This window comes from Hymenobacter defluvii (assembly GCF_017589435.1).
In the GTDB taxonomy this organism is placed as follows: domain Bacteria; phylum Bacteroidota; class Bacteroidia; order Cytophagales; family Hymenobacteraceae; genus Hymenobacter; species Hymenobacter profundi.
In genome coordinates this window covers 1-57,113 of record NZ_JAGETX010000017.1, presented here as the reverse complement: position 1 = coordinate 57,113, position 57,113 = coordinate 1, and the positions used below count along the sequence as shown (strand labels likewise).

Genomic DNA, 57,113 nt, shown 5'->3' with positions numbered 1-57,113 from the left:
GTACTATTAAAATATAGGGTGCCATCGGGAGTGCCGAGGCAAGTGTAGGCGCCTTTCAGTACGCAGTAGCAGCGGTGTTTCTGGCAGAAGTTGCGCAACAGCTTCAGGCGGTGGTAGTCGTCGCGGGCGGGCTCTGTGAGGCGTTCGAATTCCTTAGGATGGGGCGTGAGTACCGTATCGGGCGGAAGTAAGTCGAGCAACTCGCGGTTTGCTCCTAGCAAATTCAACGCATCAGCATCTAATACCAGGGCGATGTGCTGCTCACCAGCCTCTCGTAGCAACTGTTCCAATACGGCCTTCGTGGCATCTTCCTGTCCCATGCCCGGCCCTATGCCCACAGCGTCGTACGATTTCAGCGGGGGCAGCTCTGTAAGGTGCTCTTGATTAGGGTCAACCAACGCCATGGCTTCCGGTGCCGAAGTTTGCAGCACATCGTAGCCTATACTGGGCGTACGTACCGTAAGCAAGCCTACCCCGCTACGCAAGCAAGCCCGCGTAGCCAGCACACAGGCTCCGATTTTTCCCTTGCTACCCGCCAGCAGCAACGCATGACCATACAAACCCTTGTGCGAAAACATAGCACGACGCGGCAGCTTACCCGCTACGAAAGCGGCGTCTACGAAATACTGGTCAACTTTCGCTTTCGCGAGAAATTTTGTGTCGAGGCCGATGGGTAGCAAATGCCACTGGCCCACGTACTCGGCATGGTGGGGTAGGAGGAAGGCCAGCTTGGGCAGCTCGAAGCTGACGGTGTGGTAGGCTCGCACAATCATGCTATCAGCAGGTTGAGGTGCGTCGGTGAACAGTCCGGAGGGAATATCCACCGACAGCACGCGGGCTTTGGCCTTGTTGAGGTAGCGAACCAGCGCGGCGGCCACTCCCTCTAGTGGTCGACTAAGCCCTGTACCAAACAGAGCATCTACTACTAATGCCCCGTCGGGTAGGGTAGGGAGGGCGTCTTCCCCTACCTCGGCTCGTGGTACGTTGGCGGGTAGTCGGTCGAGGTTGGCTTGGCAGTCAGCCGAACGCTTCTCAGTGGGTAAAAGCCATACGCGCACCTGATAGCCCGCTGTGTGTAGGTGTCGTGCCACTACCAGCCCGTCGCCGCCGTTGTTACCGGGGCCGCACAGTAGGTGCGTTTCGCCTGCTTCGGTGGGCGAGAGGCGGTTCATCAGCCAATCGGCCAGCGCAGTAGCGGCGCGTTCCATGAGGTCAAGAGAGGAAATGCGGTCGGTTTTGATAGTAGCTTGGTCGGCGGCGTGCGTTTGGTCGGCGCTAAGGATTTTCATAGAGTTAGGAAGTAGAAGGCAGGGCAGAAGCACTATCCTGCATCTTACGGACAAAAAGACCCCGTGGTGAGCCGAAAATAAACTTCGAGCCTGTGTTCCGCGTTTTCACCTGTATATTCTGTCCTGAACTTCAAAACCAACCCATATGCAAACCTGGAACGATGTTATCCGGCTGGCCAACCACGGTAGCCCTACCCCGCCCCGTCGGGTAGAGAAAACCAACGCTGAATGGCGCGAGCAGCTCACTCCCGAGCAGTACCACGTAACCCGCGAGCACGGCACCGAGCGCGCTTTCACGGGCGAGTACTGCGAGGCGCACGAAGCTGGCCTTTATGCCTGCGTGTGCTGCGGCACCCCGCTCTACGATTCGCGTACGAAGTTCGAGTCGGGCACCGGCTGGCCCAGCTTCACCCAGCCTGTAGAAGAAAGCGCTATTAAGTATAAGAAAGACACCAGCTATGGCATGGTGCGCGTGGAAGTGCTCTGCAACGTATGCGACGCGCACCAAGGCCACGTTTTCCCTGATGGCCCGGCTCCGAGCGGCCTGCGCCTGTGCATCAATTCGGCTTCTATCAAACTGGTAGAAGCCAAGGAAACAGCCGTCTAACAGCCGCGCTTCGTGCCCTACCCCAGAGAGCAGCCGCGAAACCCGGCTGCTCTCTGTTTTTGACGGAAAATTCTGTTGAATTTTGTAGTGCAGGATGTAGGCGATAATCGGAAAATACTACCGCCTACCCAATTTCAAGTATTAGCTATTCCATAACCTGTCATTTCCAACGCATGTCGCTCCTATTCACTGATTTTGCCAGCTGGCAGGCGCACTGCGAGGCAACTGGCGAGGCTCTTTTTCAGCCCGTATTGGCCTACGAGATAGAGCAAAAAGGGCGTGCCGAAGCGGATATCTGGCCGGGGCTGCAACGCGCCTACGATGTGATGCGCGACGCCGTGCAAACCGGCCTGACGCAAAACATGGTGTCACGTTCGGGCATGGTCAACAATGGCGCCCGTAAAATTGCCGCTTCGCCGGTCACGGTGCTCTCGCCCGAGTTCAAACAGCTCGTGACGCGGGCACTGGGTGCCAAAGAGGTGAACTCGTGCATGGGTAGGGTAGTGGCGGCGCCTACGGCCGGCGCCTCGGGTATCTTGCCCGGAGTGCTGGTTACGTTGCAAGAGCAGCACCAGCTAGATGACCGGAAGATACTAGAGGGCCTGCTAGTAGCGGCGGGCATTGCGCTTATCATCGAGCAGAATGCCTCGTTGGCGGGTGCCGTGGGCGGGTGCCAAGCCGAAACGGGTAGCGCGGCGGCTATGGGCTCCGGCGCCATCGTGTACTGCCTAGGCGGCTCGGTAGACGAGGTGTTTGCGGCCGTGGCCATCACCATTCAATGTATGTTGGGCCTGGTCTGCGACCCGGTGGCAGGGCTGGTGGAAGTGCCTTGTGTGGTGCGCAATGCTTCGGCAGCGGCCATTGCCTTCAGTTCGGCCCAGATTGCTATTGCCGGCGTCGACCCAGTAATCCCCGTAGATCAGTGTGTAGCGGCCTTGGGCGAGGTAGGCCAAAGCATGGAAACTCGCTACAAGGAAACCGCCTTGGGCGGCCTGGCCAACACCACCCGCGGCCGCGAAATTGAACGAATGGTGCTGGTGCAGGATGTGCAGATTTTGCCGGACGAGGAAGCAGGGTAGGCGCTAGCAAGGCTTACCGCCGCTCCCGCCACAGCTTATTAAACGACTTCGGCGCTACCTCCAACGCCTCGCGGCGCTTGTTCCAACCTACCAGCGTTAGCATTCGGAACAGGGCCCAGTTCTTGGCACGAGCGGGTAGCAGGTTTAGTAGGCGGCGGTTCAGCATTGCCAGTTTCCAGAAGTAGATGGCGCGGGTTTCTTCCGAATCAGCCATACCTTCTTGTACGCTCTGCTGCCGGTTTTTGAGTAGCAGGTTGTGAATGTTGATTTTCACCGGACACACCGAGGTGCAGGCCCCACACAGGCTGCTGGCGTAGCTTAAGTGCTTATTTTCAGCGAGGCCCGATAAGTGAGGCGAAATAACGGAGCCAATGGGGCCAGAATACGTGGTTTCGTAGGTGTGGCCGCCGATGTTTTTGTAGACCGGGCACACGTTGAGGCAGGCGCCGCAGCGGATGCAGTGCAGGGCCTCACGCTTGTCGGGTTGGGCCAGTAGGTTGGTGCGGCCGTTGTCGAGTAACACCACGTACATTTCCTCGGGGCCGTCTTTTTCCAACGGCTGGCGCGGCCCTGTGTAAATGGTGTTATACACCGTTACTTGCTGGCCAGTGCCGCTTGTGCTGAGCAGGGGCCAGAACAAATCCAGGTCCTGGAGCTTCGGAATTACCTTCTCGATGCCCACAATGGCAATATGCGTGCGCGGAAAAGTGGCCGACAAGCGGGCATTGCCTTCGTTCTCGGTCACGGCTACGGCGCCGGTATCCGCAATCAAAAAGTTACCACCGGTGATGCCTACCTCCGCTTGCGTGTATTTGTCGCGTAGGAGGTGACGGGCGGTGAGCACTAGTTGCTGAGCGTCATCGGTATGCTCGATGCCCAAGTGCTTCACGAAGATATCGGCAATGTCCTTCTTGCTTAGGTGCATGGCCGGCGTCACGATATGGTAGGGCCGCTCGCCGTTCAGCTGCACGATGTACTCGCCTAAGTCGGTTTCGATAGAGTCGATGCCGTTTTTGCCGAGGAAATCGTTCAGGTGAATCTCTTCGGTGGTCATGCTCTTGGCCTTCACCACCGTGCGGGCTTTGCGCCGGGACATAATTTTGCCTACCTCCAACAATGCCTCCTGCGCATCCTGCGCCCAAATCACCTTGCCACCCCGCGCCGTGAAGTTGCGCTCAAACTCCAGCAGGTACTCATCCAAGTGATTCATCACCTTGGCTTTGAGGTAGGACGCTCTTTCCCGCGCTAGCTCGTGGTCGTGGTAGAAACCGAGGCCGGTTTGCACGGCCGCGTTGTACTTGCCAATGTTGAAGCGAATCTTGCGGCGGTGCTCCAGGTCAAAGGCTTTCGACTCGGAGTCCGCGAGGAATTGGGTGAACTTCATGTGCTGAAGAGGGAAAAGAGAAAATAGCTGTCATCCTGAGCCTGCGAAGGACCTTCTCACACATGAACAGCAAGTACAACAACGACTTGTGCTTATATAAAAAGTCCTTCGCTGTGCTCAGGATGACAGTTATCCAACGAATGAAACTACGGCTTGTTGGAATCTACCACAATCCGCTTATCCCGATTAGCTAGGTCCCAGGCGGTGTAGAACACCAAGCGGGCGCGGGGCTCCATTTTCTGAAACTCGATTTTATCGACTTCATCGCCAGCACCATGGTAGTCGTCGTGTACGCCGTTGAAGAAGAATGCTACCGGAATTTTGTGCTTAGCGAAATTATAGTGGTCGGAGCGGTAGTAGAACCGGTTGGGGTCCTGTGGGTCGTTGAAGCGGAAGTCCAGGTTGATGTTGTCGTGCTTCTGGTTTTCCTCCTGCAAAATGGTGTGTAGCTCCGAGGAAAGCTTGTCAGAGCCAATCACATACACATAGGTAGGTTGGCCTTCGTGCTCCTTGTCGGTGCGGCCCACCATGTCGGTGTTTAGGTCGGCCACGGTGCTTTCCAGCGGGAATACGGGGTGGTCGGTGTAGTACTCCGAGCCCAGCAGGCCTTTTTCCTCACCCGTTACGGTTAGGAACAGGATGCTACGACGTGGGCCATGGCCTTCTGCCTTAGCCTTGGTGAAGGCCTCTGCCATTTCCAGCACCGATACCGTGCCCGAGCCATCGTCGTCAGCGCCATTGTTCACCTCGCCATTCGTGATGCCGATGTGGTCGTAGTGAGCCGAGAGCACCAGCAACTCGTCCTTCTTGTCAGTTCCTTCGAGGTAGCCCAGCACGTTTTCAGTGGTGAAATCCTCGGTTTTGCGGGGCGCCTTAATGCTGAATTTGGTGGGCTTGAAGGGCGCCACCACCTGTTTGCCCGCCTTGGTGATGCTCTGCTGATACTTGGTAACGGCCGCAGCCGTAGTGCCCAACATCTTGTACCCTATCTGCGGCGACACAAAGAACATGGTAGCACGCGGCGTCTTCTGGGCATCCTTGAAAGCAATGCTAGGCCGATTGATGTAGCCCGCCATGCGCGCCGCTAGCTTCTGGAAGTTGCTGTTGGGGTTGAAATCAACGAAAAACACGCTACGGGCGCCTTTCTGGATAGCCAGTGCCGCCTTCGCCCGGTAATCAGTACCCCACTTGCTGGGGTTGCCGTCTTTGCCTAGCAATGGCTGATTTTGGGTGTTGGTGGGCTCCCCAATCAACATAATCAGGTCTTTCCCTTTCACATCGAGGCCGGTGTAGTCGGAGTAGTCGTCCTGCTCGATGCCGTAGCCCACAAACACGGGCTGCACCGTGGTTTCCTGCTGGAAGGGCGAGGTACCCATGCCGTAAAAATCCTGGAGCCACTGGTAGGTCTGACCGGCCACTTTCAGCGTAGCGCCATCGGCCCAGGTGCTGCGCTCCATGGTGAAGTGCTGGAGGTAGGGATTGTCGGAGCCCTGCACGGGGCCTGTCAGCCCCAACTCTTTGAAACGGTTGGCTATGTATTCGGCAGCCATTTTCTGGCCTTTTTCGCCGGTTTCGCGGCCTTCGTACGCATCCGAGGCAATGATGCTCAGGTGCTTGCGCAAATCTTCCTGCGTAATGGTCTGGGCGTAGGTAGCGGCCAGGTCGGAGCTGGCGGGCAGCACCGTTTGAGGGGCCGATTGCTGGGGCGGGGTGGTAGGGATTTCGGTCTGAGCGCCGCGCTTGTGCTTTACTTTAATTTTCTTAGGCTGCTGCGCCACGCTGGCCGTTGTGCAGCACGCTGCCAGCAGCAGGGTTAGGAGAGAGGGTTTGTTCATTCGTTGGGTCTTGGAGATTTTGTTTTTAGCAGAACGTTATTCGATGGGTCGTCATTCCGACCAACAGGAGAAATGACGACCTATTGCTGCATAATCAGCACCGAAGCGTAGGCGGCTACACCCTCGCGGCGGCCTACAAAGCCCAGCTTTTCGGTGGTAGTGGCTTTAATGCTGATGTCCTCTTCGGCTATACCCATCACCTCGGCCAGCACGCGCTGCATTTCCGGGATATGCGGATTTACCTTGGGCGCTTCCAGGCAAATGGTAGAGTCGATGTTGCTGATCTGGTAGTTTTTCTCGCATAGCAGGCGCACTACTTCGGCCAGCAGGCGCTTGCTGTCAATGCCCTTGTACTGCGGGTCGGTGTCGGGGAAGTGAAAGCCGATGTCGCGCAGGTTGGCGGCGCCCAGCAGCGCATCGCAGATAACGTGGATGAGCACGTCGGCGTCGGAATGACCCAGGGCGCCGTGCGTGTGCGGCACCTGAATACCACCAAGCCAGAAGGGTAGGCCCTCCCGAAGCTGATGAACGTCGTAGCCGAAGCCAGTTCGGATTTTCATAGGAAAAGCAAGGAATAGAAATGAAGGCCCCAAGATACGGCCCTCGTCAGACTCAGGGCATATGAGCGCGCAGTGAAAAAAAGTATAACGAGGGTAAAATATTGCGCGGCGCTATACGTCTGCACCGGCAATAGAAGGAGTTGCTGAAAAAAACAGATGGAAACTTTGGAATCAATTAAAGTTTCCGATGTACCTTTGCAGCGTGAGTATGGAAACAAAAGACCGGATATTACACGCTGCCAGGGAGTTGTTTATGCGTAACGGCGTCCGAAGCGTATCAATGGATGACATTGCCAACCACCTGGCCATGTCGAAAAAGACCCTCTATAAATGGTTCAGCAACAAGGATGAGATTGTGCAGACCTCCATCCAGCAGCATCTTGTAGAGGAGTCAACCTGCGAAGTCCCTACCAAAGGCGCTGCGAATGCACTGGAAGAAATGTTTCAATTGATGCAGTGGCACCGACAGTTTCTGAGTGAATTGCACCCCAGCATCTTCTACGATTTGCAGAAATACCACCCGCAGGCCTGGGCGCTGTTTGAAGAGCATAAAAAGACCTTCTTACTGCAAAAAATAATTGAAAATCTGGAGCGGGGCATGGCCGAAGGCGTGTACCGCGCAGATCTGGACTTGGCCGTGCTGGGGCGCCTGCGCCTGGCGGAAATAGACTTATGCTTCAACCCCGATATTTTTCCGAACCGGCAGTTTGAGCTGATTCAGCTGCACACGGTATGCCTGGAGCATTTTTTACTCGGCATTTCCTCCCTGAAAGGTCATAAGCTCATCAACCAATACCGGCAACTAACAGAGGCCGAGTAGCCTCTCCCAAGTGTTCCCTCGCTCTTTTCCTATATGAAAAACATTTGCCGCCTACTGCTGCTACTTGCAGTGCTGGGTTTCCTGAGTCTGCACGAGCTACTGGCTCAAACACCGGCCACTGGTCAGCCCGTAGCCACCACTGCTCCCATGGCGCTGTCGTTGCCACAGGCTATCGACTACGCCGTCAAGAATAAATCCACGCTCCAGTCTACGCGTATCGACCAGCAGCTGGCCGCCGCGCAGGTAGGACAGGTAAAGTCGCAGGGCCTGCCGCAGATAAATGTGTCTTCTTCCATAACGGACAATTACAAGCTGCAACGCTCCCTGGTTGACTTCGGCGCTTTTGGTGGTGGGCAAGGTCCACTAACAGGTGCTGCCCTCACGCCAGAAGCGGTAGCAAGCGCACAAAACGGGCAAGTAGTGAATCTACCGCCTACCTACGACCCCTACGTGCCGGCGCCGCCTACGGCACTATCGTTGGGCTTCCAGTGGCAAGGCAATGCCTCTGCCTCAGCGTCGCAGCAGCTTTTCAACGGTTCCTACCTCCTGGGCCTGAAAGCGGCTAAAGTATATCAGCAGTTGTCGGTGAAGCAGACCAAACAGAGTGAAATTGATGTAGTAGAGCAAGTATCGAAAGCCTACTACAGCACGTTAGTAGCCGGGCAACGGCTAGATTTGCTGTCCCGCAACGTGGCCCGCCTAGATACGCTGCTTTATCAGACCCAGAAGACATTTGAAGCTGGTTTTGTTGAGAAGCTGGACGTGCAGCGTCTGCAAGTGCAGCGCAACAACCTGCGCATTGAGCAGCAAAACGCCGAGCGCCTGATTGAGCTGAGCGTGGCGCTGCTGAAGTTCCAGATGGGCCTCGACCAGCGCCAGCCCGTGCAGCTCACCGATTCGCTGAGCACGGCCGTGCTGGATGCTGAGCGCCTAAAGCAGAGTCTTGTTCAGGCTGATGCTGATTTCAACTATCAAAACCGCATTGAGTACTCGGTGCTGGAAACTCAACGCGACCTGGCTGCGCTAGACGTACGCAATCAGAAAGCCGGCTACTTGCCTACCCTCAACCTGATTGGTGCCTATGGCTTCTTGGGTTCGGCCCGTTCGCTACCTACCTTAATGGAGTTCCGCGGAGCAGGTTCGATAGATTCAAAGACGCAGTTCCCCAACCAGAACTGGTTTGCCTTCGGCAATGTGGGCTTGCAGTTGCAAATCCCGGTTTTCGATGGTTTCCGCAAGAAGTACCAGGTGCAAACAGCTAAGCTGACGCTGAAGCAGGTAAATACGGGCTTTACTACCCTGCAACAGAGCATTGACCTACAACGCACTCAGAGCCAGACCACGCTACAAAACGACCTGGATGTGCTGGCTAACCAGCGCGCCAACCTGGACCTGGCTACGGAAGTAGCACGGGTAGCCAAAATCAAGTTTCAGGAGGGGGTAGGCTCCAACGTGGAGCTGATTACGGCCGAAACCGACCTGCGCCAGGCCCAAACCAACTACTACTCGGCACTCTATGATGCGTTGGTCGCCAAAGTCGATTACGACAAAGCCAGCGGCACGCTGTACACGAAATAAGCTGTCTACGCTAAATAAGCTGATAGCTAGTAGCTATTGGCTGTTAGCTTTTTTTTTCAGATACTCCTCCTCATCTTATATGAAACGCTCCTCCTTTAAAGCTATCAGCTATCAGCTAGTGGCTATCAGCCTGTTCACCGCCTCCTGCGGTCAGGGCGACAAAGACCCGGCCGCCCGGTTGGCGGAACTCAAAAAAGAGCAAGCCGCCACTCAGGCTAAAATTGCGGATTTGGAAGCCAAAACCGGCGCCAAAGAAGCCAACGCGGCCGCGCAGGCCGTGCCCGTATCAGTACTTAATGTGCAGCCCGAGAACTTTGCCAGCTATTTGGAAGTGCAGGGTAGGGCCGATTTTGATGAGAATGCCAACGTGTCGCCGCGGGCACCTGGCACTATCACCAGCATCCGCGTGCAGCGCGGCGACCGGGTAGGCAAAGGCCAGATTCTGGCTACCCTAGACGCGGCGGTGCTGGAATCCGGTATTGCTGAGCTGCGCACCCGCATGGACTTGGCCCGCGTGATCTACGAAAAGCAGAAGCGCCTCTGGGACCAGGAAATCGGGACCGAAGTGCAGTATTTGCAGGCCAAAAACAACTATGAGGCGCTCAAGAATAACCTCACCACCCAGCAGCGGCAGCGCGACCAGTACAACGTGCGGGCGCCCTTCGCAGGCACCGTGGATGACGTGCCGGCCAAGGTAGGGGAGTCGTCGGGACCTGGTTCGCCGGTGGTGCGCCTGCTCAGCGGCAGTAGCGGCAAGATTGTGGCCGACATCTCGGAAGCCTACTCCAACAACATCAAGCCCGGCGACAAAGCCTTGGTAAGTATCCCCGACATGGGCGAGGAGAATATCTCCGCCACGGTGCGCACGGTCAGCAGCATCATCAACCCTACTAGCCGCACCTTCACGATTGAGTTGCGCCTGAATAGCTCAGCCGCTGTGAAGCTGCGCCCCAACATGGTAGCCACCGTACGCATTCAGAACTATAACAGCCAGAACGCCACCGTGCTACCCGTAGACTTGGTGCAGCGCGACGAGCAGAACAGCTATGTGTATGTGGTAGAAAATAAAGGCCAGCAGAAAATAGCGGCCAAGCGCGTTATCGAAACCGGTGCCACCTACAACGGCAAAGTGGAAGTGACCAGCGGCCTGAAAGCCGACGACCAAGTAGTATCAGCGGGCTATCAGAATCTGAACGAGGGACAAGTCGTTTCACTGTAGGGGCGGCTTGCAGCCGCCCGTTGTGAACGAAGGCGGTAGAATGATGAGTGCGAATAAACAACGACGGGCGGCTGCAAGCCGCCCCTACGCCTACCAGTATGCAGGATATAGAAAAAGAATTTGGGCCCACCAGTTGGTCCATCAATAACAAGACGAGCATCTACATCATCACGCTGATCTTGTGCATTGCGGGGGTGTTTGCGTACATCAAGCTCGGCAAGGAGAAGTTTCCGGATATCGTGATTCCGCGCATCATCGTGGCCACGGTGTATCCCGGCACCTCGCCCACCGACATTGAAAACCTGGTGACGCGTCAGCTCGAAAAGGAGATTAAGAGCGTGAATGGGGTGAAGAAAATCAACTCCACCTCCAACCAAGACTACGCCATTGTGGACGTAGAATTCAACTCTGGCGTGGATGTGCAGTATGCCAAGCAGCTCATTAAAGACGCGGTGGACAAAGCCAGCTCTGAGCTGCCCAACGACTTACCGGCCCCGCCCACGGTGCAGGAGGTGAATATCTCCGAGCAGCCAATTATGTACATCAACCTGGCTGGCAACCTGCCCCTGAGCCAGTTGAAAAGCTACGCTGACGACTTTCAGGATAAGATTGAAGCCCTACCCGAAATCACGCGGGTAGACATTGTGGGTGCCCTAGAGCAGCAGGTGAACGTAGATGTAGACCTGAACCGCTTGCGTGCTTCCCGCCTCAGCTTCACCGACATCAGCAACGCCATTGCCCGCGAGAACATCACCATCTCGGGTGGCTCGGTGGACGTGGGCGACCAGAAACGCGCCGTGCGCGTGGCTGGGCAGTACGCCAACGCCGCCAACATTGCCGATATCCAGATCAAGAACCTGAACGGTTCGGCCATTCGCCTGGGCGATATTGCCACGGTGACCGATGCTTTTAAAGACCGCGAATCCTATGCTCGCTTGGATGGCAAAACCGCCATTACCCTGAACGTGGTGAAGCGCCAGGGCGAAAACCTGATTGAAGCTTCGGATAAGATCAAAACGATTATTGCCGATGCCGAGAAAACCCTACCCAAGGAGCTGACCATCACCGTGACGGGCGACACCTCGAACGACACCCGCGTGACGCTCAACGACTTGATCAACACCATCATCATCGGCTTCCTGCTGGTGACGCTGATTCTGATGTTCTTCATGGGCACTACCAACGCCCTGTTTGTGGGTTTGTCGGTGCCGCTGTCGATGTTCTTGGCCTTCGTGCTGCTGCCTACCCTCGACTTCTCGCTGAACATGATTGTACTCTTCGCCTTCCTGCTGGCGCTGGGCATTGTGGTCGACGACGCCATTGTGGTAATTGAAAACACCCACCGCCTGCTGCACGAGCACCCCGAAATGACAACGGCTCAGGCTGCTAAGTATGCTGCCGGCGAAGTGTTCGTGCCCGTGTTGGCCGGTACCCTGACGACGGTAGCACCCTTCGTGCCGCTGATGTTCTGGCCGGGTATTGTGGGCTCGTTCATGTTCTACCTACCTGTTACCTTGATTCTTACGCTGATGTCGTCGCTGATTGTGGCCTTCATCATGAACCCGGTATTTGCCGTGTCGTTTATGGAGCGCGAGGAAAACCACGGCGGCAAGGTGGTAGCTTGGCGCGAGTTGTCTACACTGGCTAAGCTGTCGATTGGTGCTGTGGCAGTCATTGCGGTCATTGGCTACCTCAGCGGCTCTACCTTCTTGGGCAACCTAATGCTGACGCTGCTGGCCTTCATTTTCCTGAACAACTACGTGTTGGTGAAGCTGATTGCGGGCTTCCAAATGAAAGTGCTGCCCCGCTTCCAAAACGGTTACCAAAGCCTGGTACGCTGGGCGCTCAACTGGCCGATAGCCATTATGGTAAGCATGTTGGTGCTGTTTGTAGTGGCGTTCTTCGCCGTGGGCGCCCGCTCGCCCAAGGTGGAATTCTTCCCTAGCGGTGACCCCAAATTCATCTACACCTACCTGAAAATGCCAGTGGGCACGCGGGTAGAGGTAACGGACTCGGTGGCCCGCATTCTGGAGCGCCGCATTTACGGCGTGATTGGTCGCGAAAACCACGATGTGGAATCGGTGATTACCAACGTGGCCATTGGTGCCGGCGACCCTGGCGAAGCTACGGCTACTGGCGTGTCGCAGTCCAACCTGGCGAAGATTGGCGTGGCGTTCAAGGAAACCAGCGAGCGGACCGGTCCGGCCACCAGCGAGTACATGAACAAGATCCGGGAGGTGGTGAAAGGTATTCCGGGTGCCGAAATTTCGGTGGACAAGGAAGCCAGCGGCCCGCCCGTGGGTAAGGAAATTGCCATCGAAGTGGCTGGTGATGATTATCCTACCCTCGCCAAGCTCTCCAAGAAAGTAACGCGCTACGTCGACTCGCTCAACATTGGCGGCATCGAGCAGCTACGTTCCAACTTGGAAGACCGCAACCCCGAAATTGCCGTTGACATCAACCGGACCCGCGCCAACCGCGAGGGCATCAGCACGGCCCAGATTGGCTCCGAGGTGCGCACGGCCATCTACGGTTTCGAGGCCAGCAAATTCAAGACTCCTGATGATGAATATCCCATCCAGGTGCGCTACGCTGAGCCCTACCGCAACGACGTAGATGCCATCCTGAACTCGCCCCTGACCTTCCGCGACGCGACCGGCCAAGTACGCCAGGTGCCCATCTCCTCGGTGGCTGATGTGAAGTACGGTACTACCTACGGTGGCATCAAGCGCAAGGACACCAAGCGCGTGATTACGATTTCCTCGAACGTGCTGGGCGGTTTCACCGGCCCCGACGTGGTGCGCAACATCGAGCAGGCGCTGAAATCCTTCCCTACCCCGCCCGGCTACACCATCCGAATGGGTGGCGCGCAGGAAGACCAGCAGGAAACTAGTTCGTTCCTGGGCATTGCGGCCATCGGCGCCATCGGCCTGATTTTCTTGGTGCTGGTTACGCAGTTCAACTCGGTGAGCAAGCCGATTATCATCCTCACGGAAATTATTTTCTCCGTAATCGGGGTGATGTTGGGCTTGGCTATCACGGGCATGAACATCAGTATTGTGATGACTGGGGTAGGGATTATTGCTCTGGCCGGTATTGTGGTGAAGAATGGCATTCTGCTGGTCGAATTCACCGATATGCTCCGCTCGCAGGGCATGAAGTTGCGCGAAGCCATTGTCCTGGCCGGCCGCACGCGTCTGAACCCGGTAATCCTGACGGCCACGGCCGCCACATTGGGCCTGATTCCGCTGGCTATTGGTCTGAATATCGACTTTTACGAGTTGTTCAACTCGGGTCACCCCAACTTCTTTATCGGCGGAGAATCGGTGGTGTTCTGGGGGCCGCTGGCTTGGACAATTATTTTCGGGTTGGTGTTTGCAACCATTATCACCCTGTTGGTAGTCCCCGTTATGTACCTGCTCAACGAGCGGCTACGGGCCAAGCTTACGGGCGTCGACCCCGACGCTCCGCGCGAGGCGCCGGCCGATGCGGAGGAGGTGCGGGCCGCTCGCCCACCGGTGCTGGCCGAAGCGTAATCATTATTTCACAGTATTTTCACGCCAGCATAACAAACCTCGCCGGCTGTTACTCTTCTCGCAAGGGTAGCAGCCGGCAGGAAATGGCCCTGGCCGCTGCCGGTTGCTGGAACTGCGGTGTTTCTTTCTCTTTCTTTATGTTACCTACTACTACCCCAGCCGTTAAATCCATCGAGCAGCAAGTGTTGCGCATTGTCAGCCAGCGCCGGCCTATGCGCCCCGTTCGCTTGCGTAGTCGTCTCAACCACGAGCTGGGCCTCGACCAACTCGATGTAGTCAACATCATTCTGGCCCTGGAGCAGAGCTTCCACATCGTCATCCCCGATGAGGTACCGCTCACTACCGTTAGCGACTTCGTGACCTACGTAGCCGAGCATACGCCCGAAACGGCCAGTCAGGCTGCTTAATATAGCGGCCATACATGCACAAAGGCCCGCAACACACCAGTGTTGCGGGCCTTTCTTGTTAGCAAAGGGTAGGGGCTTACCGCCTACCGAACGTTGCCTCCCGTAGCAGTTGTATCGATGTTGGGCTGGCGGCTGCTGCTGGTAGTAGTAGCCGCTACGTCGGGCTGCGTGGGCGAGCTGGACGTGGCATCGTCGCTTAAGTCGGTTGTACCAGCTTTTTTAGCTGATTCGGGAGCTTCCTGTGCGGGCTCGTGGGCGGAGGCTGGTGCGGCCTGAGCCGGCGTTTGCACGCGCGCTGAATTATCCACCGTTGCGCTGAAGCCAGTAGCTGCGGGGCTATCCTCTACCACCACCGGACGAGTTTTTTCCCACTCCGCAAATTTATCGAGCTGTTCCTTGAGCGTGGAGGTGAACCAGGCTATCAGAGCCACGTCGTCGAGGAGACCAATCACCGGAATAAAGTCCGGAATCACGTCGATGGGGCTCAGAAAGTAGATAAGCACGGCCACAGCCGCCAAGATGGAAGAAGCCGGCAGGCCCGTGTATTCGCCCGTGCTAGCCGAGCGCACCAGCCGAATCAGCGTTTGCACAGTTTCCCAGGCTTCGTGCGCCAGGCTTCCTAGCTCGTTTTTCTCGCGGGCTTTCTGGTAGGCATCATTCAGGAGCTGTTTGATGCGCAGGGGTTTACTCAGGTATTCTTCGGCTTTGCCCAGAAACTTCTTGAAGAACGGGGAAGAAGCAACGTGTTCGCCTTTAGGTGCTTTCGTAGCCATAGGGTAGGAGCGTAAAAGAAAATAGAAAGCTGATGCCGTTATAGACAGCCGCCGATGCTACATACTAAATCAACCGGAAATAGTTGTAGCTGAAACGAAGGTAAAAAAAGCCCCGTTCGCGGGAACGGGGCTTTCGAAGCACAAAAAGAAAGGCAGTTGCGCTAGTTCAGGGCTACCCGGCCAGCGGCGTAAAAGTTGCGTTGGTAGTAAGCCTGCTTCAGGGAGCTAACCATCACACCGCCGTTGGTGGCAGAATGAGCAAACTTGCCATCGTTGAGGTAGATGCCTACGTGGTATATGGGCTGGCCCGGTCCACGACGGAAAAACACCAGGTCGCCGGGCTGCATCTCGTCTTTGGCCACATGCTTCACATTCTGGAACATGGAGCGCGAGCTGCGTTGCAGGGTGATGCCGTATACTTCCTTAAACACCCGCGTCACGAAGCCCGAGCAATCGGTGCCGCGCTTGGAGTTGCTGCCATAGCGGTAGGGCGTGCCCAGCCAATCGAGCACAGTTTCCAGCAGGTTCTTGTCTTCGGTACGGTCGAGCGATACGCCGAGCTTCTGCTCGTAGTGGGCGTAGGCCACAGAGTCGTTAGCGAAAGCAGGCAGCGCGGTGCCATCTGCAAAACCGGAAAAGTCGGGGAGGAGCGAGGCTTGAGCTACTATAGGAGCCGAATTGTTCGTTTCGGGCGTACGCTCAAAGAAAAACGAAAGGGCCATCGAGGCAGCGGCGAGGCAATACAGAATTCTGTTGTTCATTGTCCGTCGTAGAGGTGGCGAAAAGCTGCGGCCGATACGGAAAAAGGCGCGCTAGCAGAAGGAGGGTACTTCGATAAGAAAGGGCTACTGTGTAGCAGGAAATAAAGAAGCAAAAAGGAGTAGTCAGACTGATAAAACCTCGATATTCTAGGATACCAGATTTTTAAAGCTAAGCCGTAATAGAGGAGCTATCCAAGTAAAGCCGGTATTTTATTCCAAGTTTATAGGTTGAATTCAATGAATAGGCTGAAAAATCATATAAAACACGAAACTACGCTGGGTTATACACCGTATAAACCTGCCCAAATTTTACACATGAAAGTAGCGCCCGTTATCGAAAATTCTCCTTTCGCCCGCATCGCCCGCATGGTGCTCAAATCGCGTAGCGTGGCCATGGTATTAGGCGGCACCATTCACCTGAGTGGAGCTACTAAAGAGGAGTTTTTGCGCGACCCGCGTTGGGTGGCGCACGAGATGTGCCACATCCGGCAGTACCAGCAGTATGGCCGGGTAGGGTTCCTGCGCCGCTACCTGCGCGACTGGCTACGCCACGGCTACTACAATATCCCCTTCGAAGCTGAAGCCCGCGTGGCCGGCGACCAGGAAGCGCACCTCTACGCCAACGGCCGCCCCGTGCCCTCGCGCGCTCACTCGCACAAAGGTGCAGGTGAGGTGTAGCTTGAGCCCTTAGCCTAATAAGAGCTACATAAAAAATGCCGCCCACGGAGGTAGGGCGGCATTGGTAAGAAAAGTAGGGTAGCCTATTCTATTGGCTCAAACTTTTTCTGGTTGCTGAGAGCCAGCCACGTATCGGGAATAACTTTGGTCATGGCTGCCAGAAGTTTGTTGCTCACGCCCGAGATAACGCGGGTTTCACCGTTCATCAGTGCTTTGTAGCCGTCTGCAGCTACATCTTTGGGGTCAGCCTTTTCGCCTTGGCCTTCTTCGGTATGCTCGGCATGGGCCGTGTAAAAGAATTCCGTTTCGGTAGCGCCAGGGCAGAGGGCCGTTACTGTCACGCCGGAATCTTTCAGCTCCACGGTAAGGGCTTCGGAGAAAGACAGCACGAAGGCTTTGCTGGCGCTGTAGACTGCCAGTAAGGCACCCGGTTGGAAAGAGGCCAAGCTCGCCAGTTGCAAGATTCGGCCTTTGCCGCGCTCCTTCATGTCGCGCCCAAATAAATAGGTGAGTTCTACCAGTGCCGTTATGTTGGTATTGATAATGCCAACGCTGCGGTTGAGGTCGGCATCTAAAAATGGACCTGCCAAGCCGAAACCAGCGTCATTCACCAGAATATCTACCTGTAAGCCTTTGCTTTGCACCTCATCATACACGCGCTGAGCGGCGCCGGGGGCACTCAGATCCTGCGTGATGAGGGTAGGGGTGATGTTGTGCTTACTCTGTAGATGCTCCGCGAAGCCTTGCAGCCCGCCGGGATTCTGGTCGACTAGCACCAACTGGTACTGGTCTTTGGCAAAGAGATGAGCGAGTTCTTGCCCAATGCCACTAGCGGCACCAGTAACAAGCGCAACAGAATAATTTGGGTCTTTGGCCATGAGAATAAGGTAGTCGGATGGTTGAGGGAAATGCCAGCGCTAGGGCGTAGCAACAGGATATCATACTACGTTAGCTGAAGCAGAGTTATAGTCGAGGTTGGGTAGGGGCGGCCAGTAATCGAGCTACTAATGCAACTAAACGTAAGGGTTTTACGAAAAAAGAAGGCAGCCCAAGGTCGCTGCCCGCGTAGTGGCTCAGCCATTGCGTGCTTCTCTCACTCGCTTACGATCTATTTCACTTATGGCAAACAAAACCCGCAATCAGCAGCCCGTATATAGCACTTCCACCTCGTCCACATCGGGCGTTTCGGCCGGTACCGTTTCTACGGGTACCAGTAGCCACACCGACCCCGGTAGCTACCGCAACGACGAATCCAACCCAGCCCACGACCTGGACCTAAGCCCAAACCCTGCACCCCGCTCGCGCAATTCCTGGATTGAAGGCGTCAACCAACTGCCGCAGCAAGTGAAGGAGTGGAGCAACAAAGCCGTAGATCAGGTAAGCAGCCTCAGCACCACCCAAAAGGTGGTAGGTGGTGCCCTGCTGTTGGGCGGCATTGGCTGGCTGTCGTGGCGTGCGCAGAACAGCGGCGCTGACACAGATGACTCGTCGTACGATGCCGTTACTAGCACCCGCCCCTGGGGTAGCGCCAACCGCACGGAGATTGACCCTCAGTTTCAGCCCGTAACCAGCTACCGAAACGGCTTGGCCGGCGATACGGTAATTGAGTAGACGCTTGCTATACGCACAAAAAAACAGCGCCCCGATGAAGTAATTCATCGGGGCGCTGTGCGTTGAGAGCCTTCTACGGGACTCGAACCTGCGACCTGCTCATTACGAATGAGCTGCTCTACCAACTGAGCTAAGAAGGCGTTTCCGAGGTATCCGGCGCTACCAAGGGCTGCAAAGATAGCCAGACGTTCAGAAACTACACAAACCGCAGGGTCAAAAAATCTGGATATCGTGCGAAAAAGAGCGATACAACCCCAGATTGTGGTTTGGCGTTGGAAAGATACCCGTGCCGCATCACCTTGCGGACACGGCTAACCTCTTTTTCGCTCATGAAGAAAAACAAACCGTCTGCCCTCGTGCAGGCCCTTGGCAGCGGCCTGGCCGGTGCCGTGGCGGTGAACCTACTACACGAAACCGTGCGCCACCTGCGCCCCGCCGACGCACCCCGCATGGATGTACTCGGCGAGCGAGGCCTACGCAAGCTGCTAGGCAAAGCCGATGCACCCCAGCCCGACGAGGAATCGGCTTACTACCTCACCTTAGCCGGCGACTTACTCAGCAATGGTTTGTATTACAGCTTGGTGGGTAGGGGCAAGGGTGCGTGGTGGCGCGGTGTAGCGCTGGGTGCGGCGGCCGGGGTAGGCGGGGTAGTGCTGCCCGGCCCAATGGGATTAGGCGAAGCCCCCAGCAACCGTACACCTCAAACCAAAACCATGACGGTAGCGTGGTACCTGGTAGGCGGCGTGGTGGCAGCCGGCGTATCGCGGTGGTGGAGCAAAAGCCACAAATCCAAGAAGCGCAAACCCAAGCGCCACAAAGCATAGTGTGTGCGGTTTGGGGAGTGGTAGCGCGTAGCCTTGACGTTCCGGCACTTTCCGGCATCTTTGCGGCGTGATGAAACAACTCCGTAAACTGCTGGTGCGGGCGCTGGGCTTCGAGCGCTACATTCGTCTGGTGAGTCGCGTGTACCTGCGGCTGGTGGGCGCGGGGTGGGGCAAAAAGAAGTACCCGGAGCTGTTTTTCCTGCAAAAGCTCATCAAACCAGGCTTCGTGTGCCTGGATATTGGGGCCAACCTAGGCTATTACTCCGTGGCCTTGTCGCGGTTGGTAGGCAAGGAGGGTAGGGTGCTGGCCGTGGAGCCCATTCCCGATTTCCAGGCAATCTGGAAGGAAAATGTGAAGCTGAGCGGGTTTGATAATCTGACGCTGCTACCCTACGCTCTGGGTGGCCACAACCAGATGGTGCAAATGGGCACGCCCGAGCGCCACGGCCTGCTTCACCACGGCATGACCAAAGTAGCTAGCAGCAACCCCCACGAGCACTACGCCCGCACCTACGAGGTGCCCATGCGCGTGCCCGACGAACTCCTGCGCGACCTCACCCGCCTCGACTTCGTGAAGTGCGACGTGGAAGGTTTTGAATCAGAAGTGTTTGCGCACCTGCAAGCCACGTTGCGCCGCTTTCAGCCCCTAATCCAAACGGAGCTAAACGGCCTGGAAAACCGCCAGAAGGTGGTAGCCGTGCTGGCAGGTCTGGGCTATAAACCATTTGTGCTCTCCGAGCGTTTGGAATTGATACCGTGTTCGGCGGCGCAGCTTACCAGCGCCGTCACGGCCGACTTTTACTTTCAACCTACCCCCACGGCGGCATAGCCGGGCGTTTTGTATTGATGGGCAAATTCCTGCTTTTTCTCCTCGTTTTCTTTTTTCTGGTTCGTTATGTAGTGCCGTTGGTACTGCGCTTTGTAGTGAGCCGCTTTCTGCAAAAGCACGCCCGTCGCTACGGCGACGCGTTTGGCCAGCAGGCGCCGTTCGGGCAGCCCCGGCCGTCGTCGCCCCCGCCCGCACCGGGCCAAGTGCGCGTCGATTACGTGCCGCCGAAAACTGCCAAAGCAGGCGAGAAAGATTTCAAGGGCGGTGAATACGTTGATTTTGAAGAAGTGAAATAGCCACTTGGCTGTGTAGCCGATAGATAGCGCTGTGCCCCCGCTGGCAACCGGTTTGTGGTTGCCAGCGGGGGCACAGCCCTTACTAAATGAAATAAACATTCTACCTTCGGGGCTGCTTCGCCGGGCCGGGGGGCCGGGCGGGCGTATCAGGCTTCTTTCTTCCTCGGATGACTACTGTTTCTCCCGCTCCCGCGCCGTTGTGGCGTCGTGTACTGCCGCACTTGCTGGCGGTGGTGTTCTTTCTGGCCCTAGTGGCCGTGTACTTCGCCCCGATTCTGTTTGAAGGCAAAAGCCTGGCGCAGCACGACATTGTGCAGTTTCAGGGTGGCGCCCACGAGGCGGCGCAGTATCGCGAGGTAGCAGGCAAAGAGGCATTGTGGACGAACTCCATGTTCTCCGGCATGCCGACCTACCTCATCAGCACCCGCTTCCCCGGCGACTTATCCATCTACCTGCACCAGCTATTCACGCTGGGTTTGCCGGCTGTGGTAGCCAACCTGTTTCTGACCTTGCTTTGCGGCTACGTGCTGTTTGTAGTGCTGGGCGTGCGGCCATTGGTAGCCACGGTAGGAGCCATTGCGCTGGGTTTCACCAGCTACAACCTCATCATTCTGGCGGCGGGGCACAACACCAAGTCGTTGTCGTTGGCGTATGCGCCGCTGGTGCTGGCGGGGCTGCTGGTGGCATTTCGGCGCAACAAGTGGCTGGGAGCCGGGCTGTTTGCGCTGGGCCTGACCATGAATGTGCGCTCCAACCACCTGCAAATCACCTACTACCTACTACTGCTAGTGCTGGTGTTTGGTATTGTGGAGCTGGTGGCTGCCGTGAAGGAAAACCGCCTGAAAGACTTCTTTAACCGCACGGCCCTGCTGGGCGTGGCGGCGCTGCTGGCGGTAGGCGTAAGCTTTGGCCGCCTTTACACCACGGCCGAGTACGGCAAATATTCCATCCGTGGCAAATCGGAGTTGACGAAGGCGCCGCCCGCCGCACCTGGCCAGCCCGCCGCGAGTGAGGACGCCCCCAGCGGCTCCGGCCTCGACCGTGACTACGCCTTTGGGTGGAGCTATGGGGTAGGCGAAACCATTACCCTGCTGATTCCTAACTACTACGGTGGCGCTTCGTCGGGCTCTTTGAGTGAAAGCTCAGCCACGGCACAAGCCCTGAGCGGCCTGGGTGTGCCGCCCGTGCAGCTGCGCGAGTACCTGCAGCAGCTGCCGCTCTATTGGGGGGCGCAACCCATCACTAGCGGACCGGTATACGTGGGTGCTATTGTGTGCATGCTGTTTGTGCTGGGCCTGTTCGTGGCCGACCGCCGCACGCGCACCTGGCTGCTGGTAGCTACCATCCTGTCGATTATTCTAGCCTGGGGCAAAAATTTCGAGACGTTCAACAACCTAATGTTCGATTACTTCCCGGCTTATAACAAGTTCCGGTCGGTGTCGATGGCGTTGGTGATTGCCCAGCTGGCGATGCCATTGCTGGCGGTGTTGGCGCTGGCGCGGGTACTGCGCGCCCGCGTGGCGGCTCCGGCTACTACCCGCCCTGGCCTGCCGCAACCCAAAGTAGACACGCCCGAAACCGCCGACCTCAAGCGCAAATTGCTCTATGCCGTGGGTGGTACCATTGGCCTGTGTGTTCTGGCCTACCTGGTAGGGCTGGGTCTGGACTTTTCGGCGCCTATTGATGCGCAATTGCAGCAGCAGGGCTTCCCACTGGATGCCTTGCGCCAGGACCGGGCCTCGTTGATGCACACCGATGTGCTGCGCTCTATCCTGTTCATCGCCTTCGCGGGTGGGGTGCTGTGGCTGTTCTTGCAGCGCAAAATCACGGCGACGGTAGCAGCGGCCCTGGTAGGCGTGCTCACGCTGGTAGACCTGTGGGGCGCCGACAAGCGCTACCTCAACGACAGCAATTTCCAGCGTGGCACCGTGGCGCAGCAGTTCATCCCCACGGCCGCCGATCAGCAGATTTTGCAAGATAAAGACCTGAGCTTCCGGGTGTTCAACTTGCAGGCGCCTTTCCAGGAGGCCAACACCTCGTATTTCCATAAGAGCATTGGCGGGTACCACGGCGCCAAGCTGCGCCGCTACCAGGATTTGTATGAGTGGCAGATTGCGCGCAACAACATTCAGGTGCTCAACATGCTGAACACGCGCTATATCGTTATGCCGCCGCAGCAAGCCGGTCAAACGGAGCAAGTGCAGCGCAACCCCGCCGCGCTGGGTAACGCCTGGTTTGTGAGCGACATCGAGAAAGTGCAGTCGCCGGACCAAGAAATCAACGCCCTCAGCAGCTTCAATCCGGCTACTACGGCGGTGGTGGATGTGAGCAAATTTCCGCTGGCAGAAACCTCCTACCTCACCGCAGGCTCTAGCATTAAGCTCACCGCCTACTCGCCCGACGAGCTGAAGTACACCTACAACGCCACCCAGCCGGGCCTGGTGGTCTTCTCCGAAATCTATTACAAGGACGGCTGGAATGCGTTTATTGACGGTAAGCCAGCGCCCTACTTACGTGCCAACTACGTACTGCGCGCCATGCAGGTGCCGGCTGGTCAGCACACCATCGAGTTCAAATTCGAGCCCAGCGCGTACTCCATCGGCAACACTATTTCGCTGATTTCCTCTATCCTGCTGGTGCTGCTGTTGGTAGGCGGTATCGTGTACGCTGTGCGTCGCCAACCCGCGCCCGATGCAGTATCGGATGATTTGCTGATGGCGTAGAAGTGGTGAGTTTGTGAGGCGGTGAATTGGTCATTTTTGTAGAGGGGTGAAGTAAAAGCGTCTATCATCCTGAGCTTGCGAAGGACCTTCTCACGCTTGGAACGACAGGCGCAACAACGACTCGTCCTCATATTCATCGTTCTCGCGTGAGAAGGTCCTTCGCAAGCTCAGGATGATAGACGCTTTTACTTCACCCCTCATTCTCCAAGAACTCCCGGAGCCAGCTGCTGCCCAGCGCAACATTCGGCTGCTCCTGCTGCGCGACGACCTGACGCAGCCGGCCCTACCCGGTAATAAATGGCGCAAGCTCAAGTACAACTTGCGGGAAGCCCGCCACCTCGGGCATAATACACTGCTGACCTTCGGCGGTGCCTACTCCAACCACTTAGCTGCCGTTGCTGCGGCTGGGCCACTGCATGGTTTCCGAACAGTAGGGGTAGTACGTGGCGAACCAACGCTGCCCCTCAACCCTACTCTGGCCGGGGCGCAAGCCCACGGCATGCAACTCCACTACCTCGACCGCGCCACGTATCGCCGCAAAACCGAGCCGGAAGTGCTAGCGGAGCTGCTGCACGAGGTAGGGCCAGCCTATGTAATTCCCGAAGGCGGCTCCAACGCGCTGGCCCTACCCGGCTGCGCCGAATTGGTAACGGAACTGACCCAGCAAACAGATTTCGACTACCTCTGCGTAGCCTGCGGCACGGGCGGTACTTTAGCCGGACTACTCACTGGCCTAGCAGGTACCCAGCAGGCCATAGGCGTAGCCGCTCTAAAAAACGCCGATTTTCTACGCGCGGATATTGATGCGCTGACGCGTGCGGGCACTGGTGACACCTATGCCAATTGGCAACTATACACCAACTACCACCTGGGCGGCTACGCCGCCTACTCAGCCGAGCTGATGGTATTTATCCAGCAGTTTCAAGCGCGGCACGGGGTTCTGCTCGACCCGCTGTATACCGGCAAGCTGCTCTACGCCATTCTAGATTTGCTGGAGCAGGATTACTTCGCGCCGGATAGCACCGTGGTGGCGGTACACACGGGCGGGTTGCAGGGCTGGCAGGGCTTCCGGCAGCGGTTTGAAAGCCGTAGCGCGTGGTGGCCGGTGGTAGGGTAGGACACGACAATCAGCAGCGAGGTAGTGCAGAAACTGCTTGTAGGCGCCGCTCTATCTTGCGTAGCAAAGGTTGGGCGCCTAGCGCTGCTAGCGTAAACCAGTATGGCAGAATCGGCCCCGAAAAACGTGGGCCCCAGTCCTCTGCTACCAGCGAAACGATGCTCATTTGCAGCAAAATAACCACGCCCAGGTACAGGCGAACCAGCTGTGGTGCCCGCAAATTGGAAAGACCACGGATGCCTGAAAAATACAGCAGTGGCAGGGCAACTACTACGAAAGCCGTGTGCAGCAGAGAATACCATGGCCGGGGAAAACCCATAAAGTAGAGTGCTTTGTGAGCCATAAGCTGACCGAAATAGCGAGGATTAGACCAGATAAACGTGGTCAATTGCTCTAATGCTGGCTGGGTGGCAACCGGTAGCACCAAGGGACGACTGGACTGAAGGGAGGTATTGCCGTATTCGAAAAGAATAATCCCCTTTCGATAGTATTTGATTAGAGGTAGCGCACCTAAGCGCTGGTTGAAGACAAACCACAGGCCGACGATTGCGGCCAAACAGGCAGGCCAAACTACGTATCGTGCGGAGCTTGGCAGCCGGCGGTACAGCCAGATAAAACTCATCAGCGTTGCGGCGCCCAGTGCTATGAATCCATTGGGACGAATACAGGCTGTGAGCAGTAGCAACCCCAACGCCAAGAACGCCCTACCCCAGTTGCGGACACAGACTACAGCCCACAGCGAAAAAATGAGTAATGTCGTAAACAGCGACTCGGTGAGCAGAAAAGGATTGAATGCCTGAATTTCGAGCCACCCCACAAACAGTAGGGTAGCTAGTGACGCCGTGGGCCAATGCCTGTAGCTGAGCCGGCACACCGTAGCATACAAAGCGCAGGCTGCTACCCCCGAAAGAAAAACCTGCGTCAGGGCTGCCCACAGTAATCCTGTTTTCAAAAATAGCGACAGGAAAAACGTGTAGCCTACATACTGAGCGCAATGCCCGGTAGGCAGCAGGCCAGTGGTATCTATATAGGTGGCACACTCCAGGTAGCGGTGGCCGTCGCCGTTGAGCCTCGGACCCTGATACTCGAACCAGCACCAACTCTGCATCACTACCCAAAGCACCACTAACAGCCAGCGGTGCCAGCGGTGGAGCCAGCGCCAGGGAGAAAGTAGTTAGGAAAAGGATGGTTGCATCAAGCAATAAAAAGAGCAGGCCAGGAGGCAAAATAGTTAACTTACCACCTAGGGGTGCGTATGCGGCTACAAAATACCACACTATATGCCTTTGCTCCGTTTACTCCGCCGTTTGCTACCGTTGCTGTTCTTAGTGGCATTAGGCTGGTTTCTGTGGGATAAAGTGGAGCCTACCCTATCAAGCTGGGGAAAGAGCCCGCTGGACATGGAGCCCAAAATCACCGTGACGCATAACACGGTACTGGAGAAAATAGAAGGCCTGGGCCGCTTGGAGCTGGTGCGCTATCAGTTTAAAGATGTAGTGGAGTACAAAAAAGAGTACTCTCGCTTTCTCCCCAATGCCAAGGTAGCCCTTATTGTGGCTGGCAATGCCATTGGTTGCTTGGATTTGCAAAAGGTGCGTCCGCAGGATGTGGTCTTTGTGGGCGACTCCATTGTGCGGGTGGCGCTACCCCCCGCGCAGCTCTGCACCTGGCAGGTAGACCACACCAAAAGCAAAGTGTATTCTGTCGAAAACGGCTACTTTCAGGATGCCGAGCTAGTAGACGCGGCCTATAAATACGCCGAAGCCAACGTGCGCCGGACTGCCTTGCAATCGGGTATTCTGGCTCAAACCCAGCAAAACGCCCAAAAGATTCTGCGGCCCATGCTGGAAACTCTCACGGGTAGGCAGGTGATACTCACGCAGCAAACTGCCGCGCCGCAAATGCCTGCCCGGCGGTAGGGTAGGAAAAACGTCACGCTACGTCTTCGCTCAGCATAACGTTCTGTATCAATAGTTCAGCCTACTCGTCCTCATCAGGTATCTTGCCTAAATCATCCAGCGCCATGCGGATCAGGTCCGATTCGTAGCCTTTCAGGGTAAGGTATTGCGTGAGTTTTAGGCGGCGCTTGCGCGGATTCGGCTCTTTTTCCTGGGCGTCTTTTTTCTCCAGTAAATCCGTGAGATTCTGGTAGTACTCGTCGCCGTCGATTTCCTTCATGCCGGCTTTAATGCAATAATCCGATAGGCCTTTTTGCTTCAGCTCTTGCGTGATGCGGCGGCGGCCCCATTTTTTCTGGCGGTAGTGGCCGCGCACGTAGCTGCGGGCATAGCGCTCCTCGTCGAGTAGGTTTTCGCGGCTAAGCTTGATGATGATTTCGCCGGCCTCATCTTCGGTCAGGCCATAGCCGCGCAGCTTGCTTTCGGTTTCTTTGAAGGTGCGTTCCTGGTAGGCACAAAAGGCCGCAATTTTGTGCAGCGCCTCACCAGGGGTGTAGGTCTTCGGCTTTTTATCGGGTTGATACATGCGGAGAAAGAAAGAATCGATACGATAACGAGGATACAGCGGGCCGCGTTCCGACGCAACCACCGCTTGGTACGTAAACGGGCAGCGCGGGAACAGCAGGCAACCTTTGCCCGGCAAAATCCCTCTATCTTCACAGTCTCCGTGTTTATTACAAAGTTGATGCGCTACCTGCTGCTTGTTGTATTGATTATAAGTGAGTTGTCGGCGCGAGCTGGCATTGTGCGCGGCCTTGTGACCGACCAGCAGAATCAGCCGTTGGCCTTCGCCAACGTAGCTGTGCGCGCCACGACCACCAGCACCGCAACCAACGAACAAGGCCGCTACCAGCTGCGCCTGGAGCCGGGGCAGTACGAGCTGGTATTTCAATACGTAGGGTTCAAGCCGCGCCTGCAAACCGTGCGCGTGGCCGGCGGCGACACCGCCACGGTCCTCAACGTGCAGCTTACCCCCGAAAATTACCAGCTCAACGAGGTAGTGGTGCGCGCCTCCGACCGCGACCCGGCCTACGCTCTGGTGCAGCAGGCCATCAACTGGCGGCGCTACCACGAGCGAGAGGTAGCCGCTTACCGGGCGCGCCTCTATGTGAAAGCCCTGGGCCGCCTCTCCGATGTACCGGGCAAGGTGCTGGGCCTCGTAAAGATCGGGCCGGACATCAAGCCGGGCATCTTCTACCTCTCCGAAACCATTTCCGACATCACCTTCCGCCAGCCCAACATCATCCAGGAAAAGATGCTGTCGAGTAGGGTGAGTGGCGATTCGAAGCGCGTGAGTTTCAACATTGCCAGTGCCGGCAAGGGGCTTAATTTTTACAGCAACCTGCTAAAAAGCAGCTTTTCGCAGCGAGGCTTTGTGTCGCCGATTGCCTCCAACGCCATGCTGTTCTACCAGTACGAGCTGGTAGGCTCTACCCAGCAGGGCGATTTGCTGATTCATAAAATCCGGGTGACGCCGCGCCGCCGCGCCGACCCGGCGTTTTCGGGTTTTATTTATCTGATTGACGGTACATGGCGGCTCTTCTCCGTGTCGCTCGACCTCAACAAAAGCGCCCAGCTAGAGTACGTCGACCATGTACACCTGGAGCAACAATTTATGCCCGCGCCGGGCGCGTCGGGCGTGTGGGTGATTCAGTCGCAGAAAGCTACGGCTACCTTCGAAGCGTTCGGGTTTAAGGGTAGCGCCAACGCCACAGCGGTGCTATCGAACTACAAAGTGGTGCCTACCTACGCCACGCCCCAGCAAGTGGCCGCGCCACCCGCGCCGGAGCCTGTGGCCAACGCCCCCGTGGAGCGTGAAACCGTGGCCGACGTACGCAAGCAACGCCTTACCCTGCGCGGCCTCAATCAGAAGGTAAAGCGGCAATTGCGCCGCAGCAACGCCGATTCTATCAATACCGCGCTGGGCATTGTGGAGCCGTTGCGCCGGGGCGAGATTCAGCGGGTAGAAGCCGGTGCTACCACCCAGGACTCGGCCTACTGGAACGAGGTGCGCCCGGTACCCCTCACGGCGGAAGAACAGCTGGACTACCACGTGAAGGACAGCACCGAGGTAGTGCGCAACTCGCGCCCCTACCAGGATTCCTTGGACCGCAAGCGCAACGAGTTGGGGGTAGGCAAGCTGCTGCTCAGTGGGTACACGCACAATAACACCTTTGCCAAGCGCCGATTGTACGTGCGACCGGTGTTCAACATCCTGCAATACAACACGGTAGAGGGCGTGGTAGCCAACGCCGAAGCCACCTATACGCAGGATACCGACGACCGGCGTCGCTTCCAGTTCACGCCTATCATCCGCTATGGTTTCGCGGCGAAGCTGCTGAGCCCCTCGGCGCAGATTGATTGGCAACTGGACCCGGTGGTGCTGCGCCGCCTGACTATTCAAGTGGGCCGCACGGTGGAGAATTTCGCCGAAAACACCCAACTCACGCCCTTCATCAACTCGGCGTATACGCTGTTGCGCAACCGCAACTACGCCAAGCTCTACCAGCGGCGCGGGGCCGAAGTGGCTTACCTCACCGAAGTTACCAATGGCCTGACCGTGCGCGGCGCCGTGAACTACTACGACCGACGCGAGCTGTTCAACAACACCTACGACTTACTTATCGACGTGCCCGGCCGTGCCTTCACGCCCAACACGCCCGCCAACGCCGAGCTGGCTGACACGGGTTTTGGCCGCAGCCAGGCCCTCACGCTGGAACTGACCGCCACCTACCAGCCCGGCCAGCGCTTCCTCACGCGCCCCGATGGTAAGGTGAACCTCTACACCCGCAAGCCGCAGTTCCGCTTCACGTTTTTGCAGGGCGTGCCTTCGGTGTTCGGGTCTGATGTGCGCTACACGCGCCTGGCAGCAGGCATTCGGCAGAGTATCCAGATGGGCTTGTTCGGCACCGGTACCTACGACGTGGCGGGCGGCGGCTACCTCGGCTCGCCGCGCTTGCAGTTCATGGACTACCGCCATTTTGCCGGCAACCAAACCATCCTGACCGGCAACTTCGCGCAGTTTCAACTGCTGGATTACTACCAGTACAGCACCCGCCGCGCCTACCTCGAAGCGCACTACAACCAGCATTTCAACGGCTTCTTCCTCAACAAAGTCCCGCTGCTGCGCCGCCTGAAGTGGCAGGAAGTGGCCTCGGTGAACTACCTACACACCCGCGCCGCCGGGCACTACCTGGAGTTGGGTGTGGGCATCGAGCACATCTTCAACATCTTGCGCATTGATGGCTATACGGCCCTGCAATCGGGAAAGCAAATAGGCAGCGGTGTACGGATTGGGCTAGGGTTTTAAAGTAGAAACCCGTAACCAAATTACAATAGACCGCTATGCTTGATCTGGCGTCCGCTTGTCGAAGCATGATAGTCCCAATATTTAGCTGCCTATAAACCTACGAGCGTACCACCGTTGCCGGCCTAATCGCCCTACCACGCACATTATACAGCACAATCGACACCAGAATAACCCCATACGCCCATAGCTCCACCGGCCGCGGCTGCTCCCCGAAATACCAGAACGCCAGCACGAAGCTTACTACCGGGTTCAGATACATCATGATGCCGACTGTGCCGGAGGTGAGGCCATTGAGGGCGTAGAGATTCAGGAAAAGCGGAAGAACGGTGAAGCCCACACTGAGAATACCCGCAAACAGCAACAGGCGCGTATCGGCGAAGCCGGCTTGTAGATCGGCGCCCAGCAGGGGGGCGGCGGGTAGGAGCACGGCCGCGGCCAGGAGCAGCTGAATGGTGAGGAGCACCAGCCGGTCGTAGCCCTGCACGATGCGCTGGGTGATAAGGTAGAGGGCGTAGGTAACGGCCACTACCAAGCTCATCAGTAGGGAGCGTACGTCGCCGGTAACGAGTAGGGTGCAGCTCAGTGCGCTTAGGCCAATTGCCAACCACTGCGGCAGCCGTAGTTGCTCGCGCAGCAGCAGAAACCCTAGCAACGACAATAAGATGGGGCAAATGAGGTAGGCAAACGAACCCGCCTGCACGCTCACCTGGTTGATGACGTAAATAAACAACAGCCAATTGCTCATCAGCAGCAAGCCGCCTACCACGGTGCCGCCCGCCACGCGCCATTGCTCTGCCCGTGCGGCCGCCCGGTACTGGCGCAAGGTAGCGCGCACCACCCCTACGCGCCCTACTCCGTGCAGCACCAGTAAGACTAGCACTGATAGCAGCACCCGGAACAGCAAGATCTGCCCGCTGGGGTAGGTGGTAAGCTGGCGCAGGGGTAGGGGGAAGAAACCCCAGATTAGAAAGGCAGTAAGCGCAGCCAGGTAGTAGCGGGTGGTTTTCATACAGCGAGAAAGGGCGCAAAGATACGCTGCCAGCTGCCGGTCGGCCACAACCGTTCTACCTTTGTAGCGGTTGTATTGCTCGTTATGCTTCAGTTCCTCAGTTTGCCCGCTCTCACCGGCGGCACCTTGCTCCAAACACCCGCTACGCCCGCGCCCGTGCAGCACTTGCTGCTGGATAGTCGGCGGGCTGACGCCCAGGCGGGCGGCGTATTTTTTGCCCTGCGCGGCGCCCAACACGATGGGCACCGCTACCTTGCGGAGGTGTACCAACGCGGCGTGCGTCTGTTTGTAGTCGACCAACCCGACGGCCTGCCCGCGCTACCCGGCGCCGGCGTACTGCTGGTACCCGATAGCCTGGCAGCCCTGCAAGCCGTGGCCGCCGCGCACCGGCGGCGGTTTCGCCTACCCGTGTTCGGCATCACGGGGTCTAATGGTAAAACCATCGTGAAGGAGTGGCTGGCCCAGCTGCTGAGCCCCGACGAGCTGGTGTGCAAGAGTCCGCGCAGCTACAACTCGCAGGTGGGCGTGCCCCTGAGCGTATGGGAACTGAACGCGTCGCACACGCTGGGCATCTTCGAGGCGGGCATTTCGGAGCCGGGCGAGATGGCGCGGCTGGCCCGCGTGGTGCAGCCTACCCTTGGCCTGTTCACTACCCTCGGTACGGCCCACGATGCCGGTTTTACTTCGCATGAGCAGAAAGTAGCGGAGAAGATGCAGTTGTTTACTGAGGTAGATATGCTGTTCTATTGCCGCGACCAGGAGTTGGTGCACGCGGCCGCTCAGCAGCTACCCAAAGCAGTGCGCACGTTTTGCTGGAGCCGCTTTCATCCCTACGAGGCCAACGTGGCCGTTACGCTTTTGGAGTCTGCCGCCGACCGTACCACCGTGCGCCTGGCCATGCAGCGGCCGTTGTTGCAGGAGCACACTTTCACCCTACCCTTCGCCGACGAGCCCTCGGTGGAGAATGCCTTGCACTGCCTTACGGTATTGCTGTGGCAGCAGGTGCCCGCGGCCGAAATCCAGCGCCGGCTGGACCGCTTGCAGCCCGTGGCTATGCGTCTGGAAATGAAGCAGGCCCTCAACGACTGCTACGTGCTCGACGACACCTACAACAACGACCTCGCTGGCCTCACGCTGGCCCTGGACATGTTAGCCCGCCAGCCGCGCCGGGGCCGCCGCACCCTCATTCTCAGCGACGTACTGGAATCGGGTCTGGCAGCTGATGAGCTGTATGGACGCGTAGCCCGGCAGCTGGCTACACATGGGGTAGAGCGGTTGGTAGGCATCGGGCCAGAAATCAGCGCGCACCAGCGTGTGTTTGGCAGCGCCGAGCAGGAATTTTATCCGGATACCGAAGCCTTCCTAGCCGGTTTTCAGGCCGATGATTTTCACCATGAAACCATTCTGGTAAAGGGTGCCCGGCGCTACGGCTTCGAGCGGATTGTGGCGGCGTTTCAGCAGAAAATCCACGGCACGGTGCTGGAAGTGAACCTCGATGCGCTGGTGCACAACCTCAACTACTACCGTCAGCGCCTCGCGGCCACCACCAAGCTCATGGTGATGGTGAAGGCCTTTGCCTACGGCAGCGGCAGCTACGAGGTAGCCAACCTGCTCCAATTTCATCGGGCCGACTACCTTGCCGTGGCCTATACCGACGAGGGCGTGGACCTGCGCGAGCACGGCATCAGCCTACCCATCATGGTGATGAACCCCTCGCCCGACAGCTTCCAAAAGCTGCGGCAGTATCACCTGGAGCCCGAAATCTACTCTTTTGAGCGCCTGCACGAGTACTTGCGGGCCGCCCGCGAGCAGCCCCTACCTGCCATTCACCTCAAGCTCGACACGGGCATGCGCCGCCTGGGTTTTGGCGAAGAAGACCTGGACGAGCTGTGCCAGGTGCTGCAAGCCAACGCCGCCGCCCTGCGCGTAGCCAGCGCCCTCACCCACCTGGCCGGCGCCGACGAAGCGCAGCACAACGATTTCTCGCAGCGCCAGCTGGCCGCTTTCCAGCGCATGACGCCCCGCCTCGAAGCCGCTTTGGGCTATTCCATCCTCAAACACGCGCTCAACTCGGCGGGTATTATCCGGTTCCCGGAAGCGCATTTCGATATGGTGCGACTGGGTATTGGGCTCTACGGAGTAGAAGCCACCGGCCAGCAGCCCGATGCCCTGCGCCCGGTCAGCACCCTGCGTACTACCATTTCTCAGATCAAAACCCTACCCGCCGGCGAAACTGTGGGCTACGGCCGCCGCGGCCAAGCCACTAACTACGACCGGCGCATTGCTACCCTGGCCATTGGCTACGCCGACGGCTACGACCGGCGCTTTGGCAATGGGGTAGGCGAGGTGCTGGTGCGCGGGCAACGCGCACCGCTCATTGGGAATGTGTGCATGGACATGTGCATGGTCGATGTGACCGGTGTAGTGGGTGCCCAGGCCGGCGAAGCGGCTGTATTATTTGGCGAGGGCCTACCCCTCACCGAGTTGGCCACCCGCATTGGCACTATTCCCTATGAACTGCTAACCAACGTGAGCGAACGGGTAAAGCGGGTGTTTGTGACGGAGTAGGGGAACCAGCGGAGAGATGCGGATAATATAAAAATACCTTTATAACTATATCCGCCGTACACCTAAACGATACTATCTCACCCTGATTCAACATGAAAAAGCATTTCCTTTCCTTGTTTGCCGCAACGGCCCTTCTTGCCTCTTGCAGCGACCTAAAAAATCCAGAAACCAAGAACGAGCCCCAGGATGCTACGGCTGATACGGCCGTTGTGTATAGAAATAGCGAAGGGCCAGCCCCCACAATTATCGATACGGACCCTGATTGGACCTACAACGCAGCCGATCTGCAGGTAGTAAATGACGAAGAAAGCGGTCTGCTGCCGGGCGTACGCATTCTAGCGGCCGGACGCGTGCGCCTCTATGGCCTCAACGATGAGGTGCTGTTTGATGTGGACAAAGCCACACTACGTCCCGAAGCCACCAAGGCCTTGCAGGATATTCTGAGTTCCATCGACAAGCGCTACCCCAACCGAGACATGCGTGTGTACGGCCATACGGATTCTACGGCCAGCGCCGCCTACAACAAAACGCTGGGCCGCGAGCGTGCCGACGCCGTGCGCAACTGGCTGGTAGAGCAAGGCAAAGTGCCCGAATCGCGCATCACAGTGAAGTCGCTGGGACAAGCGCAACCCATTGCGGATAATGGCACTGCTGCCGGCCGTCAGGAAAACCGTCGCGTCGAAATTGCCGTGCTCACCAAGTAAGTTAATTTCGTAGTCCCCTATACGCAACGCGGCCCCGATGCTAGTAGCATCGGGGCCGCGTTGCGTATAGGGCTTAGTATAATTAGTCTTTCAGCATATCTACTTCAGCCCGAATCATGGCGTTGTAGCGCTGGCCGTTGCTGGCTAGGGTGAGTAGGCTCCAGCCCTTGCCCATCGTGTAGCTCCAAGTGCGGCTTTCCTTGAACTCGAAGGTAGGCCGCAGAATCTGACCGTAGGGAGTATAGGTATCCATGAAGTTGGTGGTGTAGAACTTATCACCGCTCACAATCCATTCCATCGCTACAAAGAAGCCTTCTGTGGGTGCCTCAATATTATACGTAGTGAGGTCTACGGTATACCATTCACCGCCTTTCGGGGCCGACACGACTACGTTTTCGGTCAGCAGATCGGTGTTGGGCGAGTTGTAGTTACCGTCGGCGCGGTAGATGCGCACGCGGAACGGTTCACGGGGGAAGCCGTTTTCCCCGATGTAGAACGACACCGAGCGCACGTTGCCGAGTTTCTTGTTCTTGTCGTTCTTCACGAAGAACGCATACTGGCTACCGGGCATACCCTGAATCATCCCTTCGCCGGGGGTGTTGTTGCGCGACCCCAGCGACAGATCTTTCACTTTGGCGCCTTTTACAGTCACGTTGGCCAGTTCCACCACGCGGCGGGGCACTTCCACAATCATGTCGGGCACGTTCACGCCGCGCTTTATGGCAACAGCTTTGCGGTAGTAGCCCAAGGCCAGGATAATCAGCGAGTCCTGCGGCACCTTTTCGGGGGCGGCCATCTGGAAGAAACCGAACTCATTGGTGAGTGCGCCGGTTTGTTCTTCCTTCAGCCCCAACGAGGCAAAAGGAATAGGCTCCTTTGTTTCCTTGTCGACGACGCGACCAGAAATCCGGAACTGTCCTGCCGCTTGGTCCTGAGCAAAGCTCAGCGCAGGCAAAAAGAGGGCAAAAGCAAGGAGGGTGAATAGTCGTCTGAGCATAATAAAGTACGCTTGTATACTCCCAAACTACAAAAAATCGTGCCGTAATCGGCGGATAATCTTACTATATTCATAATTATGCAATTTGATTTTGAAATAGTGATACTACGCAGCAAAACGATAGGAAAGCACCAATTTTTAGTATAAATCTGGCCTTTGGCTGAAACATAAAAGGGTGGTACCTTTGTTTGAATAGAATCTAAATAGAAACTACCGCCGTGCCTGTGTCCTCTGCTTCTTTCCCTACTTCTACCGCCCGCAGTGTAAAAGACCTGCGCGTAGGCGAATCCGGTACTATCTGCTGCCTCAACGACCCCGAAATGGCGCTGAAACTGCTGGAAATGGGATGCATTCCGGGCACGCAGGTACGCCTAAACAGCAAAGCCCCGCTGGGCTGTCCCGTTACGCTGGTTCTCGGCAACGGCGACTACACCTTGTCGTTGCGCGTAAGTGAGGCCGCTACCATCATGCTGCGGGATTAGTACGAATAGTTAGGTAGGTAGATGGGTAGCGTTGATGTTACGATAAAGCGAGCGGGCGCCGGCATGTCGGCAACTACACTGGAAGTGGCGTCGCCGCGGCTGCCGGGCACGCTCACGCGCATTGCGCTGATTGGTAACCCCAACTCCGGCAAGTCGTCGCTGTTCAATCAGCTCACGGGCCTCAACCAGAAGGTAGGCAACTTCCCGGGCGTGACGGTGGACCGCAAAACCGGCGTGGCGCAAATTACGCCCCTGCTGCGCGCCGAAATCATCGACCTGCCCGGTACGTACTCACTCTACCCCAAAAGTCTCGACGAGCGGGTTATTACCGATCTGCTTTACGATAGAACCTCGGCCCAATACCCCGACTTTGTAGTTATAACGGCCGACGCAAGTAATTTGCGGCGCAACCTACTACTGTTCACGCAATTAGCTGATTTGGGTCTGCCCGCCGTACTGGCTCTTAATATGATGGACACGGCCGAGCAGCACGGCGTCAAAATTGACGTGGCGGCCTTGCAGCAAGAAGTAGGCGTGCCCGTCATTCCCATGAATGCCCGTAAAGGCATTGGCATAGCGGCCCTCAAGATTGTGATGGGCCAACAGTTGGCAGCGCCTACCGTGCGCTTCTACGAGCCCACCGAGGAGCTGCTGCCCATGATTCGGCAGATTCGTTACTACTTCAACCTCCACAACGATTACTTGGCGCTGCACTACGCGCATCAGTACCAACGCATTAGCTTTCTGACTGCCGACGAGCAAGCCTACATCGGGGAGTTGGTGCAGCAGTACGGTTTCGAGCCCACAGCGCAGCAAGCTCAGGAGACAATTGACCGTTACGCCCGCATCAACGAGCTACTGCTGAACGTAGTAGAAGTAACACGTACCGACGAGGCCGAGCCCTATAGCAACCGCATCGACCGGGTGCTGACGCATAAGGTCTGGGGCTACCTGATTTTCTTCGGGGTGCTGTTTCTCATGTTCCAGGCGGTGTTTGCCTGGGCCAGCTACCCTATGGAGCTGATTGACGAAGGCGTGGCCTGGATCAATCAATTGGTGCAAACCAACTTCGAGGGGCCGCTCATCAGTCTGCTCACGGAAGGCGTACTGGCCGGCCTGGGCGGCGTGCTGATTTTCATTCCGCAGATTTCTCTGTTGTTTGCTTTCATCGCGGTGCTGGAGGAAACCGGCTATATGGCCCGCGTCACGTTCATGATGGACCGCATCATGCGCAAGTTTGGGCTGAACGGGAAAAGCGTCGTGCCACTGATTTCGGGGGTAGCGTGCGCCGTGCCGGCCATTATGAGCGCCCGCACCATCGAAAACTGGAAGGACCGCATCATTACCATCTTCGTGACGCCGCTGATGTCGTGCTCGGCGCGTATTCCGGTGTATACCGTGCTTATTGGGCTGGTAGTGCCCGATACGCCGGTGCTAGGCATCTTCAACCTGCGTGGTATTGCGTTGATGGGGCTGTATCTGCTGGGTTTCTTCGCCGCTATTTTGTCGGCATTGGCCATGAAGTTTCTGCTGAAAACCCGCGAGCGGAGCTACTTTATTATGGAGTTTCCGGTGTACCGCTGGCCGCGTTGGAAAAACGTGGGCATTACCATCGTAGAGAAGGTGAAAACCTTCGTGTTTCAGGCGGGTAAGGTGATTGTGGCTATTTCCGTTATCCTGTGGGTGCTAGCCTCCTACGGCCCTGGCGACCAGCTGGCCCAAGCCGAAACTCAAGCCCGTGCTGCGGCCACGCAGCAGCAACTCTCGCCCGAAGAAACGGAAAATGCAGTGGCCTCAGCCAAGCTCGAAAACTCCTACGCCGGTACGATAGGGCATGCGCTGGAGCCCGGCATCCGTCCGCTGGGCTTCGACTGGAAAATTGGTATTGCATTGATTACCTCCTTTGCTGCCCGTGAAGTGTTTGTGGGTACCATCTCCACTATCTACAGCGTAGGGCAGGATGCCGACACGCGCACCATTCAGCAAAAGCTCGCCACCGCCCGCGACAGCCAAGGCCAGCCGTTCTTCACGCCGGTGCGGGCCTTGTCGCTGTTGGTATTCTATGTATTTGCGATGCAGTGCATGAGTACACTTGCCGTTACCTACCGCGAAACGAAGGGCTGGAAGTGGCCTATTCTGCAAGCTGTGTATATGACAGGGCTTGCTTATGCTGCTTCGTTGCTAGTGTACCAGCTAGGTTCGTAGGGGCGAAGTAATTTTGTAGGTAAATAAGAAAAACGTCTGCCATCCTGAGCGGAGCGAAGGACCTTATGCCCGCAGAACGAGTCGTTAGTACGATAGTCGTTCTGCGGGCATAAGGTCCTTCGCTCCGCTTAGGATGGCAGACGTTTTCGCTCAGTATCTTACCCTACTGCCCTACCAAAAACACCGCTGGTTGCTTGTGAATCTCGGGGAGGCCGCGCTTTTTCCAGCCAGCAACCGTATCGGTGCGCACGTACTCATTGGAGGCCGTGAGGCTGGCTGCAATGCACAGGCGGGTAGAAGGCTGCAACTGGCTCAGCAGGTCTTCGAGCAATGGCATGTTGCGGTAGGGCGTTTCGATGAATAGCTGGGTTTGGTGTTGAGCCAGCGCTACGCGCTCTAGTTGCTTCACGGCCGCAGCACGGCGGCCCCGGTCGATGGGTAGGTAGCCGTGAAAGGTGAAGCTCTGCCCGTTCATGCCGGAAGCCATCAGGGCCAGCAGCAAGCTGCTGGGGCCTACCAGCGGCACCACCCGGATACCCAATTGGTGCGCCCGCCGGGCCAGCTCGGCGCCGGGGTCAGCCACGCCGGGGCAGCCTGCTTCGGACAGCACGCCTGCATCTTGTCCCGCCGCCACTGGCGCCAGCGCCGCCTGAATCTGTGCTTCCGTGCTGTCTTTGTCAATCACCGTGAGGCGCAGGTCTTCGATAACCTGCTCGGGTGCTACCTGCTTGATGAAGCGCCGCGCCGTACGGGCGTTTTCGACCAGGAAATACCGGAGCGCGGCAATCTGCGCCGGTACCTGAGCCGGCAGCACCTGCGTGGCCGTATCGTCGGCCAGCACGGTAGGAAGGAGGTAGAGCGTACCAGGTGTCAATGAAGAGTTAAAAATTAAGAATTAAAAATGATTGTCTGCCTTTAGTTGAAGCTGATATAGCAGGCGTGTTATGCGTTGCTTGCAAGGCTCTTATGGTACCTAGCCTACCTATTTCTAGGTATCTATTCTTACTTACCCCTGGTCCACGAAGGCTTTTACCAACTCGAATACCTGATCGGGTTCCTCAGCGTGCACCCAGTGGCCGGCGTTGGGGATGGTAGCGATGTGGCTGTTCGGAAACAGGGCCGGAATGCCGTGCAGCTTGTCCTCGGGCGTGATGTAGTTGGAGCGGCCTCCGTTGATGAACAGGGTAGGCTTCAGGAAAGGCGTGTCGTTGGTGATTTCCTCGCCAATCTGGGCCATTTCGGCGTCCAGCACGGCCAGATTAGGGCGCCAGGCGAAGGAGTTATCTTTGCGGCGGTAGAGGTTTTTGAGCAGGAACTGTCGTACGTCGGGCTGCGAAATGTGCTGGGCCAGTGCGTCGTCGGCGGCCTGGCGGGAAGTGCAGGTAGTGAAATCGACGGCGTGCAGACCAGCCAGAATATCATCCTGGTGGCGCATATCCGAGAAGGCGGGCGCAATGTCAACCACAATGGCCTGGGCCAAGTAGCTGGGGTGGTCGAGGGCGAAGCGCATAGTTACCTTGCCGCCCATGCTGTGGCCTAGTAGGGTAGTGCGGTCGGCGGGAAGTTGCAATTGCGCAAACAGCTTGCGCACGTCTTCGCTCATCAACTCGTAAGTGTGCTCGGGTGCGTGCGGCGAGCGGCCGTGGTTGCGCAAATCCACCAGCACCACGCGGTAGTGCTCAGCCCAGCGCCGGGCCAGGGTTTGCCAGTTGTCGAGAGTGCCGAAAAGGCCGTGCAGGATAACCAGGGTACGCTCGCCCTGCCCCAGTTCGCGGTAGTGTAGTTGCATAGTGCCGGTAAAGGTCGGAAGAAGCTAGGTATTACGCTGGCAACGGCTCTGGGGTGGCGCTGGGAAGCTCAATTTCAATAGTCGTTCCCTGCCCCTGCGCACTATGAATGCGCAGCTCTCCGTGTTGCCGGTCTACAAAAGCGCGGCACAGCACCAGGCCCAGCCCCGTACCCTCGCGCCGCTGCCAGCGGGTAGGCTGCGCCAAGGAGTTAGGATGCAGCAGTGCTGTTACCTGCTCAGGAGACATGCCTGGACCACTATCTGTACAAGCAAGCACCACGGCCTGAGGGCTGGCAGCGGGGTAGGCGCCCAGCCGCACGGCGCTACCCACCGGGGCAAACCGCAGCGCATTGCTCAGCACGTTGCGCAGAATGGTGCGCGTCATGTTGTAATCGGCGTATAGCGTAAGCCGAACCGGAACGTCGGTTAGCAGCTGAATCTGTTTGGCCTGTGCGGTTGTCTGATACAGCTCCACAATTTCGGCAAACAATTCTGCCACGGGCAGCGGCTCAGGCTGAAAAGCCAATTCCCCGTTCTGGTTCACGGCCCATTTCAGCAAGTTATCGAGCAGGTGGTTGATGCTGCTGGTGGTTTGATGCACCAGGGTGGGCAGGCGGCGCAAGCCAGCCTCATCGCCATTGTTGAGGTAGAATTCAATCAGCTTTGTTACGCCCGAGAAGGAAGTCACGGGTCCGCGCAAGTCATGCGCCACAATCGAGTAGAGACGGTCTTTGGAGGCGGCCATGCGCTGCAACTCCGCTGTGGTTTCCTGTAAGGCCCTGTGATTGCTGGAGAGTGCTGCCCGGCTGCGCCGCAACTGTAAGTAAATGAAAATGAAAGCCGCCAGCCCTACCGTTAGAATGGCAATGGTAACGATGAGCTGACGGTTCAGCATACTCTGCAACTCCTCGTTAGCAGTAAGACGGGCAATTTGCTGCTCCTTGTCCTGGGTTTCGTAACGCTGCTGCAAAGCGGCCAGCGCCACCAGCCGGTCATGGTTGTTGAGGGTGTCATTGAACAGTAGGTAGCGCTGCTGCCAGGCATAACCCTGGGCAAAATCGCCCTGTGCCGCTGCAATGTTGGCTAAGCTACTATATGCCTCAAGCAGGAAGGAGTAGTAGCGGTGGGCGCGCGCCAACTCCAGCGCTTGCATAGCAGAAATTTCTGCCTCAGCGGGACGTCGGCGGGCTAGCAGCACGTGGCTCAGTTGTAGCAACGCGCTGGTTTCTATTTTGGAGTTGTGTCGTTCTTGCGCCAGGCTCACAGCATTGCGCATCAGCCCTTCGGCAGTAGCATACTGCGCAATCGATTGATAATAAGCACCTAAAGTAGCTGTATACTGCGCTTGCGCAAGAATGTCCTTGCTACGACGAGCCATAAGAAGGGCGCGGTGCAGGTGCTGCAACGCTTGCTGATTACGGTGCATAGCCAGCAGCAACACCCCCACATCGCCAAACAGCGCAATCTGGGTAGGGCGCTGCACACCTTTGTGGTAGGCCAGCGCCAGTGCTGGTCGGTAGAGACGCCACATGGTGGCCGTATCGCCGCGGACTGAGTGCACACTAGCCATATGGTGGTAGCTGCGCACAATGCCGTCGTAGGAGTTGAGCCGCCGGGCCAACGACATGGCCTGCTTATATAGCGTGAGGGCGTATTGGCTGTCGCTGAGGTTGGTGTAACACACGCCCAGACTAAGCAGGCTCATCAGCTGCCCCCGTTGGTCGTGTAGCCGCCGGGCCAGTGTGAGGGCCTGCCGACCATAGACTATGCCTTGCTCCGGGGCGTTGTCGTAGTGCTGCACGCACAGCGAGTCTAGGAGGCGCACGCGGTTGGTATCGGGGGGCAGGATGGCCAGCAGGCGGTGCATCCGCTGCACGGCCAGCGAATCCTGGGCCTGTGCAGATGATATTCCGGCAGCACTTACTAGCAACAGGCAGAGCCAGAGTTGCTTGAGTGAACCGGAGAATGACACAGCGTAGGGATAGGGATAGACGAAAGCCAGCAAACCGTACCGAATTTATCGGCGATGCAACGGATTGTTGGTAAACAAGATAATAGAATTAAAATTAGTTTTTATTTCACAAAAAGCAAAACCATTCCTGGCGCTGCTCCAGATGTGTGTTCCGCAGAAACTCTGCCAGCGGTTGCAGATCGGTCAGGATAGAGGTGACGGTAAGTGCTTCGCCGCTAGCTAGATGTAGTCGCAGGTATTCATACTTGTTCCAGAACACGTGCCGCGATACGCAGGTGACATACTCCACCCGCACTAGATCGGCCCGGCTAAAGGGAATACGTACTCGTTGTTCGTACACTTCCAGGCGGTTCTGCTTGCCATCAAACACCAGCGTGGTGCTGAAATTACGAGCGTAGTACTGGGCATGCAGCACCAACGACGGCACCGAAAAGCCCAGTACAACAGCCCCAAGCGCCATTGCCAGCACCAGTTCCACTGCCGATAGCGTGCCCAGGTAAAAAAACGACAGCAAAAAGGGTAGGCCCACGCACAGGCACAGCAGCGGCCAGAACAGCAGGTAGAACTGCCGCAAAAAGGTGGGCTGGTATACCTTGCTGTTCTTGCTGAAAAAATTCGTGATAAACCGCAGCCCCACCACTATCACCAAAATGGCGAAAGTGGCTTCCAGTAGCGGGCGTAAAAAGGTCAGAAAGCGAATCATTTACCGAATGGTTATCCACGGCTCGCCAACCGCGTGGGGGCGCAGAGTGCCAAACGGCGTGAGTTGCAAGCCGTGCCGCTGAAAAATTGCCTGTACTTTTTCCCTACCCTCTGGTGCCACGCACACCAGCAATCCCCCCGAAGTTTGCGGGTCGCAGAGCCACTGGCGCTGCTCGTCGGAGATGAGGCCTACCTTGTGGCCGTAGCTGGCCCAATTGCGGTTGGTGCCGCCGGGCACGGCCCCTTGCTGCCGGTAGGGCTCGGCGGCGGCCAGCAGCGGCACGTGAGCAAAGTCGATTTCGGCCGTCAGGTTGCTACCCTCGCACACCTCCGAAAGGTGACCTAGCAAGCCAAAACCCGTAACATCGGTCATGGCGTGCACGGCTTCCAACTCGCCTAGCTGAGCCCCGATTTTGTTGAGCTGCATCATAGACTGCGGCGCCAGATGGGCGTCTTCGTCGCGCAGAATGCCTTTTTTCTGAGCGGTGGTCAGCATTCCTACCCCCAGGGGCTTAGTGAGGTACAGCTCGCAGCCGGCAGTGGCGGTGTCGTTGCGCTTGAGTTGGGCAATGTCGACCATACCCGTAACGGCCAGCCCAAAAATGGGCTCCGGCGAGTCGATGCTGTGGCCGCCAGCCAGCGGAATGCCAGCTTCGCGGCAAATGCTGCGGCTGCCTTCCATCACGCGCTGGGCTACCTCGGGCGCCAGCTTATCCACGGGCCAACCCAGCACGGCAATGGCCAACACCGGCCGCCCGCCCATGGCATACACATCGGAAATGGCGTTGGCCGAGGCGATGCGTCCGAAATCGTAGGCATCATCCACGATGGGCATGAAGAAGTCGGTGGTGCTGATGAGGGCCTGCCCATTGCCAATGTCGTACACGGCCGCGTCGTCGCGGGAGCCATTGCCTACCAGTAGTTTGTCGTCGTGGGGCTGGGCAATGGTGGTGTGCAAAATCTGGTCGAGCACCGCTGGCGCGATTTTGCAGCCGCAGCCTGCACCGTGGCTGTATTGGGTGAGGCGAATTTGATCGGGAGAGGTTATCTTAGAATCAGACATGCTGAAGATGGTGAAATGCTTAAAGAAGAATTATAGGGTCCATTCTGCTTGCTGAAGGACTATTCGATAGCCATCCGGGTCTTCAAAGCAGCACCCCTTCTCATCCCAGTAAGGGTTATAAGAAGCAACGGTAGAAAACCCGCAATGCTGCATTCGTTGTATAATATCCTTCAATGAAGCAGCATCGGGTACATAAAAAATCAGCAGATGATCTTGGGTAGGCGCTTTGCCCACAATATGGCCTATCTGATGAGTGAATTCGAAATGATAAGGTGCCTGTGAACGACCAAGCATTACTCCATTGAAACCATTATGGTCATTAAATGAGCTTAGCTTTTCAAACCCAAGCCCATCACAATAGAAATGCATAAGTGCATCTATATCATCAGTAGGACGAGCAACGCGAAGGACAGGTGTATACATAATTGATTTGGTAGAGTAGCTACTTACATTGCTTTTCTAGCTGCTAGCACCAAATCCGCATTTACCGCCGCATCGCAGGTGTCGGATACTACACGAGTGAAGGTGCGGCCTTCTAGCCCGTGGCCATAGGTTTTATCGTAATAATCGAGCACCAGGCTCACCATCTTTTCCATATCGTCTTCGCCAATGGCGGCCAGGGCTTCCTTAGTAGCTAGTCCACCCAGGCGCTTGCGTATGCGCAGCACGGAAGTAGCCAGCGCGCCCGCATCGTGCTGACCGTACTCCTCGGCCAGCTTGCGCACCCGCACTGCCCTCGGGATTTCCAATACCACCAAGGGCGCTTCCTGCAACTGCGTAAACAGCGGCGGCGGAATATGCACGCCCCCAATGGTGCGGCTTTCGTCCTCTGCCCACGCGGGTAGGGTAGGGGGTAGGGCCGCCATCAACAGCGCCAAGTCGTTTTCAAACTGCTCCTGGGTAGGCTGAGCGGGCTGCCCAATGCTACCAAACGCCGAGCCTTTGTGCCGCGCCACGCCTTCCAGGTCCAGCACGGCCTCGCCGCGGGCGGCCAGCTGGTGCAGCACATCGGTTTTGCCCGAGCCGGTAAGGCCGCCCAGCACGCGTAGCGGCCGGGGCTCCGTGAACTGCGCCAAGGCCCAGCGGCGGTAGTCCTTATACCCTTTGTCGAGTAGCTCTACCCGAAAGCCAGCCAGCTCCAGTAGCCACTGCACGGCTCCGCTACGCATGCCACCCCGCCAGCAGTGCAGGCGCACGGCCCGGCCGGGCGCTACCTTCTGCGCCTGCTTCACCATCTGGCTCATCTTCGGCCCAAACAAATCCAGCCCCAGCAGCACGGCCCGCTCTTGGTTGATTTGCTTGTAGGTGGTGCCAATGCGCGCCCGCTCCTCATCCGAAAACAACGGAAAGCTCACCGCCCCCGGAATATGCCCTTGCGCAAACTCAATGGGCGCCCGCGCATCTAGAATGGGTAGGTCTTCGGGTAGTTGCAGAAAATCGGGTAGGGCGAGGCGGGGCATGTTTTCAACTAATGAAGTAGGAGTAGCGAGCTTGTCATTTCTATAGCAGCTGCCTTCTATATAACTGAATCGTGTTCTCCAAACCCAGGTACAGCGCGTCGCAGATGAGGGCGTGGCCGATGCTGACCTCGGCTAGGCCAGGTAGGTTTTGATGGAGGTAGGCCAGGTTCTCTAAATCGAGGTCGTGGCCGGCGTTGAGGCCAAGGCCCAGTTCTTGGGCTAGTTCGGCGGCTTGGCGGTAGGGTGCCAGGGCGGCAGCTGGGTCGGCGGCGTAGTTGCTGGCGTAGGCTTCGGTATATAGCTCAATGCGGTCCGTGCCAGTGGCTACGGCGGCCTTCACCATGGCCGGGTCGGGGTCGAGAAAAATGCTGACGCGGCAGCCTAGTGCTTTCAATTCCTGTACTACCCCAATAAGGTAGACCTGGTGCTTGATGGTGTCCCAGCCGGCGTTGGAGGTAATGGCATCGGGGGCGTCGGGCACCAGCGTTACCTGCTCGGGGCGCACCTCGCGCACCAGGTCCAGAAAATCGGGGGTAGGGTTGCCTTCCACGTTCAGCTCCGTGGTCACTACCTGCTTCAGGTCGCGCACGTCCTGGTAGCGCACATGGCGCTCGTCGGGGCGCGGGTGCACGGTGATGCCTTCGGCGCCAAACCGCTCACAATCACGGGCAGCCTGTAGCAAGTCGGGGCGGTTATGGCCACGTGCATTCCGCAGCGTGGCGATTTTATTTATGTTTACGCTTAGCTTCGTCATCAGAAAAAAGAAGAAGTACGATTGTACAACCCATCGTAACCGGCCAAAGTTACGTTTTGCCTGCATAGTGGCCCACGGATTCTTCTGGCTGCTACCTTACCAACTCTAGTTACTCATTCCTCCCAAAAATGGCTCTGAAAGAAACCATCGACGCTGATATCAAAAAGGCCATGCTGGCCAAAGACAAAGTGCGTCTGACCACGCTGCGCAGCATCAAGTCCCAGATTTTGCTGGCCGAAACCGCCGAGGGTGCCCATGGTGCGGCCCTCTCGTCCGCCGACGAAATCAAGCTGCTGACCAAAGCCGCGAAGCAGCGCCGCGAAGCCGCCGAAACCTACCAGCAGCAGTTCCGCTCCGATCTGGAAGAAAACGAGCTGGCCGAGCTGGCTATCATCGAAGAGTACCTGCCCCAGCAACTTTCCGAAGCAGAGCTGGTAGGCCGCCTCACCGAAATCATTCAGCGCGTGGGCGCCACCGGCCCATCCGACCTGGGCAAGGTGATGGGCATTGCCGCCCGTGAGTTGTCCGGTCAAGCCGACGGCCGCATGATTTCCCAAACCGTGGGTCACCTGCTCAACAACACGAATTTTTAAGGTAGGAGGGTAGTGAAATAAAAGTGCGTGTCATCCTGAGCTTGCGAAGGATCTTATCACAGGAGAACGACAGACGTACCAACGACTCGTCCTAGCGTGAGAAGGTCCTTCGCAAGCTCAGGATGACAGACGCTTTGTAGGAACTCACCACTTCACTACTCACAACTTCGCCACTTCACCACCTCACAGCATGTCTGGCCTGGATATTCTGCTGCTGATTCCGCTAGGGGTAGGAGCCGTGAAGGGCTTTCGGCGCGGACTGGTGCTGGAAGCTGTTTCGCTGCTGGCCTTTGTGCTGGGGCTGATTGGGGGACTGGCCCTGCTGCACGACGTTATTCCGCTGGTGCGTAACTATGTGGGCGAGGCCTTCGGGATGCTGCCGCTGGTAGCGTTTCTTCTAGTGTTTGTGCTCATTATGTGGGGAGTGCATCTGCTAGGTGGCTTCATCCGAACGGCCGTGCACTTGACACCCCTAGGCATGCTCGACCACTTGCTGGGTGGCGTGGCGGGGCTGCTGAAGTGGCTGCTAGGCCTGAGCTTATTGCTCTACGGCCTCTCACTTTCGGGCATATCCTTGCTCTCACCCCAGCTTACAGCCGACTCGCAGGTACTACCCTTCGTGCAACGCGCCACGCCGCTGGCTTTGCAGGTAGTGGCATGGGTGATGCCCTTTGCCGGCACGCTACTGGCAAAACTTCGGGGCGTGTTTTAGGTTGAAGGATAAAATAGTGAGAGGATGAAGTAGCGAAATGGCGAGTTTGGCGTTCTAATGATGCCATCTGCGCAACATGTGCGGTCAAAACGTCAAACTCGCCATTTCGCTACTTCATCCTCTCACCACTTCACCAGATGCGCCTGCTGCTGCTCGACAACTTCGATTCTTTCACCTACACCTTGCGCGATTACCTGTGCCAGGCCGGGGCCGAGGTGCAGGTAGTGCGCAATGATGTGCCGCTGGCCGCTATTCAGCAGCTCGATTTCGATGGCTTGGTGCTGTCGCCGGGGCCGGGCGTACCGGCTGCGGCGGGCGTGATGCCGGCAGTTATCGAAACCTACCACCGGCGCGTGCCCATGCTGGGCGTGTGCCTGGGGCACCAGGCGCTGGGCGAGTTCTTCGGGGCGAAGCTAGGGCGGGCGGCTCGGCCCATGCACGGCAAGGTATCCATGGTGCGGTGGGTAGGGGAGGAGCCCCTGCGGCACGGCTTGCCCACGGAGGTAGCCGTCACGCGTTACCACTCGCTGGTACTGCGAGACCTGCCGCCTACCTTGCAACCTTTGGCCCACACCACAGACTCTACCCAAGAGTTAATGGCCTTCCGACACACCACCCTACCCATCCACGGCGTGCAGTTCCATCCCGAAGCCCTCCTGACAACCCACGGCGGCACTATGCTCCGCAATTGGGTCAAGTATTGTATCATTGCAAAGAGCGGTGGGGTAGAAATTTCACTTACCGACCAGACTATCCTTTGAGACGATGGAGTTGCAGATCAAGGAACGTAATCATTTTCAATACATTGATGAAGGCAGTGGCGAGGTGCTACTATTGCTGCACGGCTTGTTTGGCGCGCTCAGCAACTGGCACGATGTGGTAGACAGCTTCCGCGGCGAGTACCGCGTCATCATTCCCCTGCTTCCCATCTACGACATGCCGCTGCTGAAAGCAGGCGTGCCGGGCTTGGTAAATTTTGTAGAAGATTTCCTTGCCGAGCTGGGCCTGACCGAGCCGATGGCGGTGCTGGGCAATTCCTTGGGCGGACACGTGGCACTGGTCTACACGCTGCACAATCCTGCCCACGTAGGGCGCCTAGTGCTCACGGGGAGCAGCGGCCTATTCGAGGATTCGATGGGTAGCTCCTTTCCCAAGCGCGGCAACTACGATTTTGTGCAGCAGCGGGTGGCTTATACGTTCTACGACCCTCAAATTGCTACCAAAGAGTTGGTAGACGAGGTATTTAACGTCACGAACTCCAATGCCAAATGCTTGCGCATCATCAGCATTGCACGGTCGGCGCAGCGCCACAACCTTAGCAAGGAATTGCACAACATTCAGGTGCCCGTGCTGTTAGTATGGGGGTTGAATGATACGATTACGCCGCCTGTGGTGGCGCACGAGTTCTACCGACTGCTACCTCAGGCAGAGCTGCGCTTCCTCGACCACTGCGGCCACGCCCCTATGATGGAGCGCCCTGTGGCCTTCAATCAGCTGCTCCACCAATTTCTCCACCGCACCCAACCCCAACCTGTCGATTAATTACGTATTATACCAAAACGAACGGCCGGGCTTCAGAAACAAGAGAATGCCCGGCCGTTTCGTTTACTGTCCGCGTTGCTTTCCCTACCTCTGATTAGTTCTTCCTGCCGATGCTTTCGATGATAGCCGAAGACTTAGTAAATCAAATGATTCCGCCGCTCAAGGTGTCGGATACCGCTGGGAAAGCTGCCAAGTGGTTAGAAGAATTTCACGTAAGCCAACTGCCCGTGCTGGATGGCCGCCAGTATGTGGGCTTGGTCACTGATATCGACGTTACCAATTACGAGCACCCGACGCACCAGCTGGCTACCCTACCTTTGGGCTACGCCACGGCCTACGTGCAGCGTCATCAGCATTTCTACAACATCATGGAAGCAGCCGTACAACATAAAATTCAGCTGGTGCCCGTGCTCGACGACCAGCGTAACTATATAGGCGTTGTCACCATCAGCGACGTGCTGGCTGCCTTCGGGCAGAGCCCTGACATAGCTGGCCGTGGCGGTATTCTAATTCTGTCGATGAATGAGCGCGACTACTCTTTGTCGCAGATCAGTCGCTACGTGGAGGAGAATAATGCCAAGATTCTCAGCGCCCACGTGGCCCAAGATGAGCAGGATAGCTACAAGATTCAACTGACCCTGAGGCTCAATACGCCGCAGATGCAGCGCATCGTGGCTACGCTGGAGCGGTTTGGCTTCGTCATCACGGCGCAATTCAGTGGTGCCGAAGATGCGGTACCGGAAGATCAGGAGCGTTATGATGCGCTGTTGAAATATCTGAGTTTGTAGTTAGAACAGAGTCAGGCTGTGAAAAGGCAATAGATTGCGTTGCCATTTGTGAGCATCCGGCGGCCTGATTATTGATGTGGAGTCGCTTCCAGCAGTCTCGGCGCTGCTAGCTTTCTAGCATTCCTCCGACGCTTTATTTCAACAAAAGTTGCTGGCCTGTTTACTGTCCCTACTGTTGAGCTGGCTGCCAGCACCAGCTTCCGCCATCTCCCTCCCCGATACCACGCGGGCCGCGATAGGTAGTGATAGCACGCTGCGGGCACAATGCCCTGGCTACACGCGGGTAAAGGTAGACCAAGTACTGTTTGTAGGCAATGTCAAAACCAAAGAGCGAATTCTCCGTGCCGAATTAGACTTTCGGGAAGGCGACTCGTTGAATGTGATTGGGTTGGGTAAGCGACTGGAAGCCAACCGTCGCCGCATCTACAACTTGCAGCTCTTTCATGAAGTAGCCTTGCAGATGGTGTGCCGCGATGGCAGCATAACGGTGCTATTTGGAGTACAGGAACGCTGGTACACCTTCCCCGTACCCATCTTCTCGTTGGCCGACCGCAACTTCCGATCCTGGGCCAACCGCCCCGACCGCTGGCGTCGGGTAGACTACGGTATTCACCTCACTCGCAATAACTTTCGAGGCCGCAACGAACAGCTCATTGCCAACCTGCAACTGGGCTTCAACCGCAAGTACGAAATCTTCTACGAGGCGCCAGGCTATGGAAGGCGCCGCCGTCTGGGCTTGGGCCTGGCGGCCTCCTACTATCAAAGTCGCGCCTTGGACTATGCAACCGTGCAGGACCGCCTCGTAAACTACCGCACCGACGATGGGTTTGCCTTGCAACGGCAGTATTTCCTGGCCGGATTGCGCTGGCGTCATACCGTGCAGCGCCTGTCAGCTTTCGATATTTCCTACCACCACGAGCGCGTGGCACCGGAGATTACGCAACTCAACCCCAACTATTACCTGGGCAATAACCGCCGCGACTATCTCGATTTCACGTTTAGCACTACTCTGAATCAGCGCAATACTTTTGCTTACCCCCTCACCGGTCGCTTCATGCAGGTAGTAGCTAGCCAGCGGGTTTTTTTGCGTACGGGTAGTCCCGGCATTACTACCTTGTACGGCACGTATGCTCGCTACCTGGCGCTAGGCCGTGGGTTCTACTACAGCGTAGGCGTACAGGCGCGGGCCCGATTCGCTCAGCGCATTGCCTACCCCGACAATCACGCGTTCGGCTACGAGGCCTTGGTGCGGGGCTACGATGCGTACGTGGTAGATGGGCGTTACTACGGCTTGGCGCGGCAAGGCCTATCGTACCGTTTGCTCGATCTGGGCCGTCTGCGACTCAATAGTATTGGTAATCCAAAGGTCAACAGCATCCCGCTGGTTTTTTATTTGAATACCTTTACCGACGCCGGCTACGTAGTAGGGCGCTCTGCCGTAGCAGAGCGTTTCCAGAATCGGTTGTCTAATCAACTACTGGCGTCAGCGGGTGTTGGACTGCACCTGGTTACGTACTACGATTGGGTATTCACAGTGGAATATGCCCTTAATGGTCGGGGTGAAACCGGCTTTTTCTTCCGCACATCTTTTCCTATCTAGAGAAGCTCGGTAAAGATGTTCATTCAAAAGCGTTACCTATGAAAATTGCTATCCTGGGTAAACCATTCAGCAACGAAGCCGCACCGTATTTACAGGCGTTACTCAACGATTTGGCCGATCGGCAGGCCGAGGTGCTGATCGAAACCCGGTTCTGTGATTACCTGCGCGAGCATCTGGAACTCCCCGGTAACATAACGTGCTTTCAGCGCGGCGACTCTTTGCAAGACGTACAATTTGTGCTCAGCATAGGTGGTGATGGTACTCTTCTAGACACAGTAACCTACGTGGGTAGCCTGGAAATTCCTATCCTAGGTATCAATACCGGACGGTTAGGATTTCTGGCAACTATCAATCCCGAGCGTATTGCGCAGGCGTTAGATGCATTGTTTAAAGGTCATTTTATCATTGAAGAGCGCAGCCTTATTCGAGTAGACACTGACCCCGGAGTCTTTAGTGGCATTAATTTTGGGCTGAACGAATTTTCGATCCTGAAGCGCGACACTTCGTCCATGATTGTGGTACACACGTACATAGACGGCGAATACTTAAATTCATATTGGGCTGATGGCCTAATTGTGTCGACTCCAACCGGCTCTACGGGATATTCGCTGAGCTGTGGCGGCCCAGTAATGCTTCCGCAAACAAACAATTTTGTTATCGCTCCCGTATGTCCGCACAACTTGAATGTTCGGCCGCTCATCGTGCCCGATGAGAGCGTAATTTCTTTTGAGATAGAAGGACGTAGCAATAATTTTCTGCTCTCGCTGGACTCGCGCTCTGTCACCGTCGATGCCGGCATTCAGATAGCCGTACGTCGAGAAACCTTCAATGCGCATTTGGTGAAGCTAAACCACGTTAACTTTTTGAGCACCTTGCGTAGTAAACTGAATTGGGGACTAGATCGTCGTAACCCGGCCGGTATTCCAGTCTGAAACATTGATAAATAATTATTTTTGTTTTTTAAGTTCTTCGTAACCTCTACTTTTGTCGTTAGTTAAGACTACGCCATAATGGTTTTGTCACATTTCTTCTGGACCTGCATATCATAACTTCCGCTTACTTATGAAGCAAATTTTCACTCACACGCTGGCTTCACTACTGCTTATGGGGCTGGTAGCTACGCAGGCCAACGCGCAACAGTTCAGCAAGCGGAAGCAATATAGCTCCATTGGGGTAAGCCTAAATGCAATGAACTACTTTGGTGACATTGTACCGAAGACTAGTTTGCCCAGCTTCCGTGTTGCCGCTACACGCCCAAACATAGGGGTATATTATATGCACCGTTTCGCTCCACGTATTTCTGCTAAGGTGGCGTTGAACTATGGTCGTATTTCCGGTGATGACGCGAAGGCAGCTGATCCAAACGGCGCAGACTCGCGTTATCGCTACAATCGGAATATGAACTTCCGTAACGATATTGTGGAGTTGTCTGGTATGGCGGTATTCGACTTAATCGAAAACCGTAACAATTACCTCAAGCGTCCCGACTTTGTGCCTTACCTCACGGCCGGTATTGCCGTATTTCATCATAACCCTAAGGGTGCCGATGCCAATGGTGACTACGTGCAGTTACAGCCTTTGCAAACAGAAGGGGTAGATTACAGCTTAACACAGTTTGCTATACCATTTGGTGGAGGTGTTCGTTACCGGATAAATAAAAGCTTCGACATCGGTCTAGAACTAATTACTCGTAAAACCTTCACTGACTACTTAGATGATGTAAGCGGCACATTTGTGGAGCGTAGCACGTTGGCGTCTGGTCCGGCCCAGTATTTTGGCCATGATATTACCCGTAGCCAGGATCCTGCACAAGGATTTGGTAGCTTTACTGAGCCTGGCCAGCGTCGTGGTAAGGATGGCAACGACTGGTATACTACTTTAGGGGTTACCGTCAACTACATTCTTGCTCCCCGCGTAAAGAACCCCAAATTCCGCTAGCCTATGCAACGTAGGCTGGCTACCCTCGACCATAGCCTGTCTAATGTTTAAATCGCAACTCTTCAAAACGCTCCTTGCCTATGGTATACCGGCGGGGAGCGTTTTTTTTGCCGGCACCGCCGCAGCTCAAAATACCAGTGAATTAGGTATTGGCGTTGGTGGTGCTGTGTATCGCGGTGAAATAGCACCATCGTACCAGTTTCGCAATAATCGGCCAGCCGTGACTGCCTTTTACCGGAAGGATATTACAAACCCGGTTACATTACGTGGGGGGCTTACCTATGGTATGCTGCGTGCCGACGATATCAACCAAAAAGGCGATAATGATGCACCACTCCCTTTGCCTGCCTACCGGCAGGCTGGGCTAAAAGGTGGACTGCTGGAGGCATCTGCTGTGATAGAATATAATTTCTTCGATTATCACGACCGAAAAGATAAAATACATTTTACCCCCTATGTATTTGCGGGCATAGCTGGATTTTACGCCAATACGCGCATCAGTACAGCCAATGCATCATTGGCAGGAGTAATTGATAGGAGTGGAGCAATGCTGGGCTTTGCTATCCCAGCGGGGGTAGGAGTAAAGTATGCTATTTCGCCGCGCTGGAACCTTGGTGCGGAGGTTGGTGCCCGCAAGACTTTTACTGATAATCTTGACCATTTAAGCACAAAAAATACGCAGCTCAATACAAGTTCTGAGCGCGACTTATTGATTAACAGACACACGCAAGATTGGTATTTTTACAACGGTATTAGTATCTCTTACACCTTCTACAAAATCCGCTGTCCTGAAGGACAATAAAGAAATAATTAGCGGACAGAACTGAGCAGCCAATTGTGAGGGGAGGGTATGCAACCATTTGCGTAACTTGCAGCCTCCTATACGCAAAGAACAACAATGGCCGCTCGGTCCGAAATTGACCTTCAGAAATTACCTGCGCACGTTGCCGTTATCATGGATGGCAATGGCCGCTGGGCCAAGAAAAAAGGTGGCTTACGCATCTTTGGGCATCAAAGCGCCATTACGGCTGTGCGCGAAACGGTGGAAGCCGCCGCAGAGCTGGGCATACGATTCCTGACCCTTTATGCGTTTTCCACTGAAAACTGGGCACGCCCGGCGCACGAAGTAACGGCATTGATGCAGTTGCTGGTGCACACTATACGGCAAGAAACACCTACCCTGTTGAAAAACGGGGTAAAATTACAAGCAATTGGTCAGTTGGACAGCTTGCCTGCCAGCTGCCAAAGAGAATTAGCAGAAGCTATTGAGCTAACGCAAAAAGGGGAACGTACCACATTGGTACTGGCGCTGAGCTACAGTGGCCGGTGGGACTTGGTACAGGCTACACGCCGTTTGGGTGCGGATGTAGCAGCCGGCAAGCTGCGAGCAGATGAGGTAACAGAGCACACTATTGCTGGTTACCTCAGCACGGCTGCAATGCCTGATCCGGAATTATTGATCAGGACGAGTGGTGAGCAGCGTATCAGTAACTTTTTGCTCTGGCAACTTGCTTATACTGAATTATATATAACTGATTTGCTCTGGCCAGACTTTCGGAGGGAACATTTTTATGAAGCCATCCGCGAATATCAGCGCCGGGAACGGCGTTTTGGGAAAACCAGTGAGCAGTTAACCGTTTCGTAATTTCTTCGAATGACCTCTTTTTTCAACCAGCTTCGCTGGCTAGCTGCGCTATTAGTGTTACTCGGCGGTGCCATAAGCAGCGCTCCTACGCAGGCACAAACTGCACCCCCTAACGATGGGGCAGAACACTACGTGCTAGGCGGCATTACAGTAAGCGGTGCGCGCTACCTGGATAACAATACGCTGATTGCGCTAACAGGTTTAAAAATTGGTGACCCAATTTCTATTCCTGGTGAAGAAATCGGTAAGGCTATTCGTAAGCTGTGGGATCAGGGTATTCTGGGCGACGTGAGCGTATCAACCACAAAAATTCAGGGGAACAAAATCTTCCTGGATTTCAACCTGAAGGAGCGGCCGCGTTTGTCGCGCTTTGAATTCACAGGTATCAGCAAAGGCCAAGCAGATGAGCTAAAGAATAAAATCAAGCTGATTCGGGGTAAGGTGGTAACGGATGCCTTGCTCAACAACACGCGCACGCAGGTAAAGAAGTTCTACACCAACAAGAGCTTCCTCGATGTGAAAGTGAACATCACGCAGCGGCCCGATTCGGCCCTGTCGAACAGCGTTGTGCTGGTGATTAATGTAGATAAAGGCGATAAGATCCGGGTGCGTGATATTGCCTTTGAAGGCAATGAGGCCTTTTCCGATAGGAAGCTGAAAGGCAAGCTCAAGAAGACGAAAGAGAAGAAGCCGTATAAGCTGCTGACCTCCGGAAAATTTCAGCGAGCTGAATATGAGGAGGACAAGCAAAAACTGCTCGACTTTTACAATGCTCAGGGATACCGCGATGCTATCATCGTTTCGGACACGCTAATCCGCAAAGATGATGGTCTGGCGCTACGCATTACGGTGGATGAAGGACCAAAATACTACTTCCGTAATATCACGTGGAGCGGTAACTATCTCTACGACGACAAGACCTTAGCCTCAGTGTTAGGTATCAAAGAAGGTAGCGCGTATAGCAAAGAAACGCTGGACAAACGCCTGAACTACAACCCGACTGGTCAGGATATCACGTCGCTCTATATGAACGATGGCTATTTATTCTTCAGCATCGAACCGGTAGAAACCAAGGTTGAAGGCGACTCGATTGATATTGAGATGCGCATCAATGAGGGTGTGCAAGCACGGGTGAAGGATATCAATATTGCCGGTAACACCAAAACCAGTGACCATGTAATTCGGCGCGAGATTCAGACGCTGCCGGGCGACAAGTTCAATCGGGAGTTGCTGATTCGTACGCAACAGCGCCTGTCGGGCCTGGGTTATTTCGACCCGGAGAAGGTAGGGATGAACCCTGTGCCAAACCAAGCTGATGGTACTGTAGACATTAACTATACGGTGGAAGAGAAACCTTCCGACCAGATTACGCTTTCGGGTGGCTGGGGTGGTTATGCAGGCTTCATCGGTACGGTAGGTTTAGTCTTCAACAACTTCTCGCTCCGCAAAGCTGGTACGCTTAGCAACTGGCGCCCTGTGCCTGCTGGCGACGGACAGCGTTTGGCCCTGAACGTGCAAGCCAACGGTTTGCAATACCAAGCTTACTCGTTCTCCTTTACAGAGCCGTGGCTGGGTGGCCGCAAGCCCAATTCGTTCTCCTTTAGTTTGAACAAAACAATTTCGCGCTTCGGAACCAGCTTCGACCCTACGACCGGCCAGTTCATCAAATCGAACAGCGCAACTGTGGCTCTAGGCCGGCGCCTTCGTTTCCCCGATGATTACTTCACGCTCAGCAATTCGGTATCGATAACGCAGTACAAGTTTCAGAACTATCCGCTGAACATCCGGAACAGCGCGGTGTCGGAGCTAACCACAGGCGACGCAAACAACTTTGTGTTCAATACTACACTGGCTCGTAACAGCATCGACAATCCTACCTTTACCCGTCGGGGCTCTTCGCTGTCGTTGTCGTTGTCGCTGACACCGCCTTACTCGTTATTCCCAGGAGCTCATCCTAACTCCACGCAGTGGCTGGAATACCATAAGTGGATGTTCGATGCCTCGTGGTTCACGCCGCTGGTAGGCAAGCTGGTACTGAACTCCCGCGCCCACTTCGGTTTCTTGGGGGCTTATAATGGCAACCGTACGTTAGGGCCGTTTGAGCGCTTCAAACTGGGTGGATCGGGCCTGGGCTACGGTGGTGCTTCCAACTTCATTGTAGGTACTGAATACATCGGTTTGCGCGGCTACGCCGACCCGAATGATCAGGAAGCTATTCCGACCGCACAAACGGCAGATAACGGCGGTATTGCCTACAATAAGTTTGTGATGGAAATGCGTTACCCTGTGTCGTTGAACCCGGCCGCTACGGTTTATGTTCTGGGCTTTGCAGAGGCTGGCAATGCGTTCAACACCTACTCGCAGTACAACCCTTACAAGCTGTATCGTTCGGCGGGCATAGGCGCCCGCGTATTCATGTCGGCGTTTGGCTTGCTTGGGTTTGACTATGGCTACGGCTTCGATACGGTACCAGCTACTGTAACGAATCCTGGCACAGGTCCGAAGGGCCGCTTCCACTTCATCATTGGTCAGCAGATTCGTTAATCATCTTAGTTCGCATGAAAGCACTTCGGTATAGTTTGTCGGTGCTGACGCTGGTGATACTATTGGCGCCGACCGCACTGGCGCAAAAGTTTGGCTACGTCGACTCAGAATTTGTAATGGGTAAGATGCCGGCTTATGCTCAGGCGCAGCAGGAACTAAACACCTTATCACAGAATTGGCAGAAGGATATCGAAGCGCAGAAGCAGGACTTGGATAAGATGTATCGCACGTACCGCGCCGAAGAAGTTCTACTAACGGAAACGCAGAAGAAGAAGCGTCAAGACGAGATTACTAAAAAGGAGCAGGACGTTCGGGCTTACCAAAATAAGATATTTGGTTACGAGGGCCAACTGTTCAAAAAGCGGCAGGAGCTAACTCGCCCCGTGCAGGACCAAGTGTTTGAGGCGGTGGAAAAAGTGGCGAAGAAAAAGCAGTTGGCTATTATCTTCGACAAATCCGGTGACCTAACCATGCTATATACCAATCCGGTGCACGACTATACGGAATTTGTTTTGGAGGAATTGGGTTTGGCTTCTGCGGACCGCAATCAGCCAGCGCAGTCGGGCGCTACGCGTACCGTAGAGCCACCGCAAACGCCTGCTAATAGCGCCGATGCCGAGCCTGGTACCCCACAAGCAGCTCCTACCCGGACTGTGCCAACACGCCGACCGTAGCTAAAAAATTGAAATCCTTACCTTTGCCCTACTCAATCACTGAATTTTCCCTTTTAATGATCACCATGAACAAAATCCGCCTCGCCCTGGCTGCCGTTGTGCTCACTTTTGCTACGGCTACTTCCGCGTTGGCTCAGGCCCCGCTAAAGATCGGCTACACCAGTGTATCGTATGTGCT

Annotated in this window: 51 protein-coding genes and 1 tRNA gene (1 of these 52 running past the window's edge); 32 read left to right on the top strand and 20 right to left on the bottom strand. The window is 56.2% G+C overall.

What is annotated here, in order from left to right; all coding sequences use genetic code 11:
- Nucleotides 1-1,289, bottom strand: the 5' portion of a protein-coding gene (locus J4D97_RS19265) for an NAD(P)H-hydrate dehydratase (protein ID WP_208308991.1). It extends 241 nt beyond the left edge of the window; only the first 1,289 of its 1,530 coding nucleotides appear in the window; the start codon lies at nt 1,287-1,289; the stop codon falls past the left edge of the window.
- 145 nt (nt 1,290-1,434) lie between these two features.
- Between J4D97_RS19265 and msrB the strand changes: the two genes are divergently transcribed.
- Both msrB and sdaAA read left to right on the top strand, forming a co-directional pair.
- Nucleotides 1,435-1,896 carry a peptide-methionine (R)-S-oxide reductase MsrB gene (gene msrB, locus J4D97_RS19260; RefSeq protein WP_185282250.1) on the top strand — a complete coding sequence of 154 codons (462 nt, stop codon included), beginning with the start codon at nt 1,435-1,437 and terminating at the stop codon, nt 1,894-1,896.
- Between the two features lie 173 nt (nt 1,897-2,069).
- Nucleotides 2,070-2,975, top strand: coding sequence for an L-serine ammonia-lyase, iron-sulfur-dependent, subunit alpha (sdaAA, locus tag J4D97_RS19255; protein WP_185282251.1), 906 nt, complete (start codon nt 2,070-2,072; stop codon nt 2,973-2,975).
- 13 nt (nt 2,976-2,988) lie between these two features.
- Here sdaAA and J4D97_RS19250 read toward each other — a convergent pair whose 3' ends face one another.
- The 3 genes from J4D97_RS19250 to ispF form a co-directional block, all read right to left on the bottom strand.
- The gene (locus J4D97_RS19250; protein WP_208308990.1) at nt 2,989-4,359 is read right to left on the bottom strand and encodes a LutB/LldF family L-lactate oxidation iron-sulfur protein; all 1,371 of its coding nucleotides are present in this window, start codon (nt 4,357-4,359) and stop codon (nt 2,989-2,991) included.
- A 146-nt stretch (nt 4,360-4,505) separates the two neighbouring features.
- Entirely contained in the window at nt 4,506-6,194 is a 1,689-nt protein-coding gene (locus J4D97_RS19245; RefSeq protein ID WP_208308989.1) for a M28 family peptidase, read from the bottom strand.
- A gap of 80 nt (nt 6,195-6,274) precedes the next feature.
- The gene (ispF, locus tag J4D97_RS19240) at nt 6,275-6,754 is read right to left on the bottom strand and encodes a 2-C-methyl-D-erythritol 2,4-cyclodiphosphate synthase (RefSeq protein WP_208308988.1); all 480 of its coding nucleotides are present in this window, start codon (nt 6,752-6,754) and stop codon (nt 6,275-6,277) included.
- A 208-nt stretch (nt 6,755-6,962) separates the two neighbouring features.
- Here ispF and J4D97_RS19235 point away from each other — a divergent pair, with 208 nt between their 5' ends.
- From J4D97_RS19235 to J4D97_RS19215, 5 genes are all read left to right on the top strand, one after another.
- The gene (locus J4D97_RS19235; RefSeq protein ID WP_208308987.1) at nt 6,963-7,574 is read left to right on the top strand and encodes a TetR/AcrR family transcriptional regulator; all 612 of its coding nucleotides are present in this window, start codon (nt 6,963-6,965) and stop codon (nt 7,572-7,574) included.
- A 33-nt stretch (nt 7,575-7,607) separates the two neighbouring features.
- Entirely contained in the window at nt 7,608-9,152 is a 1,545-nt protein-coding gene (locus J4D97_RS19230) for a TolC family protein (protein ID WP_208308986.1), read from the top strand.
- A 79-nt stretch (nt 9,153-9,231) separates the two neighbouring features.
- On the top strand, nt 9,232-10,371 hold the full coding sequence (locus J4D97_RS19225; protein WP_208308985.1) for an efflux RND transporter periplasmic adaptor subunit: 1,140 nt from the start codon (nt 9,232-9,234) through the stop codon (nt 10,369-10,371).
- A 98-nt stretch (nt 10,372-10,469) separates the two neighbouring features.
- Nucleotides 10,470-13,907 carry an efflux RND transporter permease subunit gene (locus J4D97_RS19220; protein WP_208308984.1) on the top strand — a complete coding sequence of 1,146 codons (3,438 nt, stop codon included), beginning with the start codon at nt 10,470-10,472 and terminating at the stop codon, nt 13,905-13,907.
- 137 nt (nt 13,908-14,044) lie between these two features.
- Nucleotides 14,045-14,314: a phosphopantetheine-binding protein gene (locus J4D97_RS19215; protein WP_185282260.1), complete on the top strand. Its 270-nt coding sequence runs from the start codon at nt 14,045-14,047 to the stop codon at nt 14,312-14,314.
- Nucleotides 14,315-14,397: 83 nt separating this feature from the next.
- Here J4D97_RS19215 and J4D97_RS24030 read toward each other — a convergent pair whose 3' ends face one another.
- Together J4D97_RS24030 and J4D97_RS19205 are read right to left on the bottom strand one after the other, a co-directional pair.
- Nucleotides 14,398-15,087, bottom strand: a complete 690-nt coding sequence (locus J4D97_RS24030) for a YkvA family protein (RefSeq protein WP_208308983.1) — start codon at nt 15,085-15,087, stop codon at nt 14,398-14,400.
- Nucleotides 15,088-15,248: 161 nt separating this feature from the next.
- Entirely contained in the window at nt 15,249-15,848 is a 600-nt protein-coding gene (locus J4D97_RS19205) for a C40 family peptidase (protein ID WP_208308982.1), read from the bottom strand.
- A gap of 315 nt (nt 15,849-16,163) precedes the next feature.
- Between J4D97_RS19205 and J4D97_RS19200 the strand changes: the two genes are divergently transcribed.
- Nucleotides 16,164-16,526, top strand: coding sequence for a hypothetical protein (locus J4D97_RS19200; RefSeq protein WP_185282263.1), 363 nt, complete (start codon nt 16,164-16,166; stop codon nt 16,524-16,526).
- Between the two features lie 83 nt (nt 16,527-16,609).
- Here the strand turns inward: J4D97_RS19200 and J4D97_RS19195 are convergent, their stop codons facing one another.
- On the bottom strand, nt 16,610-17,404 hold the full coding sequence (locus J4D97_RS19195) for an SDR family NAD(P)-dependent oxidoreductase (RefSeq protein WP_208308981.1): 795 nt from the start codon (nt 17,402-17,404) through the stop codon (nt 16,610-16,612).
- A gap of 241 nt (nt 17,405-17,645) precedes the next feature.
- Between J4D97_RS19195 and J4D97_RS19190 the strand changes: the two genes are divergently transcribed.
- Nucleotides 17,646-18,137, top strand: coding sequence for a hypothetical protein (locus J4D97_RS19190; protein ID WP_208308980.1), 492 nt, complete (start codon nt 17,646-17,648; stop codon nt 18,135-18,137).
- Nucleotides 18,138-18,204: 67 nt separating this feature from the next.
- Here the strand turns inward: J4D97_RS19190 and J4D97_RS19185 are convergent.
- Nucleotides 18,205-18,277, bottom strand: a tRNA-Thr gene (locus J4D97_RS19185).
- 189 nt (nt 18,278-18,466) lie between these two features.
- Between J4D97_RS19185 and J4D97_RS19180 the strand changes: the two genes are divergently transcribed.
- The 5 genes from J4D97_RS19180 to J4D97_RS19160 all read left to right on the top strand — a co-directional run bounded on the left by J4D97_RS19180 (nt 18,467) and on the right by J4D97_RS19160 (nt 23,926).
- A complete protein-coding gene (locus tag J4D97_RS19180) occupies nt 18,467-18,961 on the top strand; it encodes a hypothetical protein (protein WP_208308979.1) in 495 nt (164 codons plus the stop codon).
- Nucleotides 18,962-19,031: 70 nt separating this feature from the next.
- Nucleotides 19,032-19,790: an FkbM family methyltransferase gene (locus J4D97_RS19175; protein ID WP_243900414.1), complete on the top strand. Its 759-nt coding sequence runs from the start codon at nt 19,032-19,034 to the stop codon at nt 19,788-19,790.
- A 17-nt stretch (nt 19,791-19,807) separates the two neighbouring features.
- The gene (locus J4D97_RS19170; protein ID WP_208308977.1) at nt 19,808-20,086 is read left to right on the top strand and encodes a DUF4834 family protein; all 279 of its coding nucleotides are present in this window, start codon (nt 19,808-19,810) and stop codon (nt 20,084-20,086) included.
- Between the two features lie 167 nt (nt 20,087-20,253).
- Complete coding sequence (locus J4D97_RS19165) at nt 20,254-22,809, top strand: YfhO family protein (RefSeq protein ID WP_208308976.1); 2,556 nt, start codon at nt 20,254-20,256, stop codon at nt 22,807-22,809.
- A gap of 172 nt (nt 22,810-22,981) precedes the next feature.
- The gene (locus J4D97_RS19160) at nt 22,982-23,926 is read left to right on the top strand and encodes a 1-aminocyclopropane-1-carboxylate deaminase/D-cysteine desulfhydrase (protein ID WP_208308975.1); all 945 of its coding nucleotides are present in this window, start codon (nt 22,982-22,984) and stop codon (nt 23,924-23,926) included.
- A gap of 10 nt (nt 23,927-23,936) precedes the next feature.
- On the opposite strand, the gene J4D97_RS19155 is transcribed toward J4D97_RS19160, so the two are convergent.
- Entirely contained in the window at nt 23,937-24,743 is an 807-nt protein-coding gene (locus J4D97_RS19155) for a hypothetical protein (protein WP_208308974.1), read from the bottom strand.
- A gap of 463 nt (nt 24,744-25,206) precedes the next feature.
- Here J4D97_RS19155 and J4D97_RS19150 point away from each other — a divergent pair, with 463 nt between their 5' ends.
- The gene (locus J4D97_RS19150; RefSeq protein ID WP_185282271.1) at nt 25,207-25,845 is read left to right on the top strand and encodes a DUF4230 domain-containing protein; all 639 of its coding nucleotides are present in this window, start codon (nt 25,207-25,209) and stop codon (nt 25,843-25,845) included.
- 61 nt (nt 25,846-25,906) lie between these two features.
- Here the strand turns inward: J4D97_RS19150 and J4D97_RS19145 are convergent, their stop codons facing one another.
- The gene (locus J4D97_RS19145; protein WP_185282272.1) at nt 25,907-26,410 is read right to left on the bottom strand and encodes a regulatory protein RecX; all 504 of its coding nucleotides are present in this window, start codon (nt 26,408-26,410) and stop codon (nt 25,907-25,909) included.
- A gap of 141 nt (nt 26,411-26,551) precedes the next feature.
- On the opposite strand from J4D97_RS19145, the gene J4D97_RS19140 reads away from it, so the two are divergent.
- The gene (locus J4D97_RS19140) at nt 26,552-29,194 is read left to right on the top strand and encodes a DUF5686 and carboxypeptidase regulatory-like domain-containing protein (RefSeq protein WP_208308973.1); all 2,643 of its coding nucleotides are present in this window, start codon (nt 26,552-26,554) and stop codon (nt 29,192-29,194) included.
- 97 nt (nt 29,195-29,291) lie between these two features.
- Here the strand turns inward: J4D97_RS19140 and J4D97_RS19135 are convergent, their stop codons facing one another.
- A complete protein-coding gene (locus tag J4D97_RS19135; protein ID WP_208308972.1) occupies nt 29,292-30,203 on the bottom strand; it encodes an EamA family transporter in 912 nt (303 codons plus the stop codon).
- Nucleotides 30,204-30,287: 84 nt separating this feature from the next.
- Here J4D97_RS19135 and J4D97_RS19130 point away from each other — a divergent pair, with 84 nt between their 5' ends.
- Nucleotides 30,288-32,771: a bifunctional UDP-N-acetylmuramoyl-tripeptide:D-alanyl-D-alanine ligase/alanine racemase gene (locus J4D97_RS19130; protein WP_208308971.1), complete on the top strand. Its 2,484-nt coding sequence runs from the start codon at nt 30,288-30,290 to the stop codon at nt 32,769-32,771.
- 92 nt (nt 32,772-32,863) lie between these two features.
- On the top strand, nt 32,864-33,475 hold the full coding sequence (locus J4D97_RS19125) for an OmpA family protein (protein WP_208308970.1): 612 nt from the start codon (nt 32,864-32,866) through the stop codon (nt 33,473-33,475).
- 82 nt (nt 33,476-33,557) lie between these two features.
- Here the strand turns inward: J4D97_RS19125 and J4D97_RS19120 are convergent, their stop codons facing one another.
- Nucleotides 33,558-34,430: a carboxypeptidase-like regulatory domain-containing protein gene (locus tag J4D97_RS19120; protein WP_208308969.1), complete on the bottom strand. Its 873-nt coding sequence runs from the start codon at nt 34,428-34,430 to the stop codon at nt 33,558-33,560.
- Nucleotides 34,431-34,696: 266 nt separating this feature from the next.
- Between J4D97_RS19120 and J4D97_RS19115 the strand changes: the two genes are divergently transcribed.
- A complete protein-coding gene (locus tag J4D97_RS19115) occupies nt 34,697-34,954 on the top strand; it encodes a FeoA family protein (RefSeq protein WP_185282277.1) in 258 nt (85 codons plus the stop codon).
- 63 nt (nt 34,955-35,017) lie between these two features.
- The gene (gene feoB, locus J4D97_RS19110; protein ID WP_208308968.1) at nt 35,018-37,159 is read left to right on the top strand and encodes a ferrous iron transport protein B; all 2,142 of its coding nucleotides are present in this window, start codon (nt 35,018-35,020) and stop codon (nt 37,157-37,159) included.
- Between the two features lie 163 nt (nt 37,160-37,322).
- Here the strand turns inward: feoB and J4D97_RS19105 are convergent, their stop codons facing one another.
- From J4D97_RS19105 to J4D97_RS19070, 8 genes are all read right to left on the bottom strand, one after another.
- Entirely contained in the window at nt 37,323-38,033 is a 711-nt protein-coding gene (locus J4D97_RS19105) for an SAM-dependent methyltransferase (RefSeq protein WP_208308967.1), read from the bottom strand.
- 132 nt (nt 38,034-38,165) lie between these two features.
- Entirely contained in the window at nt 38,166-38,948 is a 783-nt protein-coding gene (locus tag J4D97_RS19100; RefSeq protein ID WP_208308966.1) for an alpha/beta fold hydrolase, read from the bottom strand.
- A 31-nt stretch (nt 38,949-38,979) separates the two neighbouring features.
- Entirely contained in the window at nt 38,980-40,920 is a 1,941-nt protein-coding gene (locus tag J4D97_RS19095; protein ID WP_208308965.1) for a sensor histidine kinase, read from the bottom strand.
- A gap of 106 nt (nt 40,921-41,026) precedes the next feature.
- On the bottom strand, nt 41,027-41,623 hold the full coding sequence (locus J4D97_RS19090) for a hypothetical protein (RefSeq protein ID WP_208308964.1): 597 nt from the start codon (nt 41,621-41,623) through the stop codon (nt 41,027-41,029).
- A complete protein-coding gene (gene selD / locus J4D97_RS19085; protein WP_208308963.1) occupies nt 41,624-42,685 on the bottom strand; it encodes a selenide, water dikinase SelD in 1,062 nt (353 codons plus the stop codon). It abuts the gene before it with no gap.
- 30 nt (nt 42,686-42,715) lie between these two features.
- On the bottom strand, nt 42,716-43,108 hold the full coding sequence (locus J4D97_RS19080) for a VOC family protein (protein WP_208308962.1): 393 nt from the start codon (nt 43,106-43,108) through the stop codon (nt 42,716-42,718).
- A gap of 23 nt (nt 43,109-43,131) precedes the next feature.
- Complete coding sequence (gene mnmH, locus J4D97_RS19075; RefSeq protein WP_208308961.1) at nt 43,132-44,145, bottom strand: tRNA 2-selenouridine(34) synthase MnmH; 1,014 nt, start codon at nt 44,143-44,145, stop codon at nt 43,132-43,134.
- Between the two features lie 40 nt (nt 44,146-44,185).
- Nucleotides 44,186-44,899 carry a pyridoxine 5'-phosphate synthase gene (locus J4D97_RS19070; RefSeq protein WP_208308960.1) on the bottom strand — a complete coding sequence of 238 codons (714 nt, stop codon included), beginning with the start codon at nt 44,897-44,899 and terminating at the stop codon, nt 44,186-44,188.
- A 128-nt stretch (nt 44,900-45,027) separates the two neighbouring features.
- On the opposite strand from J4D97_RS19070, the gene J4D97_RS19065 reads away from it, so the two are divergent.
- The 12 genes from J4D97_RS19065 to J4D97_RS19010 all read left to right on the top strand — a co-directional run bounded on the left by J4D97_RS19065 (nt 45,028) and on the right by J4D97_RS19010 (nt 56,935).
- Nucleotides 45,028-45,492, top strand: a complete 465-nt coding sequence (locus J4D97_RS19065) for a GatB/YqeY domain-containing protein (RefSeq protein ID WP_185282287.1) — start codon at nt 45,028-45,030, stop codon at nt 45,490-45,492.
- A gap of 190 nt (nt 45,493-45,682) precedes the next feature.
- Nucleotides 45,683-46,204, top strand: a complete 522-nt coding sequence (locus J4D97_RS19060; protein WP_208308959.1) for a CvpA family protein — start codon at nt 45,683-45,685, stop codon at nt 46,202-46,204.
- 137 nt (nt 46,205-46,341) lie between these two features.
- Nucleotides 46,342-46,965, top strand: a complete 624-nt coding sequence (locus J4D97_RS19055) for an anthranilate synthase component II (RefSeq protein WP_208308958.1) — start codon at nt 46,342-46,344, stop codon at nt 46,963-46,965.
- Between the two features lie 4 nt (nt 46,966-46,969).
- Entirely contained in the window at nt 46,970-47,746 is a 777-nt protein-coding gene (locus J4D97_RS19050) for an alpha/beta fold hydrolase (protein WP_208308957.1), read from the top strand.
- 110 nt (nt 47,747-47,856) lie between these two features.
- Nucleotides 47,857-48,534: a CBS domain-containing protein gene (locus J4D97_RS19045; protein WP_208308956.1), complete on the top strand. Its 678-nt coding sequence runs from the start codon at nt 47,857-47,859 to the stop codon at nt 48,532-48,534.
- Nucleotides 48,535-48,709: 175 nt separating this feature from the next.
- A complete protein-coding gene (locus tag J4D97_RS19040; RefSeq protein WP_208308955.1) occupies nt 48,710-50,134 on the top strand; it encodes a POTRA domain-containing protein in 1,425 nt (474 codons plus the stop codon).
- Nucleotides 50,135-50,172: 38 nt separating this feature from the next.
- Nucleotides 50,173-51,066: an NAD kinase gene (locus tag J4D97_RS19035; RefSeq protein ID WP_208308954.1), complete on the top strand. Its 894-nt coding sequence runs from the start codon at nt 50,173-50,175 to the stop codon at nt 51,064-51,066.
- 130 nt (nt 51,067-51,196) lie between these two features.
- Entirely contained in the window at nt 51,197-52,072 is an 876-nt protein-coding gene (locus J4D97_RS19030) for a DUF6089 family protein (RefSeq protein ID WP_208308953.1), read from the top strand.
- A 43-nt stretch (nt 52,073-52,115) separates the two neighbouring features.
- Nucleotides 52,116-52,874 (top strand): DUF6089 family protein, encoded by a 759-nt coding sequence (locus J4D97_RS19025; RefSeq protein WP_208308952.1) that lies wholly within the window; start codon nt 52,116-52,118, stop codon nt 52,872-52,874.
- A gap of 96 nt (nt 52,875-52,970) precedes the next feature.
- The gene (locus J4D97_RS19020) at nt 52,971-53,717 is read left to right on the top strand and encodes an isoprenyl transferase (RefSeq protein ID WP_208308951.1); all 747 of its coding nucleotides are present in this window, start codon (nt 52,971-52,973) and stop codon (nt 53,715-53,717) included.
- Nucleotides 53,718-53,726: 9 nt separating this feature from the next.
- Nucleotides 53,727-56,261 carry an outer membrane protein assembly factor BamA gene (gene bamA, locus J4D97_RS19015; protein WP_208308950.1) on the top strand — a complete coding sequence of 845 codons (2,535 nt, stop codon included), beginning with the start codon at nt 53,727-53,729 and terminating at the stop codon, nt 56,259-56,261.
- Between the two features lie 14 nt (nt 56,262-56,275).
- A complete protein-coding gene (locus J4D97_RS19010) occupies nt 56,276-56,935 on the top strand; it encodes an OmpH family outer membrane protein (RefSeq protein ID WP_208308949.1) in 660 nt (219 codons plus the stop codon).
- Nucleotides 56,936-57,113 lie beyond the last annotated feature (178 nt).

What these genes read in the sequence shown, in the direction of transcription:
- J4D97_RS19175 (WP_243900414.1), top strand. Translation starts at nt 19,032, where the DNA reads ATGAAACAACTCCGTAAACTGCTGGTGCGGGCGCTGGGCTTCGAGCGC.
- J4D97_RS19225 (WP_208308985.1), top strand. Translation starts at nt 9,232, where the DNA reads ATGAAACGCTCCTCCTTTAAAGCTATCAGCTATCAGCTAGTGGCTATC.
- bamA (WP_208308950.1), top strand. Translation starts at nt 53,727, where the DNA reads ATGACCTCTTTTTTCAACCAGCTTCGCTGGCTAGCTGCGCTATTAGTG.
- J4D97_RS19035 (WP_208308954.1), top strand. Translation starts at nt 50,173, where the DNA reads ATGAAAATTGCTATCCTGGGTAAACCATTCAGCAACGAAGCCGCACCG.
- J4D97_RS19220 (WP_208308984.1), top strand. Translation starts at nt 10,470, where the DNA reads ATGCAGGATATAGAAAAAGAATTTGGGCCCACCAGTTGGTCCATCAAT.
- ispF (WP_208308988.1), bottom strand. Translation starts at nt 6,754, where the DNA reads ATGAAAATCCGAACTGGCTTCGGCTACGACGTTCATCAGCTTCGGGAG.
- J4D97_RS19190 (WP_208308980.1), top strand. Translation starts at nt 17,646, where the DNA reads ATGGCAAACAAAACCCGCAATCAGCAGCCCGTATATAGCACTTCCACC.
- J4D97_RS19125 (WP_208308970.1), top strand. Translation starts at nt 32,864, where the DNA reads ATGAAAAAGCATTTCCTTTCCTTGTTTGCCGCAACGGCCCTTCTTGCC.
- J4D97_RS19135 (WP_208308972.1), bottom strand. Translation starts at nt 30,203, where the DNA reads ATGAAAACCACCCGCTACTACCTGGCTGCGCTTACTGCCTTTCTAATC.
- sdaAA (WP_185282251.1), top strand. Translation starts at nt 2,070, where the DNA reads ATGTCGCTCCTATTCACTGATTTTGCCAGCTGGCAGGCGCACTGCGAG.
- J4D97_RS19060 (WP_208308959.1), top strand. Translation starts at nt 45,683, where the DNA reads ATGTCTGGCCTGGATATTCTGCTGCTGATTCCGCTAGGGGTAGGAGCC.
- J4D97_RS19130 (WP_208308971.1), top strand. Translation starts at nt 30,288, where the DNA reads ATGCTTCAGTTCCTCAGTTTGCCCGCTCTCACCGGCGGCACCTTGCTC.
- J4D97_RS19100 (WP_208308966.1), bottom strand. Translation starts at nt 38,948, where the DNA reads ATGCAACTACACTACCGCGAACTGGGGCAGGGCGAGCGTACCCTGGTT.
- J4D97_RS19045 (WP_208308956.1), top strand. Translation starts at nt 47,857, where the DNA reads ATGCTTTCGATGATAGCCGAAGACTTAGTAAATCAAATGATTCCGCCG.
- mnmH (WP_208308961.1), bottom strand. Translation starts at nt 44,145, where the DNA reads ATGCCCCGCCTCGCCCTACCCGATTTTCTGCAACTACCCGAAGACCTA.
- J4D97_RS19055 (WP_208308958.1), top strand. Translation starts at nt 46,342, where the DNA reads ATGCGCCTGCTGCTGCTCGACAACTTCGATTCTTTCACCTACACCTTG.
- J4D97_RS19250 (WP_208308990.1), bottom strand. Translation starts at nt 4,359, where the DNA reads ATGAAGTTCACCCAATTCCTCGCGGACTCCGAGTCGAAAGCCTTTGAC.
- J4D97_RS19145 (WP_185282272.1), bottom strand. Translation starts at nt 26,410, where the DNA reads ATGTATCAACCCGATAAAAAGCCGAAGACCTACACCCCTGGTGAGGCG.
- J4D97_RS19230 (WP_208308986.1), top strand. Translation starts at nt 7,608, where the DNA reads ATGAAAAACATTTGCCGCCTACTGCTGCTACTTGCAGTGCTGGGTTTC.
- J4D97_RS19090 (WP_208308964.1), bottom strand. Translation starts at nt 41,623, where the DNA reads ATGATTCGCTTTCTGACCTTTTTACGCCCGCTACTGGAAGCCACTTTC.
- J4D97_RS19180 (WP_208308979.1), top strand. Translation starts at nt 18,467, where the DNA reads ATGAAGAAAAACAAACCGTCTGCCCTCGTGCAGGCCCTTGGCAGCGGC.
- J4D97_RS19080 (WP_208308962.1), bottom strand. Translation starts at nt 43,108, where the DNA reads ATGTATACACCTGTCCTTCGCGTTGCTCGTCCTACTGATGATATAGAT.
- J4D97_RS24030 (WP_208308983.1), bottom strand. Translation starts at nt 15,087, where the DNA reads ATGGCTACGAAAGCACCTAAAGGCGAACACGTTGCTTCTTCCCCGTTC.
- J4D97_RS19050 (WP_208308957.1), top strand. Translation starts at nt 46,970, where the DNA reads ATGGAGTTGCAGATCAAGGAACGTAATCATTTTCAATACATTGATGAA.
- J4D97_RS19065 (WP_185282287.1), top strand. Translation starts at nt 45,028, where the DNA reads ATGGCTCTGAAAGAAACCATCGACGCTGATATCAAAAAGGCCATGCTG.
- J4D97_RS19020 (WP_208308951.1), top strand. Translation starts at nt 52,971, where the DNA reads ATGGCCGCTCGGTCCGAAATTGACCTTCAGAAATTACCTGCGCACGTT.
- J4D97_RS19215 (WP_185282260.1), top strand. Translation starts at nt 14,045, where the DNA reads ATGTTACCTACTACTACCCCAGCCGTTAAATCCATCGAGCAGCAAGTG.
- J4D97_RS19170 (WP_208308977.1), top strand. Translation starts at nt 19,808, where the DNA reads ATGGGCAAATTCCTGCTTTTTCTCCTCGTTTTCTTTTTTCTGGTTCGT.
- J4D97_RS19235 (WP_208308987.1), top strand. Translation starts at nt 6,963, where the DNA reads ATGGAAACAAAAGACCGGATATTACACGCTGCCAGGGAGTTGTTTATG.
- J4D97_RS19030 (WP_208308953.1), top strand. Translation starts at nt 51,197, where the DNA reads ATGAAGCAAATTTTCACTCACACGCTGGCTTCACTACTGCTTATGGGG.
- J4D97_RS19150 (WP_185282271.1), top strand. Translation starts at nt 25,207, where the DNA reads ATGCCTTTGCTCCGTTTACTCCGCCGTTTGCTACCGTTGCTGTTCTTA.
- J4D97_RS19070 (WP_208308960.1), bottom strand. Translation starts at nt 44,899, where the DNA reads ATGACGAAGCTAAGCGTAAACATAAATAAAATCGCCACGCTGCGGAAT.
- J4D97_RS19025 (WP_208308952.1), top strand. Translation starts at nt 52,116, where the DNA reads ATGTTTAAATCGCAACTCTTCAAAACGCTCCTTGCCTATGGTATACCG.
- J4D97_RS19010 (WP_208308949.1), top strand. Translation starts at nt 56,276, where the DNA reads ATGAAAGCACTTCGGTATAGTTTGTCGGTGCTGACGCTGGTGATACTA.
- J4D97_RS19245 (WP_208308989.1), bottom strand. Translation starts at nt 6,194, where the DNA reads ATGAACAAACCCTCTCTCCTAACCCTGCTGCTGGCAGCGTGCTGCACA.
- selD (WP_208308963.1), bottom strand. Translation starts at nt 42,685, where the DNA reads ATGTCTGATTCTAAGATAACCTCTCCCGATCAAATTCGCCTCACCCAA.
- J4D97_RS19205 (WP_208308982.1), bottom strand. Translation starts at nt 15,848, where the DNA reads ATGAACAACAGAATTCTGTATTGCCTCGCCGCTGCCTCGATGGCCCTT.
- J4D97_RS19195 (WP_208308981.1), bottom strand. Translation starts at nt 17,404, where the DNA reads ATGGCCAAAGACCCAAATTATTCTGTTGCGCTTGTTACTGGTGCCGCT.
- J4D97_RS19200 (WP_185282263.1), top strand. Translation starts at nt 16,164, where the DNA reads ATGAAAGTAGCGCCCGTTATCGAAAATTCTCCTTTCGCCCGCATCGCC.
- J4D97_RS19160 (WP_208308975.1), top strand. Translation starts at nt 22,982, where the DNA reads ATGATAGACGCTTTTACTTCACCCCTCATTCTCCAAGAACTCCCGGAG.
- feoB (WP_208308968.1), top strand. Translation starts at nt 35,018, where the DNA reads ATGTCGGCAACTACACTGGAAGTGGCGTCGCCGCGGCTGCCGGGCACG.
- msrB (WP_185282250.1), top strand. Translation starts at nt 1,435, where the DNA reads ATGCAAACCTGGAACGATGTTATCCGGCTGGCCAACCACGGTAGCCCT.
- J4D97_RS19165 (WP_208308976.1), top strand. Translation starts at nt 20,254, where the DNA reads ATGACTACTGTTTCTCCCGCTCCCGCGCCGTTGTGGCGTCGTGTACTG.